At 67.7% G+C, this 53,894-nt stretch carries 57 protein-coding genes (1 of these 57 running past the window's edge); 34 read left to right on the top strand and 23 right to left on the bottom strand.

What is annotated here, in order from left to right:
- Window positions 1-525: the 5' portion of a cytochrome P450 gene (locus tag AC07Q9_RS29670; RefSeq protein ID WP_495312744.1), read on the bottom strand. Its footprint begins 639 nt before the window's first position; 525 of the gene's 1,164 nt are visible here — the first part of the coding sequence; the start codon lies at window positions 523-525; its stop codon lies beyond the left edge, outside the window.
- An 83-nt stretch (window positions 526-608) separates the two neighbouring features.
- On the opposite strand from AC07Q9_RS29670, the gene AC07Q9_RS29665 reads away from it, so the two are divergent.
- Window positions 609-1,304 (top strand): ArsR/SmtB family transcription factor, encoded by a 696-nt coding sequence (locus AC07Q9_RS29665; RefSeq protein ID WP_495312743.1) that lies wholly within the window; start codon window positions 609-611, stop codon window positions 1,302-1,304.
- A gap of 207 nt (window positions 1,305-1,511) precedes the next feature.
- Window positions 1,512-2,447 (top strand): hypothetical protein, encoded by a 936-nt coding sequence (locus AC07Q9_RS29660; RefSeq protein ID WP_495312742.1) that lies wholly within the window; start codon window positions 1,512-1,514, stop codon window positions 2,445-2,447.
- Between the two features lie 48 nt (window positions 2,448-2,495).
- Here the strand turns inward: AC07Q9_RS29660 and AC07Q9_RS29655 are convergent, their stop codons facing one another.
- From AC07Q9_RS29655 to AC07Q9_RS29625, 7 genes are all read right to left on the bottom strand, one after another.
- The gene (locus AC07Q9_RS29655) at window positions 2,496-3,518 is read right to left on the bottom strand and encodes a Bug family tripartite tricarboxylate transporter substrate binding protein (protein WP_492683664.1); all 1,023 of its coding nucleotides are present in this window, start codon (window positions 3,516-3,518) and stop codon (window positions 2,496-2,498) included.
- A 124-nt stretch (window positions 3,519-3,642) separates the two neighbouring features.
- A complete protein-coding gene (locus AC07Q9_RS29650) occupies window positions 3,643-5,160 on the bottom strand; it encodes an AMP nucleosidase (protein ID WP_489061101.1) in 1,518 nt (505 codons plus the stop codon).
- A 45-nt stretch (window positions 5,161-5,205) separates the two neighbouring features.
- Window positions 5,206-5,754 (bottom strand): TIGR00725 family protein, encoded by a 549-nt coding sequence (locus AC07Q9_RS29645; RefSeq protein ID WP_062481403.1) that lies wholly within the window; start codon window positions 5,752-5,754, stop codon window positions 5,206-5,208.
- Window positions 5,705-6,526 (bottom strand): ABC transporter permease, encoded by an 822-nt coding sequence (locus AC07Q9_RS29640; protein WP_095747076.1) that lies wholly within the window; start codon window positions 6,524-6,526, stop codon window positions 5,705-5,707. The genes AC07Q9_RS29645 and AC07Q9_RS29640 overlap by 50 nt, the downstream gene beginning before the upstream one ends.
- A 9-nt stretch (window positions 6,527-6,535) precedes the next feature.
- On the bottom strand, window positions 6,536-7,612 hold the full coding sequence (locus AC07Q9_RS29635; protein WP_062481407.1) for an extracellular solute-binding protein: 1,077 nt from the start codon (window positions 7,610-7,612) through the stop codon (window positions 6,536-6,538).
- A 24-nt stretch (window positions 7,613-7,636) separates the two neighbouring features.
- On the bottom strand, window positions 7,637-8,665 hold the full coding sequence (locus AC07Q9_RS29630) for an ABC transporter ATP-binding protein (protein WP_495312741.1): 1,029 nt from the start codon (window positions 8,663-8,665) through the stop codon (window positions 7,637-7,639).
- A gap of 5 nt (window positions 8,666-8,670) precedes the next feature.
- The gene (locus AC07Q9_RS29625) at window positions 8,671-9,438 is read right to left on the bottom strand and encodes an ABC transporter permease (protein WP_070061918.1); all 768 of its coding nucleotides are present in this window, start codon (window positions 9,436-9,438) and stop codon (window positions 8,671-8,673) included.
- Between the two features lie 187 nt (window positions 9,439-9,625).
- Here AC07Q9_RS29625 and AC07Q9_RS29620 point away from each other — a divergent pair, with 187 nt between their 5' ends.
- Both AC07Q9_RS29620 and AC07Q9_RS29615 read left to right on the top strand, forming a co-directional pair.
- Window positions 9,626-10,540 carry a LysR substrate-binding domain-containing protein gene (locus AC07Q9_RS29620; protein ID WP_070061858.1) on the top strand — a complete coding sequence of 305 codons (915 nt, stop codon included), beginning with the start codon at window positions 9,626-9,628 and terminating at the stop codon, window positions 10,538-10,540.
- A 52-nt stretch (window positions 10,541-10,592) separates the two neighbouring features.
- Complete coding sequence (locus AC07Q9_RS29615; RefSeq protein ID WP_495312740.1) at window positions 10,593-11,495, top strand: ketopantoate reductase family protein; 903 nt, start codon at window positions 10,593-10,595, stop codon at window positions 11,493-11,495.
- Between the two features lie 111 nt (window positions 11,496-11,606).
- Here AC07Q9_RS29615 and gorA read toward each other — a convergent pair whose 3' ends face one another.
- Window positions 11,607-12,965 carry a glutathione-disulfide reductase gene (gene gorA / locus AC07Q9_RS29610; RefSeq protein ID WP_495312739.1) on the bottom strand — a complete coding sequence of 453 codons (1,359 nt, stop codon included), beginning with the start codon at window positions 12,963-12,965 and terminating at the stop codon, window positions 11,607-11,609.
- Between the two features lie 223 nt (window positions 12,966-13,188).
- Between gorA and AC07Q9_RS29605 the strand changes: the two genes are divergently transcribed.
- Complete coding sequence (locus tag AC07Q9_RS29605) at window positions 13,189-13,470, top strand: double zinc ribbon domain-containing protein (RefSeq protein ID WP_495312738.1); 282 nt, start codon at window positions 13,189-13,191, stop codon at window positions 13,468-13,470.
- A 150-nt stretch (window positions 13,471-13,620) separates the two neighbouring features.
- Complete coding sequence (locus tag AC07Q9_RS29600) at window positions 13,621-15,573, top strand: PEP/pyruvate-binding domain-containing protein (RefSeq protein ID WP_495312792.1); 1,953 nt, start codon at window positions 13,621-13,623, stop codon at window positions 15,571-15,573.
- Between the two features lie 12 nt (window positions 15,574-15,585).
- Here AC07Q9_RS29600 and AC07Q9_RS29595 read toward each other — a convergent pair whose 3' ends face one another.
- Window positions 15,586-16,497, bottom strand: coding sequence for an MBL fold metallo-hydrolase (locus AC07Q9_RS29595; protein ID WP_495312737.1), 912 nt, complete (start codon window positions 16,495-16,497; stop codon window positions 15,586-15,588).
- Between the two features lie 106 nt (window positions 16,498-16,603).
- On the opposite strand from AC07Q9_RS29595, the gene AC07Q9_RS29590 reads away from it, so the two are divergent.
- Genes AC07Q9_RS29590 through AC07Q9_RS29580 form a run of 3 tightly spaced genes read left to right on the top strand, consistent with a single transcriptional unit; the run spans window position 16,604 to window position 17,823 of the window.
- Window positions 16,604-16,927 (top strand): ArsR/SmtB family transcription factor, encoded by a 324-nt coding sequence (locus AC07Q9_RS29590; RefSeq protein WP_492683655.1) that lies wholly within the window; start codon window positions 16,604-16,606, stop codon window positions 16,925-16,927.
- A gap of 2 nt (window positions 16,928-16,929) precedes the next feature.
- Window positions 16,930-17,367, top strand: a complete 438-nt coding sequence (locus AC07Q9_RS29585; protein WP_495312736.1) for a YeeE/YedE family protein — start codon at window positions 16,930-16,932, stop codon at window positions 17,365-17,367.
- Between the two features lie 15 nt (window positions 17,368-17,382).
- The gene (locus AC07Q9_RS29580; RefSeq protein WP_495312735.1) at window positions 17,383-17,823 is read left to right on the top strand and encodes a DUF6691 family protein; all 441 of its coding nucleotides are present in this window, start codon (window positions 17,383-17,385) and stop codon (window positions 17,821-17,823) included.
- 2 nt (window positions 17,824-17,825) lie between these two features.
- Here the strand turns inward: AC07Q9_RS29580 and AC07Q9_RS29575 are convergent, their stop codons facing one another.
- From AC07Q9_RS29575 to AC07Q9_RS29565, 3 genes are all read right to left on the bottom strand, one after another.
- A complete protein-coding gene (locus AC07Q9_RS29575; protein ID WP_495312734.1) occupies window positions 17,826-19,763 on the bottom strand; it encodes a TRAP transporter large permease in 1,938 nt (645 codons plus the stop codon).
- Window positions 19,760-20,431: a TRAP transporter small permease subunit gene (locus AC07Q9_RS29570; RefSeq protein ID WP_495303217.1), complete on the bottom strand. Its 672-nt coding sequence runs from the start codon at window positions 20,429-20,431 to the stop codon at window positions 19,760-19,762. Before AC07Q9_RS29570 ends, AC07Q9_RS29575 begins: the two co-directional genes overlap by 4 nt.
- 117 nt (window positions 20,432-20,548) lie before the next feature.
- Window positions 20,549-21,658, bottom strand: a complete 1,110-nt coding sequence (locus tag AC07Q9_RS29565; RefSeq protein WP_495312733.1) for a TRAP transporter substrate-binding protein — start codon at window positions 21,656-21,658, stop codon at window positions 20,549-20,551.
- Window positions 21,659-21,878: 220 nt separating this feature from the next.
- Between AC07Q9_RS29565 and AC07Q9_RS29560 the strand changes: the two genes are divergently transcribed.
- Window positions 21,879-22,289, top strand: coding sequence for a rhodanese-like domain-containing protein (locus tag AC07Q9_RS29560; RefSeq protein ID WP_495312732.1), 411 nt, complete (start codon window positions 21,879-21,881; stop codon window positions 22,287-22,289).
- 15 nt (window positions 22,290-22,304) lie between these two features.
- Here AC07Q9_RS29560 and AC07Q9_RS29555 read toward each other — a convergent pair whose 3' ends face one another.
- Window positions 22,305-22,577, bottom strand: a complete 273-nt coding sequence (locus AC07Q9_RS29555) for a DUF4242 domain-containing protein (RefSeq protein WP_489061074.1) — start codon at window positions 22,575-22,577, stop codon at window positions 22,305-22,307.
- A 129-nt stretch (window positions 22,578-22,706) separates the two neighbouring features.
- On the opposite strand from AC07Q9_RS29555, the gene AC07Q9_RS29550 reads away from it, so the two are divergent.
- Window positions 22,707-23,660 (top strand): AraC family transcriptional regulator, encoded by a 954-nt coding sequence (locus AC07Q9_RS29550; RefSeq protein ID WP_495312731.1) that lies wholly within the window; start codon window positions 22,707-22,709, stop codon window positions 23,658-23,660.
- A gap of 19 nt (window positions 23,661-23,679) precedes the next feature.
- Here the strand turns inward: AC07Q9_RS29550 and lysM are convergent, their stop codons facing one another.
- Window positions 23,680-24,141, bottom strand: coding sequence for a peptidoglycan-binding protein LysM (gene lysM / locus AC07Q9_RS29545; RefSeq protein WP_139700443.1), 462 nt, complete (start codon window positions 24,139-24,141; stop codon window positions 23,680-23,682).
- Window positions 24,142-24,275: 134 nt separating this feature from the next.
- Here lysM and AC07Q9_RS29540 point away from each other — a divergent pair, with 134 nt between their 5' ends.
- Entirely contained in the window at window positions 24,276-25,049 is a 774-nt protein-coding gene (locus AC07Q9_RS29540) for a type III pantothenate kinase (protein WP_489061071.1), read from the top strand.
- Window positions 25,050-25,056: 7 nt separating this feature from the next.
- Here the strand turns inward: AC07Q9_RS29540 and AC07Q9_RS29535 are convergent, their stop codons facing one another.
- The 3 genes from AC07Q9_RS29535 to AC07Q9_RS29525 are packed head-to-tail and all read right to left on the bottom strand — an operon-like array spanning window position 25,057 to window position 28,159.
- Complete coding sequence (locus tag AC07Q9_RS29535; RefSeq protein WP_495312730.1) at window positions 25,057-26,403, bottom strand: serine hydrolase domain-containing protein; 1,347 nt, start codon at window positions 26,401-26,403, stop codon at window positions 25,057-25,059.
- A 50-nt stretch (window positions 26,404-26,453) separates the two neighbouring features.
- Window positions 26,454-27,269: a crotonase/enoyl-CoA hydratase family protein gene (locus AC07Q9_RS29530; protein ID WP_495312729.1), complete on the bottom strand. Its 816-nt coding sequence runs from the start codon at window positions 27,267-27,269 to the stop codon at window positions 26,454-26,456.
- Between the two features lie 41 nt (window positions 27,270-27,310).
- Window positions 27,311-28,159, bottom strand: a complete 849-nt coding sequence (locus tag AC07Q9_RS29525; RefSeq protein ID WP_390348149.1) for a 3-hydroxybutyryl-CoA dehydrogenase — start codon at window positions 28,157-28,159, stop codon at window positions 27,311-27,313.
- A gap of 179 nt (window positions 28,160-28,338) precedes the next feature.
- Between AC07Q9_RS29525 and purT the strand changes: the two genes are divergently transcribed.
- From purT to AC07Q9_RS29475, 10 genes are all read left to right on the top strand, one after another.
- On the top strand, window positions 28,339-29,541 hold the full coding sequence (gene purT / locus AC07Q9_RS29520) for a formate-dependent phosphoribosylglycinamide formyltransferase (RefSeq protein WP_495312728.1): 1,203 nt from the start codon (window positions 28,339-28,341) through the stop codon (window positions 29,539-29,541).
- A gap of 189 nt (window positions 29,542-29,730) precedes the next feature.
- Window positions 29,731-30,672 carry a LipP1 family hormone-sensitive lipase gene (gene lipP1 / locus AC07Q9_RS29515; RefSeq protein WP_369630474.1) on the top strand — a complete coding sequence of 314 codons (942 nt, stop codon included), beginning with the start codon at window positions 29,731-29,733 and terminating at the stop codon, window positions 30,670-30,672.
- A gap of 113 nt (window positions 30,673-30,785) precedes the next feature.
- A complete protein-coding gene (locus tag AC07Q9_RS29510) occupies window positions 30,786-31,616 on the top strand; it encodes a helix-turn-helix domain-containing protein (protein ID WP_492683648.1) in 831 nt (276 codons plus the stop codon).
- A 21-nt stretch (window positions 31,617-31,637) separates the two neighbouring features.
- Window positions 31,638-32,513 carry a branched-chain amino acid ABC transporter permease gene (locus AC07Q9_RS29505; RefSeq protein ID WP_153281760.1) on the top strand — a complete coding sequence of 292 codons (876 nt, stop codon included), beginning with the start codon at window positions 31,638-31,640 and terminating at the stop codon, window positions 32,511-32,513.
- 7 nt (window positions 32,514-32,520) lie between these two features.
- Window positions 32,521-33,597 (top strand): branched-chain amino acid ABC transporter permease, encoded by a 1,077-nt coding sequence (locus AC07Q9_RS29500; protein WP_139700436.1) that lies wholly within the window; start codon window positions 32,521-32,523, stop codon window positions 33,595-33,597.
- A complete protein-coding gene (locus AC07Q9_RS29495) occupies window positions 33,594-34,412 on the top strand; it encodes an ABC transporter ATP-binding protein (protein ID WP_390348154.1) in 819 nt (272 codons plus the stop codon). Before AC07Q9_RS29500 ends, AC07Q9_RS29495 begins: the two co-directional genes overlap by 4 nt.
- Before the next feature lie 268 nt (window positions 34,413-34,680).
- Window positions 34,681-35,454 (top strand): ABC transporter ATP-binding protein, encoded by a 774-nt coding sequence (locus tag AC07Q9_RS29490; RefSeq protein ID WP_056576626.1) that lies wholly within the window; start codon window positions 34,681-34,683, stop codon window positions 35,452-35,454.
- A gap of 8 nt (window positions 35,455-35,462) precedes the next feature.
- Entirely contained in the window at window positions 35,463-37,319 is a 1,857-nt protein-coding gene (locus AC07Q9_RS29485) for an AMP-dependent synthetase/ligase (RefSeq protein WP_095950252.1), read from the top strand.
- A 32-nt stretch (window positions 37,320-37,351) separates the two neighbouring features.
- Window positions 37,352-38,515, top strand: a complete 1,164-nt coding sequence (locus AC07Q9_RS29480) for an ABC transporter substrate-binding protein (protein ID WP_095950251.1) — start codon at window positions 37,352-37,354, stop codon at window positions 38,513-38,515.
- A 67-nt stretch (window positions 38,516-38,582) separates the two neighbouring features.
- Window positions 38,583-39,044: an EVE domain-containing protein gene (locus AC07Q9_RS29475; protein WP_139700433.1), complete on the top strand. Its 462-nt coding sequence runs from the start codon at window positions 38,583-38,585 to the stop codon at window positions 39,042-39,044.
- A 6-nt stretch (window positions 39,045-39,050) separates the two neighbouring features.
- On the opposite strand, the gene AC07Q9_RS29470 is transcribed toward AC07Q9_RS29475, so the two are convergent.
- Window positions 39,051-39,704 carry a MarC family protein gene (locus AC07Q9_RS29470; protein WP_489061063.1) on the bottom strand — a complete coding sequence of 218 codons (654 nt, stop codon included), beginning with the start codon at window positions 39,702-39,704 and terminating at the stop codon, window positions 39,051-39,053.
- Window positions 39,705-39,707: 3 nt separating this feature from the next.
- The gene (locus tag AC07Q9_RS29465; RefSeq protein WP_139700431.1) at window positions 39,708-40,454 is read right to left on the bottom strand and encodes an SDR family oxidoreductase; all 747 of its coding nucleotides are present in this window, start codon (window positions 40,452-40,454) and stop codon (window positions 39,708-39,710) included.
- 139 nt (window positions 40,455-40,593) lie between these two features.
- Between AC07Q9_RS29465 and AC07Q9_RS29460 the strand changes: the two genes are divergently transcribed.
- Together AC07Q9_RS29460 and AC07Q9_RS29455 are read left to right on the top strand one after the other, a co-directional pair.
- Entirely contained in the window at window positions 40,594-41,193 is a 600-nt protein-coding gene (locus tag AC07Q9_RS29460; protein WP_139700430.1) for a 2-hydroxychromene-2-carboxylate isomerase, read from the top strand.
- Between the two features lie 47 nt (window positions 41,194-41,240).
- Entirely contained in the window at window positions 41,241-41,924 is a 684-nt protein-coding gene (locus tag AC07Q9_RS29455) for a dienelactone hydrolase family protein (protein WP_159274734.1), read from the top strand.
- Window positions 41,925-41,972: 48 nt separating this feature from the next.
- On the opposite strand, the gene AC07Q9_RS29450 is transcribed toward AC07Q9_RS29455, so the two are convergent.
- Window positions 41,973-42,863: a LysR family transcriptional regulator gene (locus AC07Q9_RS29450; protein WP_139700428.1), complete on the bottom strand. Its 891-nt coding sequence runs from the start codon at window positions 42,861-42,863 to the stop codon at window positions 41,973-41,975.
- A 287-nt stretch (window positions 42,864-43,150) separates the two neighbouring features.
- Between AC07Q9_RS29450 and AC07Q9_RS29445 the strand changes: the two genes are divergently transcribed.
- Complete coding sequence (locus AC07Q9_RS29445; RefSeq protein WP_062478764.1) at window positions 43,151-43,519, top strand: hypothetical protein; 369 nt, start codon at window positions 43,151-43,153, stop codon at window positions 43,517-43,519.
- Window positions 43,520-43,603: 84 nt separating this feature from the next.
- Here AC07Q9_RS29445 and AC07Q9_RS29440 read toward each other — a convergent pair whose 3' ends face one another.
- A complete protein-coding gene (locus tag AC07Q9_RS29440) occupies window positions 43,604-44,758 on the bottom strand; it encodes a magnesium transporter CorA family protein (RefSeq protein ID WP_495312727.1) in 1,155 nt (384 codons plus the stop codon).
- Window positions 44,759-44,833: 75 nt separating this feature from the next.
- On the bottom strand, window positions 44,834-45,847 hold the full coding sequence (hemB, locus tag AC07Q9_RS29435; protein ID WP_495312726.1) for a porphobilinogen synthase: 1,014 nt from the start codon (window positions 45,845-45,847) through the stop codon (window positions 44,834-44,836).
- Window positions 45,848-46,183: 336 nt separating this feature from the next.
- On the opposite strand from hemB, the gene AC07Q9_RS29430 reads away from it, so the two are divergent.
- The 9 genes from AC07Q9_RS29430 to AC07Q9_RS29390 form a co-directional block, all read left to right on the top strand.
- On the top strand, window positions 46,184-46,612 hold the full coding sequence (locus AC07Q9_RS29430; RefSeq protein ID WP_062478845.1) for a CopD family protein: 429 nt from the start codon (window positions 46,184-46,186) through the stop codon (window positions 46,610-46,612).
- A 19-nt stretch (window positions 46,613-46,631) separates the two neighbouring features.
- Complete coding sequence (locus AC07Q9_RS29425) at window positions 46,632-47,756, top strand: VanZ family protein (protein WP_495312725.1); 1,125 nt, start codon at window positions 46,632-46,634, stop codon at window positions 47,754-47,756.
- A gap of 21 nt (window positions 47,757-47,777) precedes the next feature.
- On the top strand, window positions 47,778-48,131 hold the full coding sequence (locus tag AC07Q9_RS29420) for a (2Fe-2S) ferredoxin domain-containing protein (RefSeq protein WP_495312724.1): 354 nt from the start codon (window positions 47,778-47,780) through the stop codon (window positions 48,129-48,131).
- Between the two features lie 70 nt (window positions 48,132-48,201).
- Complete coding sequence (locus tag AC07Q9_RS29415; protein WP_495312723.1) at window positions 48,202-48,834, top strand: alpha/beta hydrolase; 633 nt, start codon at window positions 48,202-48,204, stop codon at window positions 48,832-48,834.
- Between the two features lie 40 nt (window positions 48,835-48,874).
- The gene (locus AC07Q9_RS29410; protein ID WP_489061051.1) at window positions 48,875-50,044 is read left to right on the top strand and encodes a D-alanyl-D-alanine carboxypeptidase family protein; all 1,170 of its coding nucleotides are present in this window, start codon (window positions 48,875-48,877) and stop codon (window positions 50,042-50,044) included.
- A gap of 204 nt (window positions 50,045-50,248) precedes the next feature.
- Window positions 50,249-50,626 carry a 30S ribosomal protein S12 gene (gene rpsL, locus AC07Q9_RS29405; protein WP_013543948.1) on the top strand — a complete coding sequence of 126 codons (378 nt, stop codon included), beginning with the start codon at window positions 50,249-50,251 and terminating at the stop codon, window positions 50,624-50,626.
- A 151-nt stretch (window positions 50,627-50,777) separates the two neighbouring features.
- A complete protein-coding gene (gene rpsG, locus AC07Q9_RS29400; RefSeq protein WP_007829591.1) occupies window positions 50,778-51,251 on the top strand; it encodes a 30S ribosomal protein S7 in 474 nt (157 codons plus the stop codon).
- A gap of 97 nt (window positions 51,252-51,348) precedes the next feature.
- Window positions 51,349-53,451 carry an elongation factor G gene (gene fusA / locus AC07Q9_RS29395; protein ID WP_489061049.1) on the top strand — a complete coding sequence of 701 codons (2,103 nt, stop codon included), beginning with the start codon at window positions 51,349-51,351 and terminating at the stop codon, window positions 53,449-53,451.
- 141 nt (window positions 53,452-53,592) lie between these two features.
- Window positions 53,593-53,894: GTP-binding protein (locus AC07Q9_RS29390; protein ID WP_495312722.1), on the top strand; the 302-nt coding region annotated here is incomplete at its 3' end.

Genomic DNA, 53,894 nt, shown 5'->3' with positions numbered 1-53,894 from the left:
GTCGGCGTTCGACAGCGGGGAGAGGCAGGCGACGAAGTCGCACATCCAGCGGTCCACCTGCGGCAACGTCGCGTCGTCGAAGCCGAGCAGGTGCGCCATCGCCCGCACGGGCAGCGAGAACAGCGCCTCGGACAGCGGCGCCTGCGCAGGCAGCTGCTGCGCCACGTCGAGCGCGGCGGCATGCGCCGCGTGCAGGTCGAGGCCGGCCAGCGCGCGCTGCAAGGCCGGCCGGTGCGCCTGGTGCGCGGGGCCGTCGTTCATGCGCACGAGGTGGCCGAACACCTCGCCCGCCGGGCTGCCCACGATCGCGCGCGGCACGGGCTCGGCGGCGGGGCGCACACGCAGCGCCCCGTGGGCCTGCAGCACCTGCATGACGACATCGGCGCGGCTTGCGACCCACACGCGCAAGCCGTCGTGCCACGCGAGCGCCGGGCCGTCGCGCAGCGTGGCGTAGTAGGGGTACGGGTCGGCATGCGTGGCGGCGGCGACCGGGTCGGCGGGGTGGGTGAGCGTGGCGGTAGTCATGGCGCGCAGTGTGCGTTCGCCGCCGCCGGCACACTTCGGCCGCGAACGAAGTGTGGGATGCGGCGCCGCCTTAGGATGCCCGCATGGACGACACCACCGCTTCCGACTTCCAGCTCGCCCGCCTCGCCGGCGCCATCGCCGAGCCGGCGCGTGCCCGCATGCTGAACTGCCTGATGGACGGCCACGCCCGCACCGCGACCGAGCTCGCCACCGTGGCCGAGGTGGCCGCCTCGACCGCGAGTGCGCACCTCGCGCGACTGAAAGAAGAGCGGCTGGTCGAGGTGCTCGTGCAAGGCAAGCATCGCTACTTCCGCCTGGCCAGCGACGACGTGGCCGCCGCGCTCGAAAGCCTCATGGTGGTGGCCGGCGCGCCGCGCCCCACGGCCGCCGCCTTCCAGCCCAACACCCCGAGCCGCCTGCGCAGCGCCCGCACCTGCTACGACCACATGGCCGGCACCGCGGGCGTCGCGCTGCACGACCGGCTGCATGCACAGGGCTGGCTCAGCGGCCTTGCGAGCGGCTCGTACGAACTCACGCCCGACGGCGCCATCGCGCTGGAGAGCCTGGGCGTCGAGGTCGACGCCGTGCGCCGTTCGCGCCGCCGCTTCGCCTGCGCCTGCCTCGACTGGAGCGAACGCCGCCCGCACCTGGGCGGCGCGCTCGGCGCCGCGTGGCTGCAGCTGTCGCTGCGGCGCGGTTGGGTGCGGCAAGAGCTCGACGGACGCGCGCTCACGCTGACGCCGAAGGCGCAGCGGGAGATGCCGGAGTTGTTCAACTGACTGCCGGAGACACACGAAGAAGCTCGGTGTCCTGACCGGGAAAACTCCAAACCGGATGGGCCGCAGCCCACTTATGATCCTGCACCAAATCGGGAGGATGGAACTGTGGCAACCAAGTGGTGGGCAGCCGTGTGCTGCGTGGTTCTAGGCGCATGTGGCGGTGGAGGCGGCGGCGGAGGTAGTGGGGGTGGACTCGTCGGACTCGCCATGCCGCCAGGGGCGGCAGTGCCGGCATCCGGTGCGGGCGGCGATCCGGGCGCAAACCCCGGAACGGAAGCGGCGCCTCCCGCCGGGCCTGTCACGCAACCCGGCACGGACCCTGCGCCCATCACCGGTCCTCAGCCCGGCCCGGTCACCACCTACACCTACAAGCTGGGCAAGGTCGAGGACAAGATCAGTCCCTTCGATCCGCGCTTCCGGGGGCTGGTGCTGGACCAGCTGAACAGCCCGGCGTTCGCTGGCTACTACTACACCGGCTCGTTCTATCCCGACACAGGCAATGGCATCTTTGCCAGGGCTTCGTCGACCGATGCCTACCTCTGGTCGATGGACACGGTGGTGGCCCCCAACGGCCACTCCGCGGCCAGCTTCGTCTCGATGGCGTTGTTCATGGTCATCGGTGAGGGCACGCTGCGATCCCTCTACGGAAAGCCCACGGCGGAAACGGCGACCTATGGGTACATGAAGGTCGCCATCGACGCCGACGTCAGCGGCTCGCTGAGCCGCCTGAACGCGGCGGGTGCGCAAGGCTATTGCCGGTTGGCGAGCGGTGTGTTCGAGACGCGCATGATGCGGCAGGAGGGTGCCAGCGATGTCTGCACCTACGAATCGCCGGCCCCCCGTGTGTCTTCGTTGCAGGAGCGGCTGGACCAGCTCAACGCGATGGGGCTCAAGGGCTTCATCCCCTTCTTCCTCAACGGCGGTACCCCTTACTACGTCAAGGTGAACAACGCGTCGACGAGTTACTACTACTACGCGGTCGATGATGCGACGGGCGGCAGCGACGAAACCAAGTTCCTGGCCCTGCTCAATGCGGAAGGTGCCAAGGGTGCGACATCCTATGAGTACATCGCCAATGGCGGCATCTCACCGAAGCGGATATTCCGCATTGCCACGAACTGCAGCCGCTGGTGGCTGTGCTGACCAGGCGAAGGCATCGCGAAGGAAAGGTCCCTCACACGGGCCCGAGGCTCAGGCTTTCAGCTTGAGCAGATAGATCAGCGGGCCAGCCATCGCAATGTCGAGCTCGAGAAAGCTCTCGAAGTCCTTGCCCGCCATCCAGTACGGGTCCCAGTTGTTGCGCTTGATGGTCTTCTGCCAGAGGTCGTGCGTGGTGGCGCGCTGCACGGCGTCGAGCAGCTGGCCGCGGCGGTAGGGCGGGACCTTCTTGCCGGTCATCACGCCGCGCCAGTTGGCCAGGTCGGCGTCCACGCCCTGCTGGCGCACCGACGAAATGCCCTGGAACGGGTGCTTGGACGACACGCCGATGGCGCGCAGCTTGCCGTTGGCGATGTTCTCGGCGAACTCGCTGTAGCCCGAGATGCCGACCGCCGCCTTGCCCGTGTCGAGCGCTTCGACCACCTGCGCGCCGCCCGGGTGCGGCTGGTAGTTCAGCGACGCCGAGGCGCCGGCCACGCGCGCCAGCATGCCGGCGAACATGTGGTCCACGCCGCCGGCCGAGCCGCCCGCGATGACCGTGTTGGCGGCATCGGCGCGCAGCTGGGCAATGAGGTCCTTGGGGGTCTTGATGGGCGAGTCGGCCTTGACGGCGACCACCTCGTAGTCGCTGGTCAGGCGTGCCACGGGCGACACGTGTGCCAGCGTGACGGCGGGCTTCTGCAGCGCCACCGCGCCGACCATCACCATGCCGCTGACCAGCAGCGCCTCGGGGTCGGCGTCGTACTTCTCGACGTACTTGGCCAGCCCGATGGTGCCGCCCTTGCCACCGATGTTCTCGTAGGTGACGTTGCCCACGGCGCCCGAGGCCAGCAGGGCGGCGCCGAGGGCGCGGCCGGTCTGGTCCCAGCCGCCGCCTTCGTTGGCGGGAATGACGATGCGCAGCTTGCTGCTCAGCGGCGCATCGGCCGCGCGGGCGTTGCCGGCCCACAGCGCGGCCTGGCCCGCACCGGCGGCAGCGGCCGAGGCTGCCAGCCAGGTGCCGAAACGGCGGCGGGACAGGGGAAGGGCGGCGGCAGGCAGCGAAGACGGGCGCATCGTGTTTCCAGTTGTGTACGTGACAGCCAATGATGTCCGCGAAACATGGCCATCACACCCTCGCCCTCACAGGGAGAAACCCTGAGGGGAAAGCAAAGGAAAAGCAAACGAAACGCGTCGGAGCCTACTGGAAAGCCACTTCCGCGAAGCTTCGCAGCTTGCGGCTGTGCAGCCGGGTCGTGCCTTCCTCGCGCAGGATCTCGATGGCGCGCATGCCGATGCGCAGGTGCTGTTCCACGCGCTCGCGGTAGAAGTGGTTGGCCATGCCGGGCAGCTTGATCTCGCCGTGCAGCGGCTTGTCGCTCACGCACAGCAGCGTGCCGTAGGGCACCCGGAAGCGGAAGCCGTTGGCCGCGATGGTGGCGCTTTCCATGTCCAGCGCCACGGCGCGGCTCTGGCTGAAGCGGCGCTGCGGCTGGTTGCCGGGCAGCAGTTCCCAGTTGCGGTTGTCGGTGCTGGCCACGGTGCCGGTGCGCATGATCTTCTTCAGGTCGGGGCCTTCGCACTTCGTGACGTCGGCCACCGCCTGTTCGAGCGCCAGCTGGATCTCCGACAGCGCCGGAATCGGCACCCACAGCGGCAGTTCCTCGTCGAGCACGTGGTCCTCGCGCACATAGGCGTGGGCCAGCACGTAGTCGCCCAGCTGCTGCGTGTTGCGCAGGCCGGCGCAGTGGCCCAGCATCATCCAGGCGTGCGGGCGCAGCACGGCGATGTGGTCGGTGATGGTCTTGGCGTTGGCCGGGCCGACGCCGATGTTGGTCATGGTGATGCCGCTGTAGTCCTCGCGCACCAGGTGGTAGGCCGGCATCTGCGGCAGGCGCGGCGGCGCGGTGCCCTGGCTGCCGTCCAGCAGGTGGGCGAAGGTGTCGCTGTGGCCCGCGGCCAGCCCGCGCCGGCGCGTGATCACGTTGCCGGGCTCGATGAAGGCGATGTATTCGCTGTTCTCGTCGGCCATGGCCTCGTGGCCCAGGCGCACGAACTCGTCGATGTAGAACTGGTAGTTGGTGAACAGCACGAAGTTCTGGAACCACTCGGGCGCCGTGCCCGTGTAGTGGCGCAGGCGGTGCAGCGAGTAGTCGACGCGCGCCGCCGTGAACAGCGACAGCGGCTGCGGCTCGCCGGGCAGCGCCTCGAAGGTGCCGTTGGCAATGCCGTCGTCCATGGCGCCCAGGTCGGGCAGGTCGAACACGTCGCGCATGAGGGCGCGGCGCTCGGCGCTCATGGTGCCTTCGATGTGGTCGTTCTCGGCGAACGAGAAGTGGATCGGAATGGGTTGCGTGCTGGTGCCCACCTCGATCTCGACCTGGTGGTTTTCCAGCAGCAGGCGGAACTGGTCGAGGTAGTAGCGCGAGAACAGGTCGGGCCGCGTCAGCGTGGTCTCGTAGCGGCCGGGGCCGGCCACGAAGCCGTAGCTCAGGCCGGCGTTGGCCGGCGGCGTGTGGCGCGAGACGGTGTGCGTGTGCACCCGCACGAACGGGTAGCAGGCCCGCACCCGGCCCGGCAGCGCTTCGCCGGCGACAAAGCGCAGCATCGATTCGCGCAGGTGGGCCAGGCCGCCCTGGTAGATGGCTTTGACCTGGTCGAGCGCCTCGGCGGCGTCGGTGAAGCGGGCGGGAGCGACGAAGGTGGGCATGTAGGGCATGCCGTCATTGTGCAATGCGCCCGTGTCGATGGGGAGGCCAGACGATCAGTCCAAAAGGCAGGCCAGCACCTTGGCCAGCATGTCGTCCACGTCCGTGGCCTGCACCGCGCCGGGCAGGGCGACGTCGCCGTGCATCACGAACACCGGCTTGCCCCATTTCAGGCCCATCGCCATCTCCGACAGCGTGCCCATGTTGCCGCCGATGGCGACCAGGCACACGCCGCTGCGCGCGATGATGCCATTGCGCATCTCGCCCATGCCGGTGGGAATGGCCACGCTGAGCCATTCGTTGGCGTGGCGGTCGTCGTCCTCGGGCAGGATGCCCACGGCGATGCCGCCGGCTTCCACCGCGCCGCGCGAGGCCGCGGCCATCACGCCGCCGCGCCCGCCGCAGACCACCGCCATGCCCGCGCCGGCCAGCGCATGCGCCACCGCGTAGGCGGCCTCGCATTCGGCCGGGCCGCCGTCGCCCGGGCCGAGCATCGCCACCGGCTGGCGGTGGCGCTGCGGCCCCCACTGCCGTTGCGCCAGGCGCGTCAGCGCCTCAGTGACCGGCGCCGACAGCACCGCGCTCGCGCCTTCGTGTAAAGACATCGCCCACTCCCATCACGACCACACACACCACCATCAGCACCAGCGACAGGGCCGCCGCCACCGCGAAATCGGACCCGCCGTCGCCCACCTGCGCGAGCAGCATCAGCGGCAGGATGTTCAGCTGCGTGCCCACCAGCGCCAGCGCCGTGCCGTAGGTGCCCATGGCAATCGCGGCCACCATGCAGGCGTTCGACAGCACCGAGGGCAGCACCTCGGGCAGCACCGTGTCCCGGAAGGCGCGCGCCTTCGAGGCGCCCAGCGTGCGCGCCGCCTGCGCCGGGCGCAGGTCGAGGTTGGCGAACACGGGGTACAGCGACAGCGCCACGCGCGGGATCAGGTAGTAGGCATAGGCCAGCCCCAGGCCCGACACGCTGTAGATCCAGCTGCCGATCACGGCCGGGTCGGCGCCCAGCCCCGCGAGCAGCTGCGTCACGAAGCCCGCGCGGCCGAAGGCCAGGATGAAGCCGTAGGCGATCACCAGCCCCGAGAACGCGAGCGGCAGGCCCAGCAGCGTCATCATCCATTGGCGCCGGCCTTCGGGCTGGCGCGCCAGTTCGATGGCGATGCAGGTGCCCACCAGCGCCGAGATCGCGCCCGCCGCCAGACCCAGGCCCAGCGTGTTGCGCAGCGCGCCGAAGAACAGCGGGTTGCCGAACAGCCGCCCGAAGGCACTGCCGCCCTCGCCGAAGGCCTCGGGCAGCAGCGCCGCCAGCGGCACCGCGAAGAACAGCGCCATGAAGGCCCAGGCGGGCCAGGCGCCAAAGCGTCGCATCACGGCCTCTTACTTGCCCAGCGCGGCCTGCGCCCAGAGCTTGTCGACCTCGGCCTTGCGCTCTGAGGCCTTCACCACGTCGAGGGGCTTGATCTGCGGCGCGGCCGGCATCTTGGCCGCGACATCGGCCGAGAGCGGCGTGCCCGGCACGGCAGGGCGCACGAAGCCCTGCGCGAACAGCGACTGGCCCGCCTCGCTCATGATGAAGTTGAGCCACAGCTTGCCGGCGTTGGGGTTCGGGCCGTTCTTCACCAGGCTGATGGCGTAGGGCGCGGCCACGCTGGCTTCCTTCGGAATCACGACCTCGACCGCATCGCCCATGCCATCGACATGCTTGGCCTTGAGGCCGTCGTTCTCGTAGCTGATCCACACCGGGATCTCGCCCTTCAAAAACTTGGCATACGGCGTGGTGCCTTCCACGCGCAGCACGTTGCCGGCCGCATGCAGCTTGCCCAGGTAGTCGGTGCCGGGCTGCACGTTGTCGACGCTGCCGCCGTTGGCGTAGGCCGCGGCAAAGGTCAGCACCTGGCCGATGCCGGTGGAGCGCGGGTCGAGGTAGACCACCGTGCTCTTGAACTCGGGCTTGAGCAGGTCGGCCCAGCCGGTGGGCACGTTCTTCACCAGCTTCTTGTTCACGAGGAAGGCGATGTTGAGCGTGTGGATGGTGAACCAGCGGCCCTCGGCCTCGCGGAACACGGCGGGCAGCTTGTCGAAGTTGACGGGCTTGAAGGGCGCGACCACATCCTTCTTCGCGGCGTCGACGGCCGAGGCGGCGAAGTAGTAGGCGGTGTCGGCTTGCGGGCGGCGCTTGGTCTTCTCGAGCGCGACGACGGTCGCGGCCGAGCCGATGTCGTTGTAGGTCAGCTCGATCTCGGGGTAGCGCTTCTTGAAGTCGCGGAACAGCGACTTCCAGTTGGCCCATTCGGGGCCGGTGTCGAAGGAGACGCACAGGCCTTCCTTCTGCGCTTCGGCGTACAGCGCCTTCTCGCCCGCGTAGAGCTCGGGGCCGTCGAAGGCAAAAGCGGTGCGGGCCAATGACAGCACGGGCAGTGCGCCGGCGGCCTGGATCAGATGTCTGCGTTGCATGGAGGGCTCCTTGGAAGGAAAAGGTCAGTGGTCGAGCAGGCGAAGGTGTTCGGGGGCGATGGCGATCGCTTCGGCCGCCGGTGCGGCCGACTCGGCGAGGAAGGGCTTTCCGGCACCCGCCACGTCGAAGTCGTAGCGCGTGAGCGCGCCCAGGTAGCGCTGCGCGCCGGTGCGGCCGGCCAGGCGGTTCACGCTGTCGGGCGTCGGGTCGGGCTGGATGTGTTCGGGCCGCACCAGCACATGCACCGGCGTGCCGAAGGGCCGGTTGCCGGTCTCGGCGAAGAGTTCGGCAAAGCCCATGTCGAGCCGGCCCGGCGAGGCCACCTTGGCGGGCAGGATGGTCGAGAGCCCGACGAACTCCGCCACCGCGCGGCTCGCGGGGTGCTCGTAGATCTCGCGCGGCGTGGCGATCTGCAGCAGGCGGCCGTCCTTGAGCATGGCCACGCGGTCGGCCATCACCAGCGCTTCTTCCTGGTCGTGCGTGACCAGCAGCGTGGTCGCGTTGAAGCGCTGCTGGATCGCGCGGATCTGGTCGCGCAGATGGCCGCGCACGCTGGCGTCGAGTGCCGACAGCGGTTCGTCGAGCAGCAACGCGCGCGGATCGATGGCGAGCGCACGGGCCAGCGCCACGCGCTGCTGCTGGCCGCCCGAGAGCTGCGCCACGGCGCGCTGCGCGTAGTCGCCCAGCCCGACGATCTCGAGCAGCTCCTGCGCGCGCTGGCGGCGCGGGGCCGTGTCCACCTTGCGCAGCTTGAGCCCGTAGGCCACGTTGTCGAGCACGCTCAGGTGCGGAAACAGCGCATAGCTCTGGAACACCATGCCGATGTGCCGCTGGTGCACCGGCGTGCGCGACATGTCGTCGCCGCCGAGCACGATCCGGCCCGTGTGGCCGGTCTCCAGCCCCGCCACCAGCTTGAGCAGCGTCGACTTGCCCGAGCCGCTGGGCCCGATCACCGCCACGAGCTCGCCCGTGCGCACGTCGAGCGACACGTCGTGCAGGCCGTGCGTGCTGCCGGGGTAGTTGTAGCTGACGGAATCGAGGAGGAGGCTCATGGGAATTACGCGCGCTGCTTCACGAGGGAGGAAGAAAGAAGGGCCGACGCGCTCGCCAGCACGAGAAGGATGACGGTCGCCGCGCAGGCAAAGCCCGTCGCGCCGTAGAAGGCCTGCAGCAGCACCACCGGGTAGGTGCGGTTCTGGAAGCTCGTGAGCAGGTTCGACAACCCGAACTCGCCCACCGAAATGGCCGCCACCATCACCAGCCCGCTGATCAGGCTCTGGCGCAGGCTGGGCAGCACGATGCCGGTGAACTGCTGCCAGCCCGAGGCGCCGAGCGTCGCGGCCGCCTGCTCGAGCCGCCCGAGGTCCAGGTGGCGCAGGTCGGTGAGCAGCGTGTTCGTGAGGTAGGGCAGCGTGAGGATCGCGTGCGCCGCGATCAGCAGCGGCATCGAGCCCAGCCACGGCGCGAGGTCGGTGTTGAACACGATCATGTAGCCGAAGGCCAGCGTGATGGTCGGCACCGCGACCGGCGTGGCGCTCACGATGCGCGCCGCGATGCTGCTGCCGCGCCGCGCGCCGTGGTACAGCGCATAGGCCAGCGGCAGCGCCAGCACCGTGTTGATCGCGCAGGCCGCCATCGCCACCACGAGGCTGCTCACGAAGGCCTTGCGGAACGAGGTGTCCAGCCACAGGTCGACATACCACTGCCCGGTGACGCCCGTGGGCAGCAGCGTGTTGGTCCAGTTGCCGCCGAAGCTGCCGATCGCCAGCAGGGCGATGGGCAGCAGCAGGTACAGGCCGTAGACGAGCGAGATGCCGCGAATCAAGGGGGTGTCTCCGAAGGTCTTGCGCACCCGGCATACTTTCCGGATGCTCTACTTTTTGCCCACGGCGGATTGCCGCGTTCCAGCGAATTCTAGGAAGCAGATGCACACTTATGGGTGAAAGTTGGATGACGACACTTGAGCAATCGGCAAGTGTTTTTCACACGACTTTCATCAACCGGAGCCAGGCATGAAACGCGACTGCCCCACCATCCAGGAACTGCTGGCCTTCGACGCCGTGGCGCGCCAGCAGAGCATCACGCTCGCGGCCGGTGCGCTGTGCATCACCGTGAGCGCCGTCAGCAAGCAGATCGCGGGGCTCGAGGCTTTCCTCGGCCGCGAGCTGCTGCAGAAGAACGGCCGCGGCGTGCAGCTCACGCCGCAGGGGCGCGTGTACTGGCAGAAGATCTCGGGCGGCCTGCGCGCCATCGAGACCGCGACCTTCGAGGCGCGTTCGGGCGATGCCGGTGCCGGCCTGCTCACGCTGGCCAGCGTGCCCACCTTTCTCACCAAATGGCTCATTCCGCGCCTGCCGGCCTTCAGCCAGAAGAGCCGCCACGTGATGCTGAGCTTCAGCCGCCACCTGGAGCCCAGCGACGGCATCCCGGCCGGCGTCGATGCCGCCATCCGCTACGGCCCCGACGGCTGGCCCGGCGTGGTGTCCGAATACATCGCGGGGCGCGAGTTCGTGCTGATCGTCGCGCGCGCGCTGGTCGAGGGGCGCCACCGCATCGTGCAGCCCATCGACATCGTCGGCCACACCTTGCTGCACCACGAGGGCGCACCCACCGCCTGGCGCCAGTGGGCCGCGCAGCACGGCGTGCCCGAGGTGCAGACCGTGGCCGGCCCGCGCTTCGCGCAGTACTCGGCGCTGATCCAGGCGGCGCTCAACGGGCTGGGCATCGGCCTCGTGCCGAAACTGCTGGTGCAGGAAGAGCTGGCCGAAGGCGCGCTGCTGAGCCCCTGCGGCACGCCGGTGCGCGTGGACCAGGGCCACTACCTGTGCTATCGGCCCGACCGCCTCGACCTGCCGGCCTTCGCGGCGTTTCGCGAATGGATCATGGACGAAGGGCAGAAGTCGCGCGGCGTGGAGACCGAGGCATGAAGCGGCCGTCTTCGCTACGCTCTGCCACCGGAACAACCAAGGAATCGAATCGATGAAAGTCGCAGTCATGGGTGCCGGCGCGGTCGGCTGTTACTACGGCGCCATGCTGGCGCGCGCGGGCCACGAAGTCGTGCTGATCGGCCGGCCTTCGCATGTGGAGGCGGTGCGCGCGAACGGTCTGCGGCTTGAGACGAAGGCCTTTGATGAACAGGTGCGCCTCGAGGCCAGCACCGAGGCCGGCGCTGTGCAGGGCGCCGACCTGGTGCTGTTCTGCGTGAAGTCCACCGACACCGAATCGGCCGCCGCGCAGATCGGGCCGCACCTCGCGCCCGGCGCGCTGGTGCTCACGCTGCAGAACGGCGTCGACAACGACGCGCGCGTGCGCGCGGCACTGCCGTCGCACGACGTGGCCGCCGCCGTGGTCTACGTGGCGACCGAGATGGCGGGGCCGGGCCATGTGAAGCACCACGGCCGCGGCGAGCTGGTGATCGCACCCTCGCGCCGCAGCGACGAGGTCGCGCAGGCACTGATCGCCGCCGGCGTGCCCACGCAGATTTCCGACAACGTGCGCGGCGCGCTGTGGGCCAAGCTGGTGCTCAACTGCGCCTACAACGCGCTGTCGGCCGTGTCGCAGCTGCCGTATGGCGAGCTCGTGCAGGGCACCGGCGTGACGGACGTGATCCGCGACGTGGTCGCCGAATGCCTCGCGGTGGCGAAGGCCGAGGGCGTGGTGATTCCGGGCGACGTCGACGCGGCGGTGCGCGGCATCGCGCAGTCGATGCCCTCGCAGTATTCGTCGACCGCGCAGGACCTCGCACGCGGCAAGCGCAGCGAGATCGACCACCTCAACGGGCTGGTCGTGCGGCGCGGCGAGGCGCTGGGCGTGCCGACGCCGGCGAACCGGGTGTTGTTCGTGATGGTGAAGCTGCTGGAAGGAAAACAACAGCCTCGTTGATGACGTCTTCGCGCGGAACACCGCGGAACCGGCTTTGCCGGGCCGCTGGTGTTGCCCCCGGTAGGGGGTTGGCGAAGCGACACGAAGTGCGCGAAGACTGGGGGTGAGCCTTTATCCCGGCATCGGCTCGCGCATCGTCACGAACTCTTCGGCGGCGGTGGGATGGATGCCGATGGTGCTGTCGAACAGCGCCTTCGTCGCGCCCGCGCGCATCGCCACCGCAAAGCCCTGCACCACCTCGCCCGCGTCCGCGCCCACCATGTGCAGGCCCACGACGCGGTCGCTCTTCTTGTCGACCACGAGCTTCATGAAGGTGCGCTCGCTGCGGCCCGAGAGGGTGTGGCGCAGCGACTTGAACTCGCTGGAGAACACGGTCACTTCGCCGAACTTCGCGCGCGCGTCGATCTCGCTGTAGCCGCAGGTGCCGATGTTGGGGTGGGTGAAGACGGCGGTGGGAATGAACTCGTAGTCCATGCCGCGCTTGCCTTTGCCGAACAGCGCATCGACCACCACCATCGCCTCGGCCAGCGCCACGGGCGTGAGCTGCACGCGGGTCGAAACGTCGCCCACCGCATAGATCGACGGCACCGAGGTGCGGTAGTGCGCATCGACCGCGATGGCGCCCTTGGCGTCGAGCTTCACGCCCGCGGCCTCGAGGCCGAGGCCCTGCGTGTTGGGCACGCGGCCGGTGGCGAAGAGCACGGTGTCGGCCTCGATCTGCTGGCCGCGCGCGAGCGTGACCACGAGGCCGTCGGGGCCGCGCGCGATGGACGAGGCCTCGCAGTTCAGCCGCACGTCGACGCCGGCCTTGCCCATCTCGTTGGCCAGAAACTGGCGCACGTCGTCGTCGAAGCCGGTGAGCAGGTGGGCGCGGCGGTGCAGCTGCGTCACCTTGGAGCCCAGGCCGTTGAAAATCGAGGCGAACTCGCAGGCGATGTAGCCGCCGCCCACCACCAGCAGGCGCTTGGGGAACGGGTCGAGGTCGAACATCGCGTCGGAGGTCACGATGTGCTCGCGGCCTGGAATGTCGGGCACGAAGGGCGTGCCGCCGGTGGCCACCAGCAGGTGGCGCGCGGTGTGGCGCCTGCCTTCGATTTCCACGGTGTGCGCATCGACCAGTTGCGCCCAGCCGGTGACGAGCGTGACGCCCGAGTTCTTCAGCAGCGAGCCGTAGATGCCGTTGAGGCGGCCGATCTCCTTCGCGCGCTGGGCCTTGAGATGCGCCCAGTCGAACTGCGGCGCCGCGGGCAGCTTCCAGCCGTAGCCTTCGGCTTCCTCGAACGACTCGGCATAGCCGGCCGCATAGCTGTAGAGCTTCTTCGGGATGCAGCCCACGTTGACGCAGGTGCCGCCGAGCTCGGCGGCCTCGGCCAGCGCGACGCGCGCGCCGGTCTGCGCCGCCATGCGCGCGGCGCGCACGCCGCCGCTGCCGCCGCCAATGACGAAGAGGTCGAAATCGAATGGTTGCATGTGAAAGACGCTCCTTGCGGCCGACTGTAGCGGCGGGGCGATGGCGGCGCTTCGCGCGCGGGCATGGCCGTGAAGCACCGCGGCCCGCGAGGGTCTTTGTCGGGGGGCGCTTGACCCTGAAGCTGCTTCAGGGAATCCACTGTCTGCAGGCCCGCGGGAATTCATCGCCACCGGCGACGTTGCCACCGGCCTGTTGCACGACGCAAGGGAGAAACACATGGGCATGCTGGAACGACTCTTCGGTGGACATGGCGGCGCGCGCCACGGCGGCGGGGGCGGGCACCATAGTTCGCAAGGCGGCCATGGGTACGGCCGCGACGCACCGCCGCCGCCGCCCGGCGGCAGTGCCTGCCCGGCCTGCCGCGCGATGAACGCCGCGGGTGCGCGCTTCTGCCAGCAATGCGGTACGCCGATGCTGCCCGCGGCCTGCCGGCAGTGCGGCACGGCGATGGCGCCCGGCGCGAAGTTCTGCGCGCAATGCGGGCAGTCGACGCAGGCGACGTAGCGCGGCTGACGCGCGAAAAAAGGGGGCGAGCCGCCAGCGAGAATCCGCGCTTGTCGGCAATGAAGGAGGAGCCCCATGAAGAACGATTCCAACAGGCAGAAGAAAGACGGCACGACACTGGCCTGGCTGCCGGTCCTGGCGCTGTGCGCGATGGCCGTCGCGCCGGCCGGCGCGCAGCTCGCGCGCAAGCCGTCGTACTACCAGCAGCAGAACCAGCCACAGCCCGAAGGGCCCGCCGCGCAGCTCGTGCCGCGCCCCGCGGTGCCCGCCTCGTTGCCGGCGCTGCGCAGCCAGGGCGATTTCGACACGCTGGCGCGCGTCTACGACGCCGGCACGCCGATGCAACTGGCCCATGTGCTGTTCGCGATCGACCGGCAGGCGAAGCCGGCGCGCATGCACTACATCGACACGCCGCGCTTCCAGCTGCATGTGCGCTTTTTGCGTGACACGCGGCTCACGCCGAACACGATCAAGCGCGAGATCGACCGCAACTACCTCGTGCCCGACCGCCGCTTTTTGTTCGGCACGCTGAGCTGGCAGCAGAACATCGGCACCTTCACCTACGAGTTCTGGGAAGGCGACCGGCTCACGGTGCCGCTGCTGCGCGAGGCCGAGGCGCAGGTGAAGGCCAGCTTCTTTGCGCCGGTGAAGTTCAAGACCAACTCCACGCTGCACGAGCGCATCGCGAAGGAGGCCGGCATCGACTTCGTGAGCCAGGAGGCGCTGATCCGCGAGCAGCCCTTCCTGCCGATGAACCTGGGCACCGCCACGGGCCGCGTGCGCATCGTGAACGACGCCTCGGGCCTGAACGCGCTGCTGCCCGACGACATCGCCGTGCTGCGCGAGGTGCCGATCAACCTGCCGCCGGTGGCCGGCGTGCTCACAGAGCGGCCGTCCACGGCGCTGTCGCACGTCAACCTGCTGGCCAAGGGCTGGGGCATTCCGAACGCCTACGTGCGCGATGCCGCCACGGTGCTGAAGGCGCACGCGGGCCAGTGGGTGGCGCTGAAGGTGGCGGCCTCGGGCTACCAGCTGCGCCGCCTCACGCCGGAAGAGATCGCCGCCTTGCCGCCGCGCGCGGTGCGTGCGGCTGCCACTGGCGCGCTGCCCGGCAGCCAGGCCGCGAAGCCGGACCTGCGCGAAACGCGCCTGCTGCCGCTGGCCTCGCTGCGTGCGCGCCACAGCGTGCAATGCGGCTCGAAGGCGGCCAACCTCGGCGCCGTGCTGGCCGCGCGCATTCCCTCGACCACCGTGCCCGACGGCTTCTGCATTCCGTTCGCGCACTATGACCGCTTCATGCGATCGAACGGGCTGGCCGAGCGCATCGCGCGCATGCAGCAGCAGCCCGGCTTCGCGGGTGACCCGCAGGTGCGGCTGAAGGCGCTGGCGCAGCTGCGCGACGAGATCGTGCAATGGCCCGTCGAGCCCGCCACCGCGGCGGCCTGGCGCGCGGCGTGGCAGGCGCAGCTGGGCGGGGGTGGCGTGTTCGTGCGCAGCTCGTCCAACTCGGAAGACCTGCCGGGCTTCAGCGGCGCGGGGCTCTACACGACGGTGCCCAACGTGAAGACCGGCGACGCGCTCGAGCTTGCGGTGAAGAAAGTGTGGGCTTCGGTGTTCAACCCCGAGGCCTGGGAGGCGCGCAGCGCCGCGGGCTTCGGTGCCGAGTCGGTGCTGATGGGCGTGTTCGTGCAGACCGCCATCGACTCGACCAACGCCGGCGTGATGATCACGCGCGACCCCTTCGACGCGGGGCATCCGCACGTCACCTACATCTCGGCCAAGCGCGGCATCGGCATCCGCGTGGTCGAGGGCAAGCGCGTGGCGGAGCAGGTGATGTACTCGAGCTGGTCGAAAGCCATCCAGGTGCTCAGCCGCTCGGCCGAGGAGACGGCGCTGCAGCTGGACAAGGACGGCGGCGTGAAGGAAGTGCCAGTGGAAGTGGGCCGCCACGTGCTGACCGACGAGCTGGTGGTGCGGCTCGCCAACGTGGGCGCGGCGGTGAAGCGCACCTTCAACGCGGTCGACCAGGACATCGAATGGGCGACGGTGGGCGACAAGATCGTGCTGCTGCAGGCGCGGCCGTATGTGGAGCGGCGGCGCTAGTTCACTGCGCGCTCAGCCCGGCGTGGCAAGCGGGCGGTGGCCCGGCAGCGTGTTCAGTGGAATGCGCAGGTAGGCCACGCCGTTGTCGTCGGGCGGCGGCAGGCGGCCGCCGCGCACGTTGACCTGCATCGACGGCAGGATCAGCGTCGGCACTTCGAGCGTGGCGTCGCGCGCGGTGCGCATGCGCACGAACTCGTCTTCGCCGATGCCGTCGCGCACGTGGATGTTGTGGGCGCGCTGCTGCGCCACCGTGCTCTGCCAGCGCGGCTCGCGCGTGGCGGGCGGGTAGTCGTGGCAGACGTACAGCGTGGTCTCGGGCGGCAGCGCGAGCAGCCGGCGCATCGAGCGGTAGAGTTCGCGCGCATCGCCGCCCGGAAAGTCGGCGCGCGCGCTGCCCAGGTCGGGCATGAAGAGCGTGTCGCCCACGAAGACCGCGTCGTCCACGAGGTAGGCCATGTCGGCCGGCGTGTGGCCGGGCACGCGCAGGGCCTGCGCCTCGATCTCGCCGATGTGAAAGCGCTCGCCGTCCTTGAACAGGTGGTCGAACTGGCTGCCGTCGGGCAGGAAGTCGCGTTCCAGGTTGTAGAGGCTGCGGAAGGTGGCCTGCACGGTGCGGATGTGCTCGCCGATGGCGATGCGCCCGCCGGCCTGCGACTGCACATGGCGCGCGCCCGAGAGGTGGTCGGCGTGCGCGTGGGTCTCCAGGACCCAGTCGACCTGCAGCGCCTGCGCGCGCACGTACGCCAGCAGGCGGTCGGCCGACGCGGTGTCGGTGTGGCCGGAGCGGAAGTCGTAGTCGAGCACCGGGTCGATGACGGCGGCGCGCTTCGTCGCATGGTCCCAGACCACGTAGGACACCGTGCCCGTCGCGGGATCGAAGAAGGCCTGGGTGGTGGCGCGTGGGGGCATGGGGGTCGGGGTCATCGGCGCTCCTTCTGCGGTGCCTGGAAGCCAGGCCGTCGTTCATTCAATCAAGCGACAAATATTATATGAATTCATATAATGTTATTTCGCGAACTGTCATTTCCCCATGAAGACCTCGACCCCCGCCATCGACCCCGAACGGCTGCGCAGCGCTGCCGGCCAGGCCGTCGCCGTGCTCAAGCTGCTGGCCCACGAGGCCCGGCTGCTGCTGCTGTGCCAGCTCTCGCAGGGCGAGATGTGCGTGAGCGACCTCGAAAGCACGCTGGGCATCCGCCAGCCCACGCTGTCGCAGCAGCTGTCGGTGCTGCGCACCGAAGGCGTGGTGGACACCCGCCGCGAGGGCAAGAACATCTACTACCGCGTGGCCGACCCGGCCCTGCTCGAGATCCTGGCGGTGCTGTACCGCCTCTACTGCCCGAAGGAGAACTGAAGATGCCCACCATCGACTGGCCCCACTTCACGCCATGGGCCGCGCTGGCCGGCGGCGTGCTCATCGGCCTGGCCGCCGCGATGTTCGTGCTGCTCAACGGGCGCATCGCCGGCATCAGTGGCGTGCTGGGCGGCCTGCTGCGCCCCGCGAAAGGCGACGTGGCCTGGCGCGCGGCCTTCGTGCTCGGGCTGGTCGGCGCGCCGCTCGTGTATGGGCTGTTCGCCGTGCTGCCTGCGGCGCAGATCGACGCGGGCTACGGCACGCTCGCAATCGCCGGTCTGCTGGTGGGCGTGGGCACGCGCTACGGCGCGGGCTGCACCAGCGGCCACGGCGTGTGCGGGCTGGCGCGGCGCTCGCCGCGTTCGCTGGTCGCCACGCTGGCGTTCATGGTCGCGGGGTTCGCCACGGTGTTCGCGGTGCGCCACTTGTTGAACTTCTGAACCGGGAGACCTGCCATGTGGACCGCCATTGCTTCCTTGCTCGCCGGCCTTGTCTTCGGGCTCGGCCTCATCGTCTCCGGCATGGCCAATCCGGCCAAGGTGCTGGGCTTTCTTGACGTGGGCGGGGCCTGGGACCCGTCGCTCGCCTTCGTGATGGCTGGCGCAGTGGCGGTGAGCACCGTCGGCTTCCTGCTCGCGGGCCGTCGCAAGGCTTCGCTGCTCGGCGGGCCGCTCGCGCTGCCCAGCCTGCGCCACATCGACCGCCGCCTGGTCGGCGGCAGCCTGCTGTTCGGCGTCGGCTGGGGCATCGCGGGCTTCTGCCCCGGGCCCGCGCTGGTCTCGCTGGGCACGGGCGAGGTGAAGGCGTTGGTCTTTGTGGGCGCCATGCTGCTGGGCATGGGCCTGTTCGAGCTGCTCGAGCGCCGCCGCTTCGCGCGGCGCCCGGCCTCAGCCTGAACTCAGCCGTACAGGTACTGCGGCAGCCACAGCGTCAGCCCCGGCCAGATGTACATGAACACCATGCACAGGATGACGATCAGCATGTACGGCATCATCCCCGCGAAGATCTGGTTGATCGTCACGTGCGGCGGTGACACCCCCTTCAGATAGAAGGCCGACATCGCCACAGGCGGCGACAGGAACGCCGCCTGCAGGTTCACGAACACCAGCACGCCGAACAGCAGCGGATCGATCTGGAAGTGCGCCAGCAGCGGCAGGAAGATGGGCACGAAGATCACGATGATCTCGGTCCACTCCAGCGGCCAGCCCAGCACGAAGATGATCGCTTGCGACAGCAGCAGGAACTGCAGCGGCGACAGGTTCATGCTCAGCACCCACTCCTCGACGATGCGCTGGCCGCCCAGCAGCGCGAACACCGCCGAGAACAGCGCCGAGCCCACGAAGAGCCAGCAGACCATCGAGGTGGTCTTGAGCGTGAGGAACACCGCCTCCTTGATCTTCTTGAAGTTCAGCGTACCGGCCTGCCACGCCATCAGGAAGGCGCCGGCCGCGCCGACCGCCGCCGACTCGGTGGCGGTGGTGATGCCGAACAGGATCACGCCCAGCACCACCAGCGTGAGCGTGGCCAGCGGCATCACCGATGACACCAGCATGCGCAGGATTTCGAACTGCTCGGCGTCCATGCGCCAGTAGTACCAGCCCAGCAGCGCGAGCGTGAAGAGGCAGGCCACCCAGAAGCCGGTGTAGAAGGCCTCGGGCACCGCGGCGGTCTTGGGTGCCTCGACCGCGTCGCCCAGCTGCTGCAGGCCACCTTCACTGGCAGGGGCTGCGGCCGGCTCGCTGCCCGGAGGTTCCTCGACGCCGCCGGGCGGCTCCTGCAGGCCGCTGCTTTCGGTGGTGTTCGCGGGTTCGTCGGTGCTCGGCGGCTCGGCCAGGCCGGTGCCGGAAGGCTCGGACACGGCCGGCGCGGCGGCGGCGGGTTCGCCGGTCTTCTGCGTCGCCTGCTGCGTGGCCACCGGGGCCGTGGCGTTGTTGTCCTTCTGCGAGTAGATGGTCACGTACCACCACACCGAGCCCAGCGTGACGGCCGCCAGTGCCAGCGGCACCAGCGCGCTCAGCAGGCCGCGCAGCAGCATCCACCAGGTGAGGCGCACGCCCTCGATCGCGCCGCGCAAGGCACGCCCCGGCGACACCACGGCCGCGGCGAGCGCGGGCAGCATGCGTGGCGAGTAGCTGGCCGCGATGTGGGCGACCCACGACGAGATCGGCGCGCGCTGCTGGTCGATCGGCAGCTTGGGCGCCACCTTCGGTTGCAGCATGGCCCAGCCGATCACGTAGATCAGATAGAGGAACGCCAGGAAGAAGCCCGGGAACATCGCCGCCGCATAGAGCTTGACCACCGACTGCCCGGCCACGGCCGCGTACACGATGATCATCACCGAGGGCGGAATGAGAATGCCCAGCGTGCCGCCGGCCGTGATCACGCCGGCTGCCAGGCGCGTGTCGTAGCCTGCGTTGAGCATGGGGCGCATCGCGATCACGCCCATCAGCACCACCACCGCGCCGACCAGGCCGCTCGCGATGCCCCAGAAGGTGCACACGATGAGCGTGGTCACCGCCAACGAGCCCGGCACGCGTCGGAATGCGAGCTGCACGCTGTGGAACATCTTGTCGACCAGCGCGCCGCGTTCCATCACGTAGCCCATGAGCACGAAGAGCGGGATGGACAGCAGCGTCTCGTTGGTCATGGCGCCGAAGGCGCGCTGCACCATCAGGTCGAAGACCTTGTTGTCGAGCCAGGGCGAGGCGGGGTCGTAGAAGGCGATGAAGCCGAAGAACATGCCCAGCCCCATCAGCGTGAACGCCGTGGGAAAGCCGAGCATGATCACGAAGACGATCAGGCCCAGCATCAGCAGGCCGAGTGCGGGTTCGCTCATGCCGCACCCCCGTTGCCCGTGTCGCTCTTGCGCTGCTGCGCGGCCTGTTCGATGGCGTGGGCCTTCTCGATCACCTCGCGCTTGTCGGCCTCGTTCACGTAGCTGCTGCCGGCGAGCTGTTCGCCGACCACGTCCATTTCTTCGGCATCTTTCAGGCGCGGCGTCCACACGCCGGTCTTCAGGCACAGCGCGCAGCGCACCATCTCGGCGATGCCCTGCAGCAGCAGCACCGCGCCGGCCACGGGGATCACGAACTTGAAGGGATACACCGGAATGGGATCGGCGTTGAAGGTCTGTTCGTGCATCGCGAGCGATTCACCGAAGTAGGTCCAGCCCGACCAGGTGAGCGCCACCACGCCGGGCAGGAAGAAGAGGGCGAACAGCACGAGGTCGAGCGCCGCCTGCGTGCGCGGCTTCATGCTGCCGTAGAAGAAATCGCCGCGCACATGGCCGGCCTGCGAGAGCGTGTAGGCCCCGCCCATCATGAACAGCGTGCCGTACAGCATGTTGTTGGCATCGAAGATCCAGGCCGTGGGCGCGTTCAGCGCATAGCGCTTGAACACCTCGCCGCACACCAGCAGCATCAGCGCGACGATGAGCCACGAGAAGGTCTTGCCCACGACCATGCTGAACCGGTCGACGGCGTGGAGGAAGCGTTGGATGGTCATGTTGTGATGGGCAGGGCCCATTCCAGAAACACCGTGGAACCGGCTTTGCCGGGCCACAGGTGTTGCCCCCTGAAAGGGGGTTGGCGCGCGCGACACGAAGTGCGCGAAGACTGGGGGTTAGCTTTTCTTCTTGCCGAAGTAGTGGTTGTAGGCCATCTTGAAGTCGACGCCATAGTCGTTCTGCCACTGCAGCGCGCGCTCGGCGAACAGGCGCTGCGAGTCGAGCACCTTCTTGAAGAGCGGGTTCTCGCCGGACTTCTTTTCCACCGTCTTGTCCCAGGCCGCGAGCTGCGCGCGCAGCACGGCGTCGGGCGTCTTGTAGAACTTGATGCCGGCCTTCTTCATGTCGGCGTAGTCCTGCGAGTTGCGCTGCACCGCCTTCCAGCTCATATCGGCACTGGCGGCCTGCACGGCGTAGTCGATGATGGAACGCAGCTCCTGCGGCATGGCGCTGTACTTGCCCTTGTTGAACAGCACCTCGAACTGCTCGCCCGACTGGTGAAAGCTCTGCAGCATGCAGTTCTTCACCACGTCGGGAAAGCCGAGCACGCGGTCGCTCGAGGCGTTGTTGAACTCGGCCGCGTCGATCAGGCCGCGGTCCAGCGCGGGCACGATCTCGCCGCCGGGCAGCGGGTTCACCGCGGTACCCATCTCGGTGAACATGTCCACGGCCAGGCCCACGGTGCGGAACTTCAGGCCCTTCATGTCCTCGACCTTGGCCACCGGCTTCTTGAACCAGCCCAGCGGCTGCGTGGGCATGGGGCCGTACAGGTACGACACCACTTCCATGTTCAGGCTCTTGTAGATCTCGTCGAGCAGCGCCTTGCCGCCGCCGTAGTTGTGCCAGGCCAGCACGGTGTTGGCGTCCATGCCGAAGCCGGGGCCCGACCCCCACAGCGCCAGCGCCGAATTCTTGCCGTAGTGGTAGGCCACCACGCCGTGGCCGCCGTCGAGCGTGCCCTTGTTCACCGCTTCGAGCAGCTGGAAGGCGGGCACGACGGCGCCCGAGGGCAGCACCTCGATCTTCAGGCGCCCGCCGGCCATGTCGTTCACCTTCTTGGCGAAGTCGTTGGCGTACTCGTGGAAGATGTCCTTGGCCGGCCAGGTGCTCTGGAAACGCAGCGACGTGGTTTGGGCCATGCTGACCATCGGCGCGGACATGGCGCCTGCGGCCACTGCCGCGCCTTTGAGAAGGCTGCGACGGCGGGGCGATTTGCTGTCTGTCATGTGTCTCTCTCCATCCAGTTCTCTGATCGGAACACCCAGGCCGTCGTCTTGGCGTTATGGTTTCGACTGGCCGCGACCGCCATCTTTGGCGCGCCACACCTTGTGACAAACAGGGTTTTCACGAACCGGTGAAAAATTCCATCATCCGGCGTGCAGATCGACGGCCCCCGGCCCTCCAAGGCTCCGGGCTTACCCTAGAAATTCGAGAGAGAAAGCAACCATGAGTGAACCCGTTGGAGAAAAAGGTTACGCCGGCGACGTGACGCCCGAGCAGGCGGCGCAGTGGATGGCCAGCGGCGAGGCCGTGCTGGTCGACGTGCGCACCGACGCCGAGCGCGAGTGGGTCGGCTACGTGCCCGGCGCCGTGCCGCTGGCCTGGAAGCAGTGGCCGGGCATGGCGCTGAACCCGGCCTTCGACGACGGCGTGCGCGCCGCCGCAGAAGGCGGCAAGAAGCTGGTGCTGCTGTGCCGCAGCGGCGTGCGCTCGATTGCCGCGGCCAAGCGCGCGACCGAACTGGGCGTGCAGGCCTACAACATCCTCGAAGGCTTCGAGGGCAACCCGGACGAGCACGGGCACCGCGGCCTGACCGGCGGCTGGCGCCGGCGCGGGCTGCCCTGGCGCCAGAACTAGACCGCGCTGCGCGCCTCACTCGGCCGTGGCCGGGTCGATCACGCTGTACACCCGGTCCACGCGGTTGGCCGGGAAGCCGCCGAGCTCCGCGTGCCGGCGCACGAGGGCCTCGTCGGTGGCCTGGTAGACGCAGTAGACCCGGTCGCCGGTCACGTAGCTGTGGATCCACTGGATGTCGGTGCCCATGCTGCTGAGCACGCCGCAGGATTTTTGCGAGATGGCTTTCAGGTCCGCCGCGGTGAACTGGCCGGCGCCGGGGATGTCTCGCTCGATGACGAACTTGGGCATGGCGGTACTCCTGTCTAGAATCGGTCGAAGGTGACCAGGTCCTATGGTGCCGACGCGAAGCCGCCCCGTATTGCCCGCCTCGCCGGACTTGTTGACCGAAACCCCGCCCTCGCTTGCCGGGAGGTGACCATGGATGTCTTGTCGGACGTGCTGCGGACCATCCGCCTGGAGGGCGCGCTGTTCCTGAACGGGGACATGCATGCACCCTGGTGTTTCAAGGTACCCAGGGGCGCGGACATCGCGCAACTGCTCAGGCCCGGCGCACAGCGCCTGGCCATCTGCCACCTCGTGCTGCAAGGCGAATGCTGGGCCCAGGTCGAGGGCGAGCCACCGGTGCGCGCCGGCGCCGGCGACGTGATCGCCGTGCCGCATGGCGACTCGCATGTGCTGGGCAGCGGCCTGCAGCATGCGGCGGTGGACATGTCGCATGTGGTGAGCCCGCGAGCGCCCGAACTGGCGCGCGTGCGCTACGGCGGCCAGGGCGATCGCACCTTGCTGGTGTGCAGCTGGTTCGCGTACGAAGGCGACGCGCCCAACCCCGTCATGGCGAACATCCCGCGCCTGTTCGCCACGCCCTTGCGCAGCAGGCCGGCGGGCCCGTGGATCGAGCAGTCGGTCCACTTCGTGTTGGGGGACGCGGTCTCGCACACACCGGGCTCGGAGATGGTGGCCGCGAAGGTGGCGGAAGTGCTGTTCACCCAAGTGCTGCGCGGCTACATCGAATCCATGCCCGCCAACAACCCGGGCTGGCTGGCGGGCCTGCGCGACCCCCACGTGAGCCGCTGCCTGGCGCTGATGCACGCCGAGCCCGCGCGCAACTGGACGGTCGACGCACTGGCACACGAAACCCACATCTCGCGCAGCGTGCTGGCGGACCGCTTCACCGAACTGGTGGGCGCGCCGCCCATGCACTACCTGGCGCGCTGGCGCATGATCCTGGCCGCCGGCATGCTGCGCAAGGACCAGGGCAACCTGGCGCGCATCGCCGAAGGTGTGGGCTACGAATCGGAAGCCGCTTTCAATCGCGCGTTCAAGCGCGAGTACGGCGTGTCGCCAGGGGCCTGGCGGCACAACGGCGCCTAGCGAGGCGCCGTTGCGGGGGTCAGAGTGCCGGGATGCGCAGCTTCTGTCCCGGATAGATCTTGTCGGGGTGCGACAGCATCGGCTTGTTCGCCTCGAAGATCACGTTGTACTTGTTGGCGTCGCCGTAGTACTTCTTCGAGATGGCCGAGAGCGTGTCGCCGCGCACCACGTCGTGGTACTGCGCGGGCGGTGCGGCCGGGGCGACGAGGTTGTTGTCCACGCTCGTCACGTTGGCCACGTTGCCCGCGGCGAGCGCGGCTTTCTCGCTGGCTTCCTGCGAGGGCGCCTGGCCCGCGAGGGTGACGACGCCGCTGCTGGCGGTGTAGGTCACTTCCAGTCCGGTGAGGCCGAGGTTCTGGGTCTCGATGTAGGTCTTGATGGCCGCGGCGGCTGCCGTGTTCGCATCGGGCGTGGCCGCCTGGGCCGACGAACCGCCGAACAGTTTTTCACCGGCTTCCTTGATGAAGCTGAGCAATCCCATGGTGTTCTCCTTGTGCCGTGGTGGATGGAAAAGGCGAATGTAGCGGCCGAACCGGGACGCTCCGCGTAGGCCCATGCCGCGACTGTCAAAGAGGCGCCAGCAGGAATAACAACAAAGTCGCAATAATCGCGCGCATGTCTTCCCCCTTCCTCGCCATCGACATCGGCAACACCCGGCTCAAGTGGGCGCTTTACGAGGGGGCCTTCCCCGGTGCGGCACTGCAGGCCCATGGTGCCGAATTTCTCGACCACATCGAACGCCTGGCCGATGGCCCCTGGGCCGAGCTGCCCGCGCCCGGTTCCATGCTGGGTTGCGTCGTGGCCGGCGACACCTTGCGGCGGCGCGCCGAAGAGCAGATCACCGAACGCTTCGACTGCGCCCCGCGCTGGGTGGTGTCGAGCGCGGGCGAGGCCGGCATCGTCAACGGCTACGACCATCCGACACGGCTGGGCGCCGACCGCTTCGTGGCGATGATCGGCGCGCGCCACCGCATGCTGTCGCAGGGGCCCGAGCGGCCGATGGTGGTGGTGCTGATCGGCACGGCCGTCACCGTGGAGGCGATCGATGCCAGCGGCAAGTTCCTGGGCGGCCTGATCCTGCCGGGCCACGGCATCATGCTGCGCGCGCTCGAATCGGGCACGGCGGGCCTGCACGTGCCCACCGGCGAGGTGCGCGAATTTCCCACCAACACCAGCGACGCGCTGACCAGCGGCGGCACCTACGCAATCGCCGGTGCGGTCGAGCGCATGGTGCAGCACGTGCGCTCGCACTGCGGCGCCGAGCCGGCCTGCTTCATGACCGGCGGCGCGGGCTGGAAGATGGCGCCCGCCATGAACGGCCACTTCGAGCTGGTCGAGAGCCTGATCATGGACGGCCTGCTCGTCATCGCGAAGCAGCGCGCCGGCTGAGTGAGCCTCAGGGCTTCATCAGCGCCTCGCCCATGGCCTGGAAGGCGGGCAGGGTGAGCGGGTCGTTGCCCGCGTTGGCGGCGATCGGGTGCGCGGCGTAGCGCACGATCACCATCTCGGCCTTCGGGTCGACGTAGATGCTCTGGCCGTGGATGCCGCGCGCCATGTATGCGCCGTGCGGGTTGTGCGAGACCCACCACATGTTCCGGTAGCTCCAGCCCGGCAGCAGCGCGTAGCCCGCCTTCGCGAACTTCGCCGGATCGGCGCCGCGCTGGATGTCGTCGACCACCGCCTTGGCGATCGCCTGCTGCCCGTTGGGCGCGCGACCGCCGTTGCGCAGCGTCTCGCCGAAGCGCGCGATGTCGCGCAGCACGGTGTTCAGGCCGCCGCCGCCCGACTCGGTGCCGATGCGGTCGACCATGAAGTACGCGTCCTGCTCGGCGCCGATGCGGCGCCAGATCTTCTCGCTCAGCAGGTCGGCCAGCGAGCGGTTGGACGCGCGGCGCACGATCCAGGCCAGCACCTCGGCGTTGACCGTCTTGTAGGCAAAGGCGTCGCCGTGCGTGCCTTCCTTCTTGAGCGTGACCAGGAACTCGTAGAACGACTTCGGGCCCGCGTAGTTGGCGCCCTGCGTGAGCATGCCGCCGGCGCGCGCGTAATCCCAGACCTCGGCCTTCGGGTCGGCGTAGTTCTCGGAGTAGCGCACGCCGATGGTCATGTCCATCACCTGGCGCACGGTGGCGTCGCCGTAGGCCGTGTCCTTGAGCTCGGGCAGGTACTTGGTGACCGGCGCCGACGGGTCGAGCGTGCCTTCCTGCGCGAGGATGGCCGCCAGCGTGCCCACGAAGGACTTGGTGACCGACATCGCCAGGTGCGGCCGCTCGGGCGTGAGCGCGCCGAAGTACTTCTCGTAGACCACCTGGCCGCGGTGCAGCACCAGGATGCCGTCGGTGTAGGTGCGCGCGATCATCTGGCCGAAGGTCTGCGCCTCGCCGCCGCCCAGGGGCTGGAAGCGCACGGCCTCGATGTCGATGCGCGGCGTGGCCGCCGGCAGCGGGCTGGCGGCGCCGGGGCCGCGCCACACGTTGGCCGTGGGCACCGTCTCGCGCACGTGCGAGAAGCTCCAGCGGATGCGCGGGTACACGCCGCCCACCGGGTTGTCGAAGGTGATCTGCTTGTCGGGCGGCGGCGGAAAGCCCTGCATCCAGCCCAGCGCCTCGACCGAGGTGGCGGCGGGATCGGGCAGCGCGGGCGCCGGCGGGGTCTGGGCGAGGCTGGTGTTCACGGCAAGAAGGGTGAAGGCGGCGGCCAGCGCCGTGCGTTGAAAGAAGAAAAACGACGAAGAAGAGGGCATGCAACGGGCTCCAGTGGACGACGGAAAGGGAACGGGCACCGACAGCGGCCTCAGCGGCCGCTGAAACGCGCAGGCCGGCGCTCGATGAAGGAGCGCACGCCCTCGGCCGCGTCCTCGCTGTTCGACAGGCGTTTCTGCGTCTCGATGAATTCCGCCACGGCCGCCAGCGGCCCGTGTTCGATCGCCTTGAGCACGTTGAGCCGCGTGGCCTGCACGGCCAGCGGCGCCTGGGCCGCGATGCGCTGCGCGATCTGCAGCGCCTCGTCCAGCTCCTGGCCGGCCGGCACCACCTTCTGCACGAAGTTCAGGCGATAGGCCTCGGCGCTGTTGAACTCGTCGGCCGTGAGCAGGTGCAGCATCGCGTTGCCCAGCCCCGCGCGCTCGGCCATGCGCAGCGTGGCGCCGCCCGTGGCCATGATGCCGCGCTGCACTTCCATCTGCGAGAAGCGACAGTTGTCGGCCGCCACCACGATGTCGGCGCCCAGCATCAGCTCGATGCCCACCGTGAAGCAGATGCCCTTCACGGCCGCCACCATCGGCTTGGTGCGGCGGCGGTAGCCCTCCAGACCGAAGTCGTGCGGCTCCACCAGCCCGGCCGGAATCGCCTTCTCGCCGCGCTTCATGTACTCGGTGACCGCCGGCAGGTCCAGGCCCGCCGTGAAGTGGTCGCCGAACGCATGCAGCACGCCCACGCGCAGGCTGGGGTCGTCGTCCAGCCGCGTGTAGGCCTCGGCCAGCTGCCTGAACATCGGCGGCGTCCAGCCGTTGCGCTTGGCGGGGCGGTTGATGCCGATCAGCAGCACGTGGTCGAGCACCTGCGTGTCGATGCAGCCTTCGGCGGGCGGGGTGGTGGGGGTCGCAGTCATCGGTCTTTGTCTCCTTGTTGTTGTCGTCGTGGTGCTGCGGATCAGTAGGTGTAGACGCCGCGGCCGGTCTTGCGACCCAGCTGGCCGGCGGCGACCATTTCCTTGAGCAGCGGGCAGGGGCGGTACTTGGAATCGCCGAACTGCTCCAGGTACACCTCCATCACGGCCAGGCACACGTCCAGGCCGATCATGTCGGCCAGCGCCAGCGGGCCGATGGGCTGGTTGCAGCCCAGCTTCATGCCGGCGTCGATGTCCTCGGCCGTGGCCAGGCCCTCGGCCAGCACGAAGAAGGCCTCGTTGATCATCGGCACCAGGATGCGGTTGACCACGAAGCCCGGCGCGTTCTTCACCGTGATGGGCGACTTGCCCAGCTTCTCGGCCAGCGCCTTCACGGCGTCGTGCGTGGCGTCGCTCGTGAGGTAGCCGCGGATCAGCTCCACCAGCGCCATCATCGGCACCGGGTTGAAGAAGTGCATGCCGATGAAGCGGTCGGCGCGCGAGGTGGCGGCGGCCAGCTGCGTGATCGAGATCGACGAGGTGTTCGACGCGATGATCACCTCGGGGCCCACCAGCTCGTCCACCTGCTTGAGGATCTTGAGCTTGAGCGCGTGGTTCTCGGTGGCGGCCTCGATGACCAGCTGCGCGCCCTTCAGGTCGTTGTAGTCGGTCGAGCCCTTGACCAGCGCCAGCGCGGCGGCCTTCTGCTCGGCCGTGAGCTTTTCCTTCTTGATGAGGCGGTCGAGGCTGCCCGAGATGGTGGCGATGCCCTTGTCGACGGCGGCCTGGGCCACGTCGATCATCACCACGTTGACGCCCGACACCGCGCAGGCCTGGGCAATGCCGTTGCCCATGGTGCCGGCGCCGATGATGCCCACAGTCTGAATCGTCATGAAAAATGCTCCTTGAAACAAAAAAGAAAACGCAGGCGAGGGCGGGCGCGGGGCCGCCGTCGCGCAATGTCGGCAATTGTGAATCAGCCCGGAGGGGCCGCCGTTCCCGTGGGCGACACCGGCCCGGGGTGGCTTACAGTGCTGCGATTGTTTTCAACCCCATTTTTTCGAGCCCTCGCATGACCACCCTCGGCACCCCCCTGTCCCCTTCCGCCACCCGCGTGATGCTGCTCGGCTCCGGCGAGCTCGGCAAGGAGGTGCTGATCGCCCTGCAGCGCCTGGGCGTCGAGACCATCGCCGTCGACCGCTACGAGAACGCCCCCGGCCAGCAGGTGGCCCACCATGCGCGCACCATCACCATGAGCGACCCCGAGCAGCTCAAGGCGCTCATCGAGGCCGAGAAGCCCACGCTGGTGGTGCCCGAGATCGAGGCCATCGCCACGCCCATGCTGCAGCAGCTGGAAGACGCGGGCGTGGTGCGCGTCATTCCCACGGCCCGCGCCGCCCGCCTCACGATGGACCGCGAAGGCATCCGCCGCCTGGCCGCCGAGACGCTGGGCGTGCCGACCAGCCCCTACAAGTTCTGCGACTCGCTGGCCGAGCTGCAGGCCGCCATCGACGGCGGCATTGGGTACCCCTGCATCGTCAAGCCCGTGATGAGCAGCTCCGGCAAGGGCCAGAGCAAGATCGACGGCCCCGCCGACGTGCAGAAGGCCTGGGACTACGCCATGGCCGGCGGCCGCGTGAGCCATGGCCGCGTGATCGTCGAGGGCTTCATCGACTTCGACTACGAGATCACGCTGCTGACCGTGCGCGCGAAAGACGCGGCGGGCGCTGTCGAAACCAAGTTCTGCGACCCCATCGGCCACGTGCAGGTCAGCGGCGACTACGTGGAAAGCTGGCAGCCGCACCCCATGGCGCCGGCCGCATTGCAGAAGGCCCAGCAGATCGCGCAGGCCGTCACGGCCGACCTGGGCGGCCAGGGCCTGTTCGGCGTGGAGCTGTTCGTGAAGGGCGACGAGGTCTGGTTCAGCGAGGTCAGCCCGCGTCCGCACGACACCGGCATGGTCACCATGGCCACGCAGTGGCAGAACGAGTTCGAGCTGCACGCGCGCGCCATCCTCGGCCTGCCGGTCGACACCTCGCTCAAGAGCCCGGGCGCCAGCGCCGTGATCTACGGCGGCGTGGACGCCACCGGCATCGCCTTCGACGGGGTGGCCGAGGCGCTGCAGGTGCCCGGCAGCGACATCCGCCTGTTCGGCAAGCCCGAGAGCTTCGTCAAGCGCCGCATGGGCGTGGCGCTGGTGCATGCGGCCGACACCGACACGGCCCGCAAGCTCGCCAAGGAAGCCGCCTCGCGCGTGAAGCCGCGCACGCTCTGAGCGGTGGGGTTCTCCGGGTGAACCCGCGAGCCGGGCCCCGGTAGCCAGTTTTCGCAAGCGACCCCGCAGCGGTGCGGGCATGGTGCGGGTCTTGTCGCCAGGACGCCGGTCGGGTGCGGGTGCATGCGGATAGCCCGCAGGCGCCCCGCCCTCCACACTGAGCGCTCCGTTCGATTCACCGGAGACACCATGCTGCATCCCCAGGCGCGCGCCTTGCTGGATTTCATCGAAGCGCGCGGCATTCCGCCGACCCACACCCTGTCGCCCGCCGACGCGCGGGCCTACTACCGCGAGCGCCGCACCGCCACGCAGCCGCTGCCGGCCGAGGTCGCCGAGGTGCGCGACCTCGCCGCCGACGGACCGCACGGCACCATTGCGGTGCGGCTGTACAAGCCGCTCGGCGCAGGCCCGGGCCCGCTGCCGGTGCTCGTGTACTACCACGGCGGCGGCTGGGTCATCGGCGACCTCGACACGCACGACGTGCTGTGCCGCGAGCTGGCCAACGGCGCGGGCTGCGCGGTGGTCGCGGTCGACTACCGCATGGGCCCCGAGCACCGCTTTCCCACCGCCGTGGACGACGTGCTCGCCGCCACCCGCTGGGTGCGCCGCGAAGCCGCCGCGCTGGGGCTCGATGCGAGCCGCCTCGCGGTGGGCGGCGACAGCGCGGGCGGCAACCTCGCGGCCGTGGCGTCGATCGCCGCGCGCGATGCGGGCGACCTGCCGATCGTGTTCCAGCTCCTGATCTACCCGGCCACCGACATGCGCCGCGGCCATCCGTCGCACCAGGCGAACGGGCAGGGCTACCTGCTCACGCGCGACACGATGACCTACTTCCACGACCACTACATCACCGACGCGAAGCACGACCTCGACTGGCGCGCCTCGCCGCTGCTGCACACCGACCTGGCGGGCCTGCCGCCGGCGCTCGTGCTCACGGCCGGCTACGACCCGCTGCGCGACGAAGGCGCGGCGTATGCCGAGGCGCTCACGGCCGCCGGCAACCGCGCGAACTACGTGTGCTTCGAGCGCCAGATCCATGGCTTCATCACCATGGGCAAGGTGCTCGACGAGGCCCACACCGCCGTGGCGCTGTGCGCGGCGGAACTGCGCCGCGCGTTCGCGCCGGCCTAGGGAAAGTCCCCGCGCAAATGGATGCCGCGCGCAAGGCCCCCGCCGCTACGATCCAGCGAACGCGGCGCCACCCCCCGGTCGGACGTCGTCGACCGATGCAGGAGACAGACACCATGCAGCGAACCAGGACGTCGACGCCTTCGGGCGGCGATGCACGGCAGGGCGAACGCCTCATGTGGCTCACGCCGCAGCGCGTCTTCTACGCCGGGCTGCTCGGCGCCGCCGCCGAGCGCGCCATGGGCGGGCACGGCGTGTACGTGTCGCCCGCCGGTGCGCCGCCCAACCGCATCCGCATCGGCGGCGGGGCCTGGCAGAGCGGCGAGTTCATCGTGGTGCCGCCGCACGTGCCGCACCAGGTCGAGAGCGCCTGCCCGCTGATCTTCAACCTGCTGATCGAATCGGAGTCGGTCGATCCCGCGCGCATGCCGGCCTTCCTGCAGCACTGCGGCCCGGTCGATGCGCCGGCCTTCGTGCAGCGCATGCGCGAGGTCCATGCCCACCTGCTGGCGTCCTCGGCGCGCGGCATCGACTTCGACGGTTTCGATTTCGACGCGCTGTTCTTCGACGGCCCGCTCGTGCCGCGCCCGCTCGACGCGCGCATCCGCAAGGTGGTCGACATGCTCGTGGCCGACCCGGCCGCGCCCGCCTCGGCGGAAGACTGCGCGGCCTCGGTGCACCTCTCGTTCTCGCGCTTCCTGCACCTGTTCAAGCAGGAGACGGGCATGGCCTTTCGCGGCTTCCGGGCCTGGAAGCGCGCGCGCAGCCTGCTGCGCTACGTGCACCAGAGCGGCACGCTGACCGACATCGCGCTGGACACCGGCTACCCCGACTCCACGCACTTCAGCCATTCGATCCGCCAGGTCTACGGGCTCAAGCCCAGCGACATCGTGGCGGGCTCGCGCCGCCTCGCGCTGCACGATGCGGCCGGCGGGTTCCGGCAGTAGGCGCAGGCGGGACGGCATCGCATGCAGATCCTCCAACTCCTGCTGTCGGGCATTGCACAAGGTTGCATCTACGGCCTCATCGCGCTGGGCTTCGTGCTGATCTACAAGGCCACCGAAACGGTGAGCTTCGCGCAGGGCGACCTGATGATGCTGGGCGCGTTCGGTGCCTTCGCGGGCATGTCGCTGTTCGGCATGCCGTTCTGGCTTGCGGCGCTGCTGGCCGTGGTGGCCATGGCGGCCTTCGGCGTGCTGCTCGAGCTGGTGGTGATCCGCCCGATCCTCGGGCAGCCGCAGTTCTCGATCGTGATGCTGACCATCGGCATCGCGTATGTGGCGCGCGGCCTGATCACCATGGTGCCGGGCATCGGCACCGACACCCACACGCTGGCCGTGCCCTACAAGGACCAGATCTGGAAGCTCGGCGAGCTGGTGGTGAACCTCGAGCAGCTCGTGATCATCATTGCGACCGCCATCCTGTGCGGCCTGCTGTTCGCGATGTTCCGTTACAGCAAACTGGGCATCGCGATGCAGGCCTCGTCGCAGAACCAGCTCGCGGCCTACTACATGGGCATTCCGGTGAAGCGGCTCAACGGGCTGGTGTGGGGGCTCGCCGCCGCCGTGGCGGCCATCGCCGGCATGTTGCTGGCGCCGATCACCTTCGTGCACGCCAACATGGGCTTCATCGGCCTGAAGGCTTTTCCGGCGGCGGTGGTGGGGGGCTTCGGCAGCCTGCCGGGCGCGATCGTCGGCGGGCTGGTGATCGGCATCGTCGAGTCGTTCGCGGGCTTTTACCTGCCCGACGGTTTCAAGGACACGGCGCCGTACATCGTGGTGCTGCTGATGCTCATGATCAAGCCGAACGGATTGTTCGGCGAGAAGCTGCGCAAGAAGGTCTGAACATCCCATGCGCTTCATCTTCAAGACCAGCTACGACCAGGACATCCGCCTCGCGCGGCACGGCGGCCACGTGCTCTGGTACAGCCTGCTCGTGGCCTTCCTGCTTGTCGCGCCGTGGGTCATCGACGAGTACTGGCTCGCGCAGCTGACCTTCGTGCTGATCTACGGCATCGTCGGCCTGGGGCTGATGCTGCTGGCGGGCTTCACGGGACAGTTCTCCATCGGGCACGCGGCGTTTCTCGGAACGGGCGCGTACACGCAGGGCGTGCTGACGAACATGGGCGTGCCGTTCCCGCTCGCGCTGCTCGCGTCGGCGGCGCTGTCGGCGGTGGTGGGCGTGGTGGTGGCGATGCCGGCGCTGCGCGTGAAGGGCATCTACCTGGGCATCGCGACGCTGTCGTTCGGCTTCATCGTCGAGGAGGTGTTCGCGCGCTGGGAAAGCGTGACGGGCGGCAACGCGGGCCTGCATGTGAAGTCGCCGCAGCTGTTCGGCTGGTCGCTGGGCTCGGGCGAAGGCTTCTACTTTCTGTGCCTGGTGGTCGCGGTGGTGTCCACGCTGGGCATCCTGAACCTGCTGCGCTCGCCGACGGGGCGCGCCTTCGTGGCCATCCGCGATTCGGAGATTTCGGCGCAGAGCATGGGCATCCACCTGGCGCGCTACAAGACGATGTCGTTCGCGATCTCGGCCGCGCTCGCGGGCTTGGGCGGTGCGCTGTACGCGCACAAGCTGAGCTTCATCTCGCCGGACCAGTTCAACATCCTGCAGTCGATCGACCTGCTGCTGATGGTGGTGATCGGCGGGCTGGGCTCGGTGCACGGCGCGTTCCTCGGCGCGATCTTTCTCATCGCGATGCCGCAGCTGATCTCGATGGGCAAGGACTGGCTGCCGGCCGTCGTCGGCCAGGCGCCTGGCCTGCAGGGGCTGGTGTACGGCCTGGTGCTGATCGCTTTCGTGCTGTTCGAACCGCTGGGGCTGTACGGGCGCTGGCTCAAGATCCGCACCTGGCTGCAGCTCTTCCCGTTCTACCGCAAGGGGCTGTTCAAGCGGCAGAAGTCGTTCACCAAATCGGATCGGCTGAGATGAGCAACGACATTCTTTTGTCGGCCAAGGACCTGAGCGTGCGCTTCGGCGGCGTGCTGGCGGTCAACAAGGTGAGCTTCGACGTGCGGCGCGGCGAGGTGTTCACGCTGATCGGGCCGAACGGCGCGGGCAAGACGACGGTGTTCAACCTGATCAGCCGCATCTACACGCCGACCACGGGCGAGATCACCTGGCACGGCGAGGCGGGTGGGGCGATCGCGCTCACGCAGCAGGCGCCGCACGCCATTGCCGCGCTGGGCATTGCGCGCACCTTCCAGAACATCGAGCTGTTCGAGCATGCGACGGTGCTGCACAACCTGCTGATCGGGCGTCACACGCACCGGCAGACGGGGTTCTGGAGCGAGGTGTTCTTCACGCCGGCCACGCGCCGCGCCGAGATCGCGGCGCGCGAGAAGGCGGAGCAGGTGATCGACCTGCTCGACCTGCAGCACTACCGGGACTCGATGGTGGCGGGGCTGCCCTACGGCGTGCGCAAGGTGGTGGAGCTGGCGCGCGCGCTGTGCACCGAGCCCAAGCTGCTGCTTCTCGACGAGCCTTCTTCGGGGCTCAATGTCGAGGAGACGGCGGACATGGCGTTCTGGATTCAGGACATTCAGCATGAGCTGGGGGTGTCGGTGTTGATGGTCGAGCATGACATGTCGCTGGTTTCCAAGGTGTCGGATCGGGTGCTGGCGATGAACCAAGGGGAGGTGCTGGCTACGGGGTCGCCTCGCGAGGTGCAAGCCGATCCGCGGGTGATCGAGGCTTACCTTGGGACTGTGGATGACGTGAGCAGCCTTCGGAGGGTTGTGGCATGAGCACTGTGTTCGCTACCCCTTTGGAGACGCCCGGTGCGCGGCACGGCGCGGTCGCCCCCACTGCGCCGGCCGCTGCGCGGCTGCCCTGCGGTGCTCGCGTTTCGCGGGGTCTCGCAGAACTCGCTTCGCTCAAACAGCTGCGAGCCCTGATCCGCGAAACGCTGCGCTCCTCGGCGGCACAGAGGGGGCGCCCACGCCGCACCGCACACCGGGCTTGGTGGTGGCGTGATGGCTCTGCATGTTTCGCCTTGAATCAGGGAGCAGCGGCATGAGCGACGTCGTGCTTCAACTGCTCAACGTCGAAAGCGCCTATGGCCCCATCAAGGCCATCCGCGGCGTGAGCCTGAAGGTGCGCAAGGGCGAGATCGCGACAGTGCTCGGCTCCAACGGGGCAGGCAAGACGACGATCCTCAAGACCATCTCGGGGATCATCGATCCGCGCAAGGGCAGCATCGAGTTCCAGGGGCAGGACATCACGGCGAAAGACCCGGCCTTCATCGTGCAGCAGGGGTTGAGCCACGTGCCCGAAGGGCGCGAGGTGTTCCCGCTGCTGTCGGTGAAGGACAACCTGCTGATGGGCGCCTACACGCGCAAGGACCGCGACGGCGTGGCGCGGGACATCGAGACCGTCTTCACCTATTTCCCGATCCTGCGCGAACGCGCCACGCAGGACGCCGGCCTGCTCTCGGGTGGGCAGCAGCAGATGCTGGCCATCTCGCGCGCCATCATGGCGGCGCCGCACCTCATTCTTCTGGACGAACCGAGCTTGGGCCTGAGCCCCAAGCTCACCAAGGAGATCTTCGAGATCGTGGTGCGCATCAACCGCGAGCGCGGCACCACCATCCTGCTGGTGGAGCAGAACGCGAACATGGCGCTCAACGCCGCCGACCACGGCTACGTGCTGGAGAACGGGCGCATCGTGATGGAAGACTCGTGCGAACGCCTGCGCGAGAAGGACGACATCAAGGAGTTCTACCTCGGTGTCAAGGACGACGGCGTGCGCGGCGAGCGGCGCTGGAAAAAGAAGAAGACCTGGAGGTAGCCGTCGCCATGCAAGGACTCTGGGATCTGCGAACCATCGAACCCGGCCACGACATCCTCGTGCCCGGCGAGACGCTGTCGGCCATGTTCTGGAACGCCGTGCGCCAGCGCGGCGACAACATCTGGATGCGGCAAAAAGAGCTGGGCATCTGGCGCAGCTGGAGCTGGCGCCAGACGGCCGAGGCCGTGCGCGAGATCGCGGCCGGCCTGCAGGCCATCGGCTTCACGCGCGGCGAGTGCGCGTCCATTCTTTCGAACACCGTCATCGAATGGGTGTTGGCCGACCTGGCCGTGCTCAGCTGCGGCGGTGTGTCCAACGGCATCTACCCGACCGACGCCGCCTCGCAGGTGCAGTACCTGTGCGAAGACTCGCGCACCACGGTGCTCTTCGTGGAAGACGACGAGCAGCTCGACAAGGCGCTCGAGGTGCGCGCCCGCCTGCCCGGCCTGCGCCGCGTGGTCGTGTTCGACATGGAAGGCCTGCGCGAGCTCGACGACCCGGGCGTGATGAGCCTCGATGCGCTGCGCGCCCTCGGCCGCACGCACCTGGCGGGCGACCCGCAGGCGGTGGAGCGCAGCGTGGCGGCCTGCCGGCCCGAAGACCTGGCGATTCTGGTCTACACCTCGGGCACCACCGGCAAGCCCAAGGGCGCGATGCACAGCCACGCGGGGCTGGTGTACACCGCGCGCGGCTACAACACGCTCATCGCGCAGGACGAGAAGGACGAGCGCATGTGCTTCCTGCCGCTGTGCCACATCGCCGAGCGCATGGGCGGCGAGTACTTCGCGATGTACACGGGCTCGATCCTCAACTTCGTCGAGAACCCCGAGACGGTGCCCGAGAACGTGCGCGAGATCGCGCCCACGGTGTTCACGGGCGTGCCTCGCGTGTGGGAGAAGTTCTACTCGGGCGTGATGATCGCGCTGAAGGAGGCCAGCCCGCTGCAGCAGGCCGCCTACCACTGGAGCATCGGCGTGGGCGAGACCATCGCCAACAAGGTGCTCGCGGGCCAGGAGATCGGCACGGGGCTGCGCCTGAAGTTCCGGCTCGCGCGGCTGCTGGCGCTGGACAACGCGCGCAAGCTCATCGGCATCCACCGCGCGCGCTTTCTCGTGACCGGCGCGGCGCCCATTTCGCCCGAGCTGGTCAAGTGGTACCTCGCGCTGGGCGTGCCCATGCTCGAGGTGTGGGGCATGACGGAGTCGTGCGGCGCCTCCACGGCCGTGCCCGTCACGCGCATCAAGCCCGGCTCCATCGGGCCGGCCACCGGCTACAACGAGGTGCGCATCGATCCGGCCACCAGCGAGATCCTGGTGCGCGGCCCCAATGTCTTCATGGGCTATTTGAATCTGCCGGAGAAGACGGCAGAGACCATCGACGCCGACGGCTGGCTGCACACGGGCGACGTGGGCGTGATGGACGAGGACGGGTATTTCCGCATCACCGACCGGATGAAAGACATCATCATCACGGCAGGCGGCAAGAACGTGACCCCGAGCGAGCTGGAGAACGAGCTCAAGTTCAGCCTCTACATCACCGATGCCGTGGTGATCGGCGACAAGAGGCCCTACCTCACGGTGATCGTCATGATCGACCAGGAGAACGTCGAGAAATTCGCGCAGGACCACGACGTGCCGTTCAGCAACTACGAGAGCCTGACACGCACGCAGGAAGTGCAGGACCTGATCCAGGGCGAGATCGATCGCGTCAACGCCAAGTTCGCGCGCGTCGAGCAGATCAAGAAGTTCTTCCTGCTCGAGACGCAGCTCAGCGCCGAGGACGAGGAGCTCACGCCCACGATGAAGCTCAAGCGCAAGCTGGTGCAGACCAAGTACGCGCAGCGCATCGACGCCATGTACCGCTGACCTCTTTTTTGCCAACCCGAGGAGACAACGCTATGACGAAGCTCAAGACATTGACGACGCTGGCTGTGCTGGGCCTGATCGCGACGCTCGCGTCGGCGCAGCAGGGCGTGACCAAGGACGAGATCCGCATCGGCACCATCCAGGACCTGTCGGGTCCGCTGGCGGGCTTCGGCAAGCAGGCGCGCAACGGCATGCAGCTGCGCGTGGACGAACTCAACGAGCAGGGCACGCTCAACGGCCGCAAGCTCAAGCTCTTCGTCGAAGACTCGGGCTACGACCCGAAGAAGGCGGTGCTGGCGGCGCAGAAGCTGGTCAACCAGGAAAAGATCTTCATCATGGCCGGCCACATCGGCACGGCGCAGAACATGGCGGCGATGCCGGTGCAGTTCGACAAGAACGTCATCAACTACATGCCGATCACGGCGGCGCGCGAAATGTACGAGCCGCTGAATCGGCTGAAGTATTCGTTCGCGGCCACCTACTACGACCAGATCCGCCTGGCGCTGCCCAAGATGATCAAGGACAAGGGCGCCAAGAAGGTCTGCACGATCTACCAGGACGACGAGTTCGGCCTCGAGGTGCAGCGCGGCGCCGAGGCCGGCCTGAAGGCCGCGGGCATGGAGCTGGCCGAGAAGACCTCGTTCAAGCGCGGCGCCACCGACTTCAGCTCGCAGGTCGCGAAGATGAAGGCCGCCAACTGCGACCTCGTGGTGCTCGGCACCATCATCCGCGAGACCATCGGCACGGTGGGCGAGTCGCGCAAGACCGGCTTCAACCCGACCTTCCTGGGTTCGAGCGCGGCCTACACCGACCTGATCCACAAGCTGGGCGGCAAGGCCATGGACGGCGTGTACGCCACCATGACGGTGCAGAACCCCTACACCGACGAGCAGTCGCAGCCGCTGCGCTTCTGGGCCAACAAGTACAAGACCAAGTTCAACGAAGACCCGACCGTGTTCTCGGTGTACGGCTACGTGATCATCGACTCGTTCATCAAGGCCGCCACCAAGGCCGGCCCGAACCTGACGACCGACAGCTTCATCAAGGCGATGGACAGCATCACCTTCGAGCCCGACATGTTCGGCAGTCCGAAGAGCACCTACACCGCCACCAAGCGCCTGGGCAACGACCAGTCGCGGCTGTCGCAGATCAAGGACGGCAAGTGGGTCGTCGTCTCCGATTACGTGACGCCGTAAACGAAGGCCGCCCCGGACTGGGGCGAGCGGCTATATTCCGCGAAATCCCCTTCGCGAGACCGCCGCCATGCCCCAGTACTGGTTGATGAAATCCGAGCCCGACGAGGTCTCGATCGACGATGCCCTCGCCGCGCCCGATGCCACCGTGGCGTGGACCGGCGTGCGCAACTACCAGGCACGCAACTTCATGCGCGATGGCATGAAGGTCGGCGACGGCGTGCTGTTCTATCACTCGAGCTGCCCCGAGCCCGGTATTGCCGGCATCGCGCGCGTGGCCTCGGGCATCCAGCCCGATCCGACGCAGTTCGATCCGAAGTCGCCGTACTACGACGCCGGCGCGAAGAAGGAAGACCCGCGCTGGTTGCTGGTCGATGTGCAGGCGGTGCGCAAGACCCGGCTGCTGGCGTTGCCCGAGCTGCGCGCCAAGCCCGAGCTGGCCGATCTGGTCATCCTGCGCAAAGGCAACCGGCTGTCCATCACGCCGGTGGAGCCGGCGCACTGGAAGGTCATCGAGAAGATGCTGGCCTGAACCGGTTCAGGCGACTTTCGACAGGATCGGGAACAGCTTGCCGAGCCCGTCGGCCATCACCTCGACGGCGAGCGCCGCGAGGATCAGGCCCATCAGCCGCGTCATGATGTTGATGCCGGTCTTGCCGAGCACCCGCGCGATCGGCTGCGCGAGCGAAAAGGCCAGCGCGGTCGCCAGCGCCACCACCACGCCATAGCCGACCAGCACGGCCAGCTCCCACAGGTGGCGCGCCTTGTCGGCGTAGATCACCACGGTGGAGATCGCGGCCGGGCCGGTGAGCAGCGGGATGGTGAGCGGCACCACCGCGATGGAGGCGCCCATCGACGCCTTCACTTCCACCGCGCGCAGCTCGTCGACGTTGGTCTTGCTCTCGGCCGGTTGCGCGTTGAGCATCGAGATCGAGCTCATGAGCAGCAGCAGGCCGCCGCCGACCTGGAAGCTTGCGATCGAGATGCCGAAGAAGGACAGCAGCTGCAGCCCGATGAGCGCGCTCACGGCAATGACCACGAACGCGCTGAAGGCCGACATGCGCACCGTGCGCTTGCGCTGGGCGTCGGAGTAGTCCTGCGTGTAGTGGATGAAGAAGGGCACGATGGCCAGCGGGTTGACGATGGCCACCAGCGTGACCAGCGGCTTGATGAGATCCATGGAGGTGCTCATGGCTCAGCGTCCTCCGGTTACGTCGAGCAGGGCCATGGTGGTGTAGCTGGCCTCGGGCGAGAGCAGCCACAAGATGGCGCCCGCGATTTCCTCGGGGCTGCCGGTGCGTTGCATCGGCACGGTGGGCGCGAGTTCGGCGGCGCGGTCGGGCATGCCGCCCGAGGCGTGGATCTCGGTGTCGATCAGGCCGGGGCGCACGGCGTTCACGCGGATGCCTTCGGTGGCCACTTCCTTGGCCAGGCCGATGGTCAGGGTGTCGATGGCGGCCTTGCTGGCCGCGTAGTCGACGTACTGGCCCGGCGAGCCCAGGCGCGCGGCGCCGCTGGAGATGTTGACGATGGCGCCGCCCGCACCGCCGTACTTCGTGCTCATGCGCTTCACGGCCTCGCGCGCGCAGACGAAGCTGCCGATCACGTTGATGCGGAACATGCGCTCCAGGCGCGCCACGCTCATGGCGTCGACGCGCGCCTGCACGTCGACCACGCCGGCGTTGTTCACGAGCGCGGTGAGGCGCCCCAGCTTGGCGTCGACCTTCGCGAACATCGCGAGCACCTGGGCCTCGTCGCCCACGTCGGCCTGCACCGCCATGGCGGTGCCGCCGCCCGCGCGGATGGTGCGCACCACCTCGTCGGCGGCCAGCGAGTTGCTGGCGTAGTTCACGGCCACGGCATAGCCGCGCTTCGCGGCGAGCAAGGCCGTGGCGGCACCAATGCCGCGTCCACCGCCGGTGATCAAGAGCACCTGGTCCAAATCCCACCTCCTGCAGAGAAACTGTGTGTCAGTTAAAACCGTTCGCTTGGATTACATCATCGAGGGCCCGCGCATCAGCGTGAGCGCCGCGCCGCCCCAAGCCAGCTCGCACCGCAGTGCGAAGCACGGAGGTTATTGAATGCACAAGACGATCGACTATTACTTTGCGCCACAGAGTCCGTGGACCTATCTGGGGCATACCCGCTTTGCCGCCATCGCCGCGGCGGCCGGCGCCACCGTGCGCGTGCGGCCCATCGACATGGGCAGCGTGTTCCCCGTGTCGGGCGGGCTGCCGCTGGGCAAGCGCGCGCCGCAGCGCCAGGCCTACCGGCTGCTCGAGCTGGCGCGCTTCTCGAAGCACCTGGGCCTGCCGCTGAACCCGAAGCCGAAGTTCTTTCCGGTGGCCGGCGACGATGCGGCGCGGCTGATCATCGCGGTCGACCTGCACGACGGCACCGAGGCCGCGATGCGCATCAGCGCGGCGGTGTTCGCGGCCGTGTGGGTGCAGGAGCGGAACATCGGCGACCCGAACCTGCTCGAAGCCCTGGTCGCGGAGTGCGGCCTGCCGGCCAAGCGCGCCGAGCAATCGCAGAGCCAGGCGGTGCAGGAGCGTTACGAGGCTTACACGCAGGAAGCGATCGACATCCAGGTGTTCGGTGCGCCGAGCTACGTGATCGACGGCGAGATCTTCTGGGGCCAGGACCGGCTCGATTTCGTCGAGCGGGCGTTGCGCGCGTAAGGCGCAAGCCCACCCGTTTTTTATTCCATCGTTTTCAGGAGGACCCCATGGGCCAATTCATCGATCTCACCGCCAAAGACGGCTTCACCTTTCCCGCCTACGTGGCCGAGCCCGCGGGCACGCCGCGCGGCGCCGTGGTGGTGGTGCCGGAAATCTTCGGCGTGAACTCGCACATCCGCTCGGTGGCCGACGGCTATGCGGCCGACGGCTACCTGGCCGTGGCGCCGTCGACCTTCCACCGCGTCAAGCCCGGCGTCGAGCTGGGTTACAGCGACGACGACATGAAGACCGGCTTCGGCTACAAGACCGCGGTCGAGGCGCTGCCCGCGCCCGGCGTGCTGCAGGACCTCGAAGCCGCGATCGCCTACGCCTCGAAGGCGGGCAAGGTCGGTATCGTCGGCTACTGCTGGGGCGGCCTGCTGGTCTGGCGCGCCGCGGCCCTGCTGCCGGGCCTGGCCGCTGCCGCGCCGTACTACGGCGGCGGCATGACGACGCCGGAAGAAAGCGCGCGCCAGCCGAAGGTGCCGGTGCTCGCGCAGTTCGGCAACCGCGACCACTGGATTCCGCTGGACACCATCGAGGCCTTCAAGAAGGCGCACCCCGAAGTGGACGTGCATGTCTACGAGGCCGACCACGGCTTCAACTGCGACCAGCGCGGCTCGTACAACGCCGAGGCGGCGAAGCCGGCGCGTGAACGCGTGCTGGCCTTCTTTGCCAAGCACGTCGGCTGATCCGGCACGCTCCAAGCAAAAGCCCGGCGGCGCCGGGCTTTTTCATTTCTATTTCTTGGCGCCGACCCGCGTCTGCAGGAAGTCGAGCAGCGCGCGCAGCGCCGCGCTGTTGTGGCGTCGCTGCAGGTAGGCGGCCGACAGCCACATGTCCTTGCGCGCATAGCCTTCGAGCACCGGCACCAGCTCGCCGCTGTCGATGTGCGACTGCACGAGCAGCGAGGGCAGGTAGATCACGCCGAAGCCGCGCATCGCGACGCGGATCAACGGTGCGCCTTCGGTGCAGTCCATGCGGCTCTTGACCTGCACGTCCAGCGGCTGGCCGTTGTCATCGAAGCGCCACACGGGCTGCGTGCCCAGCAGCGAATGGGTCAGCGCCTCGTGGTGGGCGAGCTCCTGCGGGTGCGCGGGCTTGCCGTGCTTCTTCCAGTAGACCGGCGAGGCGCAGACCACCATGTGGATGAGCCGCAGCTTGCGCACGATGAGGTTGGCGTCTTCGACCGGGCCGCTGCGGATGTCGACGTCGATGCCTTCCTCGGCGAGGTCGACGGTGCGGTTGGTCAGCTGCAGGCTGATGCTCACGTCGGGGTAGTGGCGCATGAAGTCGGCCAGCAGGTCGGGGAACTCGCCGTTGCCCATGCCGTGCGGCGCCGAAATGCGCAGCCGGCCGCCGGGCTGGCTGGCGCGCTCCTGCAGCTCGGCCTGGGTGAGCTCGACCATCTCGAGCATCGGCGTGCTGCGCTCCAGCAGCAGCTGGCCGGCGTCGGTGAGGCTGACGGAACGCGTGGAGCGGTTGAGCAGGCGCACGCCGAAGCGGGTTTCGAGTTCGGCGACGTACTTGCTGACCGTGGCCTTCGACATGTCGAGCCGCTTGGCGGCCTGGGAGAAGCTGCCGTGCGAGGCGACTTCCCGGAAGGTTTTGATCAGATCGAGACTGTCCATGTCAGTGAAACCCGTTGTTTTTCGCGAGGGAGCGCGGTGTGCCGATTCTCGGGGGTTTTGCCGGATAGGACCGGCGCGGGGTTCTGGTGTAAGCCGGAAGCAGTCAGGCGGCGAACACCCCGGTTTTTTGCGTGCACGACTTTGTTGACTGATTGTTTCGCTACAGGAAACACCGTGTCTCTGAACCGAGTGTTTTCCCGGAGGAATTCCGGCTGACACTCGCCGCACAGGCGAGCCAACGTGCAAGCCTGGTGGACATCCCATCTAGCCGAACACAAGGAACAGACATGAAGACCTCGCACATTTTCGCAGCCGCCGCCCTGACCCTCCTGGCCGCCACCGGCGCCCAAGCCGAGACGTACCAAGGCGTGACCCAAGTGATCTCGTCCAAGAGCCGCGACGAAGTCAACGCCGAAGCCCAGCGCACCGCCGCAGCCCCGAACCAGAACGTCGTGCGTGGTTCGCGCGGCGCGGAAACCGTGGCCGTGTCGAAGGACCGTTCGATCGTCGAAGCCGAAGCCATCCGCACCGCCTACGCTCCCGACCAGAACGTGACCTCGGGTTCGCGCGTCAACAGCAAGGTCATCTCGACCATGGTGAACCCGATGGACGCACGCGTTCAAGCCCAGCAAGGTTCGGGCGCCGTCGCCAAGTAATTGGCCGCGAAGCCAGCCGCCTTCCGGGGCGGCCCGAGCTGATAGAAAAAAGCCACGCATCCGCGTGGCTTTTTTCATGGGCGCTCAGCGCGTGCGGGCCAGGTAGCGCTTGCGCCAGAAGACCAGGACCAGCAGCACCGCGATGACCAGCATGGCCGTCATCGCGATCCAGAAGCCGTCCGCCTTGTGCACCAGCGGGATGAACTCGAAGTTCATGCCGAAGATGCCCGCGATGAGGTTCAGCGGCAGGAAGATGGCGGTGAGCACGGTCAGCACCCGCATGATGTCGTTGGCCCGGTGGCCCTGGACGCTGAAGTGCATCTGCACGGCGGTCTCGGCGTTCTGCTCGAGCCGGTGCACGTGGTGCACCACGCGCTGGATGTGCTCCAGCACGTCGCGGCTGCGCACCATGATCAGGTCGCGCTCGCGCTGCGCGGTCTCGCCCTGCGGCACGGGCAGGGTTTCGAGCGAATCGATCCAGTCCTGCATGGCGGCGCGCTGGTCTTCGCAGATTTCGTCCAGGCGGTGCAGCGACTGGCGCGCCTCCATCAGCGCGCTCCAGTTGGTGAAGCGGCTGCGCGGGTCGATGAGCTCGGTCTGCCAGTGGTCGAGCTGCTTGGTGAGCTCGCGCCGCAGGTCGAGGTAGCCGTCGACGATCAGGTTGACGATGCGCAGCATCAGGTCGGCGGGGCTGGCCGGCAGGCGGGCCGAGGTGGCGCGCACGTCGAGCGCGGGCGTGCCGCGCTCGTCGGACGAGGCCGCCGCGAGCAGCCGGGCGGCGAAGGCGTCGCGCACCGTGCCGTCCTCGGGGTGCACGGACAGCAGCACGCGGTCGAACACCGCGAAGCCGACCGGGCGGGTGTCGATGCGGCGCAGCACCGGCGGGCCGCCGCGCGACGGGCGTTGCGGCAGTGAGGGTGAGGGTGAGGGTGAGGGTTCGGCGCTGTCCTGGCCGTTGCCCGTGGCCAGGCGGCGGAACACCAGCACGTCGTACAGCGAGGTGTAGTCGTAGTGCGAGGGCAACTGGTCGTTGAGCAGGTCGGCCACGTGCAGGTCGACCAGCTGGGTCTGGCACAGCGTCTGCAGGATCTGCTGCACCTCGGACTGGGCCGCGCGGAATTCGTCGCGCGTCAGCGAAATCCAGAGGTAGCTGGCGGCGGCGCAGGCGCCCGGCACGGCCAGCGGCGCCAGCGAGGCGTGCTCGCTGACCTGCGAGCGGCTGATTTCGAAGATGCGCATGGACACTCGCCCCCGGTGGTTCTTCTTCCACGCCAGAAGTGCCGTGGAGGTGCGGCAGGCATGCCGCAGTAGCTATTATTTTTGTAGCAACCGGGCGGCGTCAAGCGCGAAGTAGGTCAGCACGCCGTCGGCACCGGCGCGCTTGAAGGCCAGCAGGCTTTCGAGCACCACGGCGTCGTGGTCGAGCCAGCCGTTCTGGGCGGCGGCCTTGAGCATGGCGTACTCGCCGCTCACCTGGTAGGCGAAGGTCGGCACGCGGAACTCGTCCTTCACGCGGCGTACGATGTCCAGGTAGGGCATGCCGGGCTTCACCATGACCATGTCGGCGCCTTCGGCGATGTCGATGGCGACCTCGCGCAGGGCTTCGTCGCTGTTGCCGGGGTCCATCTGGTAGACCTTCTTGTTGCTCTTGCCGAGCGTGGCGGACGAGCCGACGGCGTCGCGGAAGGGGCCATAGAAGGCGCTGGCGTACTTGGCGCTGTAGGCCATGATGCGCGTGTGAATGTCGCCGCGGGCTTCCAGCGCGGTGCGGATCGCGCCGATGCGGCCGTCCATCATGTCGCTCGGCGCCACAATGTCCACGCCAGCTTGCGATTGTGTGAGTGCCTGCTTCACCAGCACTTCAACGGTGGCATCGTTGAGGATGTAGCCGGTGTCGTCGAGCAGGCCGTCCTGGCCGTGGCTGGTGTAGGGGTCGAGCGCCACGTCGGTCATCACGCCCAGTTCGGGGAAGCGCGCCTTGAGCGCGGCCACCACGCGGGGAATCAGGCCGTCGGGGTTGAAGGCCTCGTCGCCCGCGGGCGTCTTGAGGCTGGCGTCGATCACCGGGAACAGCGCCATCACCGGAATGCCGGCCTGCACGCACTGCTCGGCCACGGGCAGCAGCAAATCGAGGCTCAGGCGGTCCACGCCGGGCATCGAGGCCACGGCGTCGCGGCGCTTCTCGCCTTCCTGCACGAACACCGGGTAGATCAGGTCGCTTGTCGTCAGCGCATGCTCGCGCACCAGGTTGCGGGTGAAGGCATCGCGGCGCAGCCGTCGCGGGCGGCCGGCGGGGAACATGGCGAGCGGGGAAAATGGTGACGTCATATATCTAAAATTGTGCCTGAAGCGGAAAAACGCAGCCCAGGGCTCCGGGAAGCAAGTTGTCTGACAACTACAGGAATTAATAGAACTTAAGTTCTAGATTTTTGTTGTAAAAGTCAAAGAAACTGCCTCAATCGCTTGAAACCTTGTTTCGTCTTTGTTAAATTCTGAAGCGGGCGGCTTGCCGCTCCCCGCTTTTCCTCCCTGAGCGGGTGCCTTGATGTGTGACAGCAAAAGGGCTTCCCAGCCCGACGTGAAGACGTCGGGCTTTTTTTTGCCCGAAACCTTGGCAAAGGGCCCCAAAAGGGCTCAGTGTGCAGCCACCACTAAACTGCCGCCATGCTCTGGGTCAAATCTCTTCACATTGTTTTCATTGCCAGTTGGTTTGCCGGGCTGTTCTATCTGCCGCGCATCTTCGTCAACCTGGCGATGGTGCCGCCCGAGTCGGTCGCGGAGCGCGAGCGCCTGCTGCTGATGGCGCGCAAGCTGCTGCGCTTCACCACCTTCCTGGCGGTGCCGGCGCTGGTGTTCGGCGCCTGGCTCTGGCTGGGCTACGGCATCGGACGCGGCCCGGGCAACGGCTGGATGCATGCCAAGCTGGCGCTGGTGCTGGTGGCCATCGGCTATCACCATGGCTGCGGCGTGCTGTTGCGCCGTTTTGCGGCCGGCGGCAACCGCCGCAGCGACCGCTGGTACCGCTGGTTCAACGAACTGCCCGTGCTGCTGCTGCTGGGCATCGTGATCCTGGTGGTGGTGAAACCTTTCTGATGCCGTGTCGACGGTAGACATGCCGCACAAGTCTGCCGCGCTCCCCCTGGCGCTGGCCTATGCGGCGCTGATCGTCTATGCCAGCCTGTACCCCTTCGCCGACTGGCGCGACCAGGGGATCGCGCCCTGGGCCTACCTGTCGGCGCCCTGGCCCAAGTACTGGACGGGTTTCGACTTCGGGGTGAACGTGGTGGGCTACGTGCCCTTCGGTTTCCTGTGCGCGCTGACCGTGCTGCGCACGGGGCGCAGCCACAGTGTCTGGCGCGCGCTGCTGCGCGCCACGGTGGCGGGCGCGGCGATCGCCTTTGCCATGGAGACGCTGCAGAGCTATTTGCCGGCGCGCATTCCTTCCAATGTCGACCTGGGGCTGAACACCGCCGGCACGGTGCTCGGCGCGGTGCTGGCCGCGGCGCTGGAGCGGATGGGGGCGATCGCGCACTGGAGCCGCGTGCGCTCGCAATGGTTCGTCGAGGACGCGCGCGGCGGGCTTGTGCTGCTCGCGCTCTGGCCTTTTGCGCTGCTGTTCCCCGCCGCCGTCACCTTCGGTCTCGGCCAAGTGTTCGAACGGCTGGAGACGACGATTTCCGAGTGGCTGCTCGACACGCCTTTCATCGATTGGCTGCCCGTGCGCCAGTTCGAGCTCGAGCCGCTGGTGCCGGCCGTGGAGCTGCTGTGCGTGATGCTTGGCGCGCTGGTGCCGTGCCTGCTGGGCTACCTGGTGGCGCGCAACGTGGTGCAGCGCGCGGTGCTGCTGCCGTTGATCCTGCTCGCAGGCGTCGCGGCCTCGGCCTTGTCGGCGGCCATGAGCTACGGCCCCGCGCATGCGTGGGCCTGGCTCGATTTGCCGGTGCAGGTCGGGCTGGCCGCGGCGGTGTTCGCGGGCGTGCTGTTGCTGTTCGCGCCGCGCCGTTTGTGCGGCGCGCTGCTGCTCATGGGGCTCGTGCTCCAGCTGAGCCTGCTGAACCAGGCACCCGAGAGCGCCTACTTTGCGCAGACCCTGGCCACCTGGGAGCAGGGCCGTTTCATCCGCTTCCACGGCCTGGCCCAGTGGCTGGGCTGGGGCTGGCCCTTCGCGGTGCTGGTCTATGTGCTGGCCGCGCTGTCGCGGCGCAGCCGTCCTGTATCGCCCCCGCCCTCGTCCTGAGCGCGCTCATAAAATCGATCGATGCCCAGCACCACTCCCACCGCGCCGTCCGGCTACTACGGCCGCCACATCTTCTTCTGCCTGAACGAACGCAAGAACGGCGAAGATTCCTGCGCCCTGCACAACGCGCAGGAAGGCTTCGACCGCTGCAAGGCCAAGGTGAAGGAGCAGGGGCTCGCCGGGCCCGGCAAGGTGCGCGTCAACAAGGCCGGCTGCCTCGACCGCTGCGCGGGCGGGCCCGTGGCGGTGGTCTACCCGGAGGCCGTCTGGTACACCTTCGTGGACGCCGAGGACATCGACGAGATCGTCGAGTCCCATCTGAAGAATGGCCAGGTCGTCGAGCGGCTGGTGTTGCCGCCCGACGTCGGCCGCTGAACTTTCCTGCGGACCCCGTGCTCGTACCGTGCACGTTGCCGGCATCGCCGGCCCAGCCAACCCCAGCGCCATGAACTCCCAGACCGAAAAAATCAGCCTCCAGGGCGCCGCGGGCGTGATCGAGGTGCAGCGCGACCTGCCGTCCGGCGACGCGCGCGGCATCGCGGTGATCGCGCATCCGCACCCGCTGTTCGGCGGCACGATGGACAACAAGGTCGTGCAGACCCTGGCACGCGCCTTCGTGTCTTGCGGCTGGACGGCCGTGCGCTTCAACTTCCGCGGCGTCGGCGCCAGCGAAGGCGTCCATGATGAAGGGCGCGGCGAACTCGAGGACATGCTGCATGTCGTCGGCCAGCTCGCGCCCGAAGGCCGACTGGCGATTGCCGGCTTTTCCTTCGGTGCCTTCGTGGCCAGCTGCGCGGCCGAGAAGCTCTGGGCCGCACGCGACGTGCGGCAACTGGTGCTGGTGGGTACGGCCGCCTCGCGCTTCTCGGTGGCCACGTTGCCGGCCGACGCGCACGAGCGCGCGCTGGTGGTCCATGGCGAAGCCGACGACACCGTGCCTCTCGCCGCCGTGATGGACTGGGCACGCCCCCAGTCACTCCCTGTCACGGTTATTCCCGGGGGCGGCCATTTCTTTCACGGACAATTGCCGCTGCTCAAAAGCCTGGTCGCCCGCCATCTGCGCGCGGGCACCGAATGAAAGCCTTGCAGGCTTGTCCTCGTCTCTTCTTATCTTCCCCATGAATCGTTTTTTCACTGCGCTTCGCGCACTGGTGCTGACCGCTGCTGCCTCGGTTGGCGTGATCGCCGCCGCCCAGATGCCGGCCCCGCCTGAAATCGCCGCGCGCAGCTACCTGCTGCTCGACGTGACCGCGAACCAGATCCTGGCGCAGAAGGACATCGACAGCCCCATCGAGCCGGCCTCGCTCACCAAGCTGATGACCGCGTACGTCGCGTTCGATGCGCTGCGCGCCAAGAAGATCACGCTGACCCAGACCCTGCCGGTGAGCCCGCGCGCCTGGAAGATGCCCGGTTCGCGCATGTTCATCGACCCCAAGATGCAGGTGCCGGTGGAAGACCTGATCAAGGGCGTGATCGTGCAGTCGGGCAACGACGCCACGGTGGCGCTGGCCGAAGGCGTGGGCGGCACGGTGGAGCACTTCGTCGAGATGATGAACGCCCAGGCCAAGGTGCTGGGCATGAAGAACACCACCTACAAGAACCCCGAAGGCCTCACGGCGCCCGGCCACACGACCACGGCACGCGACCTGAGCATCCTGGCCACCCGCCTGGTGCGCGACTTCCCCGAGGAAGCCAAGTACTACGCCATCAAGAAGTACCGTTACCCGGGCACGCCGTCGACCAACGACACCAACCGCAACCTGCTGCTGTTCCGCGACCCGACCGTCGACGGCCTGAAGACCGGCCACACCGACGCCGCCGGCTACTGCATGATCGCCACCGCCAAGCGCGACTTCCCGAACCTGACCGGCGGCCGTCGCCTGCTGTCGATCGTGCTGGGCGCCACCAGCGAGACCGTGCGCGCCAACGAGTCGCAGAAGCTGCTGAACTGGGGCTACACGGCCTACGACGCCGTGCGCCTGTTCGAAGCCGGCCAGCCCGCCGCCACGCCCGCCGTCTGGAAGGGCAAGGCCAACGTGCTGAAGCTGGGCCGACCCGAAGCCATCGTGGTCGCCGTGCCGACCGGCTCCGCCAGCAAGATCAAGACGCAGGTGTCGCGCCCCGACCCGCTGGTCGCGCCGTTCACCAAGTACCAGGCCGTCGGCTCGCTCAAGGTCACGCTGGACGACCAGCCCCTGGCCGACGTGCCGTTGGTCGCGCTGGAGCCGGTCGAGCAGGCCGGCGTCTTCGGCCGCGCCTGGGACGCTGTGCGTCTCTGGATCAAGTAAGAGGCGGGCAAAAAAGGGCCTTGAAACGGGTGGTGGCGGGCGCCTCAGGCGCCTGACATTGCCATTTCAGACCCGCCTGCTATACTCGTGGGCTTTTCGGAATTTTCCGAAGGGTTTCACGTTTTCGTTATTCCCGGCTTCCTTGAGTCACGACCAAGGGCGGTTTCACTACCAAAGTCGGGTTGTTTTGGGACTAATTCATTCATGCCAACCATCAATCAACTGGTGCGTCAGGGTCGAACGGTCGAAAAGATCAATTCGAAGAGCCCTGCCATGCAGAACTCGCCGCAACGTCGCGGTGTCTGCACCCGCGTCTACACCACGACGCCCAAGAAGCCCAACTCGGCGCTTCGTAAAGTTGCCAAGGTCCGTCTGACCAATGGCTTCGAAGTCATTTCCTACATCGGCGGCGAAGGCCACAACCTGCAAGAACACAGCGTCGTGCTGGTTCGCGGCGGTCGTGTCAAGGACTTGCCCGGTGTGCGTTACCACATCGTGCGCGGTTCGCTCGACCTGCAAGGCGTGAAAGACCGCAAGCAGTCGCGTTCCAAGTACGGCGCGAAGCGTCCCAAGAAGGCTTAAGCCTTCCTGTCGTCAAAAAACAAAGCGGTGTTCGATGGCCTTGGCGGGCTTGTCGAACGAAGTGACCCACTGTCGGGTCGAGTAAGTGAGAGTCCTGACTGACTCTCGCGGTATCGGAAACGATGCCAACTGAAGCAAAGAGGTTAGAAAAATGCCACGTCGTCGCGAAGTCCCCAAACGTGAAATCCTGCCGGATCCCAAGTACGGCAATGTCGAGCTGTCCAAATTCATGAACGTGATCATGGAAGGCGGCAAGAAGGCTGTGGCCGAGCGCATCATTTATGGTGCCCTCGACTTCATCGAGAAGAAGAACCCGGACAAGGACCCCCTCGAAGCGTTCACCGTTGCCATCAACAACGTGAAGCCGATGGTCGAAGTGAAGTCGCGCCGCGTCGGTGGTGCGAACTACCAGGTGCCGGTCGAAGTCCGTCCTGTCCGTCGCCTCGCCCTGTCGATGCGCTGGATCAAGGAAGCTGCCCGCAAGCGCGGTGAGAAGTCGATGGCCCTGCGTCTGGCCAACGAACTGATGGAAGCCACGGAAGGCCGTGGCGGTGCCATGAAGAAGCGCGACGAAGTGCACCGCATGGCAGAAGCCAACCGCGCCTTCAGCCACTTCCGCTTCTAAAAATCACACGTCTCTTGAGCGTTGGGGGTTGAGTACCGGGCGAAATCGCCCGTGCTCGACGCCCAGCGCTCAACGCATTTAAACCCGAAAGTACACCATGTCCCGCAAGACCCCCATCGAGCGCTACCGCAACATCGGTATCTCCGCGCACATCGACGCCGGCAAGACCACCACCACCGAACGTATCCTGTTCTACACGGGCGTGACCCACAAGCTCGGTGAAGTGCACGATGGCGCGGCAACGACCGACTGGATGGAGCAAGAGCAAGAGCGTGGCATCACGATCACCTCGGCTGCCGTGACCTGCTTCTGGAAGGGCATGGACCACTCGCTGCCCGAGCACCGCATCAACATCATCGACACCCCCGGCCACGTGGACTTCACCATTGAAGTCGAGCGCTCGATGCGCGTGCTGGACGGCGCCGTCATGGTGTACGACTCGGTCGGCGGCGTGCAGCCCCAATCGGAAACCGTCTGGCGCCAGGCCAACAAGTACAAGGTGCCGCGTCTGGCGTTCGTCAACAAGATGGACCGCATCGGCGCCAACTTCTTCCGCGTTCGCCAGATGATGGTCGACCGCCTGAAGGCCAACCCCGTGCCGATCGTGATTCCGATCGGTGCCGAAGACAAGTTCCAGGGCGTGGTCGACCTGCGTCTGATGAAGGCGATCTTCTGGGACGAAGCCTCGCAAGGCATGAAGTTCGAAACGCGCGAAATCCCCGCCGAGCTGGTCGAGCTGGCCAAGGAATGGCGCGAGAAGATGGTCGAAAGCGCGGCCGAAGCGTCGGAAGAGCTGATGAACAAGTACCTTGAAGAAGGTGACCTGACGCTCGAGGAAATCACCCACGGTCTGCGCACGCGCACGATCGCCGGCGAAATCCAGCCGATGCTGTGCGGCAGCGCGTTCAAGAACAAGGGCGTGCAGCGCATGCTCGACGCCGTGATCGAACTGATGCCTTCGCCGCTGGACATTCCTCCGGTGCACGGCACGGACGACGACGAACAAGACGTGACCCGCAAGGCCGACGACGGCGAGAAGTTCTCGGCGCTGGCATTCAAGCTCATGACCGACCCGTACGTCGGCCAGCTGACCTTCGTGCGCGTGTACTCGGGCGTTCTGAGCAAGGGCGACACCGTCTACAACCCGGTCAAGGGTAAGAAAGAGCGTATCGGCCGTATCGTGCAGATGCACGCCAACGAACGTCTCGAAATCGAAGAAATCCGTGCCGGCGACATCGCCGCTTGCGTGGGCTTGAAGGACGTCACCACGGGCGAAACCCTGTGCGACCCGAACGCCATGATCACGCTGGAGCGCATGGAATTCCCCGAGCCCGTGATCTCGCAGGCCGTCGAGCCGAAGACCAAGGCCGACCAGGAAAAGATGGGCATCGCCCTGCAGCGCCTGGCTTCGGAAGATCCGTCGTTCCGCGTGCGTACCGACGAAGAATCCGGCCAGACCATCATCTCCGGCATGGGCGAACTGCACCTCGAAATCATCGTGGACCGCATGAAGCGCGAATTCGGCGTGGAAGCCAACGTGGGCAAGCCGCAAGTGGCTTACCGCGAAACGATCCGCAAGACCGTCGAAGAAGCCGAAGGCAAGTTCGTTCGCCAGTCGGGTGGTAAGGGCCAGTACGGTCACGTCGTCCTGAAGATCGAGCCGCAGGAAGCCGGCAAGGGCTTCGAGTTCGTCGACGCCATCAAGGGCGGTGTGGTTCCTCGCGAATACATCCCCGCAGTGGAAAAGGGCGTTGTGGAAGCACTGACCCAAGGCGTGCTGGCGGGCTACCCCGTCGTCGACGTCAAGGTCACGCTGCACTTCGGTTCGTACCACGACGTGGACTCGAACGAAATGGCGTTCAAGATGGCCGCCATCTTCGGCTTCAAGGAAGGCGCTCGCAAGGCCAGCCCGGTCATCCTCGAGCCGATGATGGCCGTGGAAGTCGAAACGCCTGAAGACTACGCCGGCAACGTGATGGGCGACCTGTCCAGCCGTCGCGGCATGGTGCAAGGCATGGACGACATGATCGGTGGCGGCAAGCTCATCAAGGCTGAAGTCCCGCTGTCGGAAATGTTCGGCTACTCGACCACGCTGCGCTCGGCCACGCAAGGCCGCGCCACGTACACGATGGAGTTCAAGCACTACGCTGAAGCTCCGCGTAACGTCGCTGAAGCCATCGTCGCTGCGCGTTCGAAGTAAATTTCAAGAATGTGGGGCCATGCAGTGCATGGCCCTTCTTGTCTGCGATCCGGTGCCGCCCTGTTCCCGTGCGGGGCGAACCAGCAATCGGATGCAGACATAAAACCAACACACGGGACATGCTCTTTCAAGGATTGAAAAATGGCAAAAGGTAAATTCACCCGCACCAAGCCGCACGTGAACGTGGGCACGATCGGTCACGTTGACCACGGCAAGACCACGCTGACGGCTGCGATCGCAACTGTTCTGTCGTCCAAGTTCGGCGGCGAAGCCAAGGCTTACGACCAGATCGACGCAGCGCCCGAAGAAAAGGCCCGCGGCATCACGATCAACACCGCGCACGTCGAGTACGAAACGGCCAACCGCCACTACGCACACGTCGACTGCCCCGGTCACGCCGACTATGTGAAGAACATGATCACGGGCGCCGCTCAGATGGACGG

It is taken from the genome of Variovorax sp. GW821-FHT09A10 (assembly GCF_059418385.1).
The sequence above is the reverse complement of the archived record's forward strand: the minus strand, read 5'-3'. Positions and strand labels throughout refer to the sequence as shown.

Excerpts from the sequence above, each read along its gene's own strand:
- AC07Q9_RS29555 (WP_489061074.1), bottom strand. The coding sequence starts at position 22,577 with ATGCCCAAGTTCGTCATCGAGCGAGACATCCCCGGCGCCGGCCAGTTC.
- gorA (WP_495312739.1), bottom strand. The coding sequence starts at position 12,965 with ATGCAACCATTCGATTTCGACCTCTTCGTCATTGGCGGCGGCAGCGGC.
- AC07Q9_RS29460 (WP_139700430.1), top strand. The coding sequence starts at position 40,594 with ATGCACAAGACGATCGACTATTACTTTGCGCCACAGAGTCCGTGGACC.
- AC07Q9_RS29620 (WP_070061858.1), top strand. The coding sequence starts at position 9,626 with ATGAAACGCGACTGCCCCACCATCCAGGAACTGCTGGCCTTCGACGCC.
- AC07Q9_RS29470 (WP_489061063.1), bottom strand. The coding sequence starts at position 39,704 with ATGAGCACCTCCATGGATCTCATCAAGCCGCTGGTCACGCTGGTGGCC.
- AC07Q9_RS29665 (WP_495312743.1), top strand. The coding sequence starts at position 609 with ATGGACGACACCACCGCTTCCGACTTCCAGCTCGCCCGCCTCGCCGGC.
- AC07Q9_RS29445 (WP_062478764.1), top strand. The coding sequence starts at position 43,151 with ATGAAGACCTCGCACATTTTCGCAGCCGCCGCCCTGACCCTCCTGGCC.
- hemB (WP_495312726.1), bottom strand. The coding sequence starts at position 45,847 with ATGACGTCACCATTTTCCCCGCTCGCCATGTTCCCCGCCGGCCGCCCG.
- AC07Q9_RS29540 (WP_489061071.1), top strand. The coding sequence starts at position 24,276 with ATGTCTTCCCCCTTCCTCGCCATCGACATCGGCAACACCCGGCTCAAG.
- AC07Q9_RS29495 (WP_390348154.1), top strand. The coding sequence starts at position 33,594 with ATGAGCAACGACATTCTTTTGTCGGCCAAGGACCTGAGCGTGCGCTTC.
- AC07Q9_RS29530 (WP_495312729.1), bottom strand. The coding sequence starts at position 27,269 with ATGACTGCGACCCCCACCACCCCGCCCGCCGAAGGCTGCATCGACACG.
- AC07Q9_RS29525 (WP_390348149.1), bottom strand. The coding sequence starts at position 28,159 with ATGACGATTCAGACTGTGGGCATCATCGGCGCCGGCACCATGGGCAAC.
- AC07Q9_RS29475 (WP_139700433.1), top strand. The coding sequence starts at position 38,583 with ATGCCCCAGTACTGGTTGATGAAATCCGAGCCCGACGAGGTCTCGATC.
- AC07Q9_RS29440 (WP_495312727.1), bottom strand. The coding sequence starts at position 44,758 with ATGCGCATCTTCGAAATCAGCCGCTCGCAGGTCAGCGAGCACGCCTCG.
- rpsG (WP_007829591.1), top strand. The coding sequence starts at position 50,778 with ATGCCACGTCGTCGCGAAGTCCCCAAACGTGAAATCCTGCCGGATCCC.
- AC07Q9_RS29630 (WP_495312741.1), bottom strand. The coding sequence starts at position 8,665 with ATGAGCCTCCTCCTCGATTCCGTCAGCTACAACTACCCCGGCAGCACG.
- AC07Q9_RS29635 (WP_062481407.1), bottom strand. The coding sequence starts at position 7,612 with ATGCAACGCAGACATCTGATCCAGGCCGCCGGCGCACTGCCCGTGCTG.
- AC07Q9_RS29505 (WP_153281760.1), top strand. The coding sequence starts at position 31,638 with ATGCAGATCCTCCAACTCCTGCTGTCGGGCATTGCACAAGGTTGCATC.
- rpsL (WP_013543948.1), top strand. The coding sequence starts at position 50,249 with ATGCCAACCATCAATCAACTGGTGCGTCAGGGTCGAACGGTCGAAAAG.
- AC07Q9_RS29480 (WP_095950251.1), top strand. The coding sequence starts at position 37,352 with ATGACGAAGCTCAAGACATTGACGACGCTGGCTGTGCTGGGCCTGATC.
- AC07Q9_RS29430 (WP_062478845.1), top strand. The coding sequence starts at position 46,184 with ATGCTCTGGGTCAAATCTCTTCACATTGTTTTCATTGCCAGTTGGTTT.
- AC07Q9_RS29450 (WP_139700428.1), bottom strand. The coding sequence starts at position 42,863 with ATGGACAGTCTCGATCTGATCAAAACCTTCCGGGAAGTCGCCTCGCAC.
- AC07Q9_RS29420 (WP_495312724.1), top strand. The coding sequence starts at position 47,778 with ATGCCCAGCACCACTCCCACCGCGCCGTCCGGCTACTACGGCCGCCAC.
- AC07Q9_RS29560 (WP_495312732.1), top strand. The coding sequence starts at position 21,879 with ATGAGTGAACCCGTTGGAGAAAAAGGTTACGCCGGCGACGTGACGCCC.
- lysM (WP_139700443.1), bottom strand. The coding sequence starts at position 24,141 with ATGGGATTGCTCAGCTTCATCAAGGAAGCCGGTGAAAAACTGTTCGGC.
- AC07Q9_RS29645 (WP_062481403.1), bottom strand. The coding sequence starts at position 5,754 with ATGTCTTTACACGAAGGCGCGAGCGCGGTGCTGTCGGCGCCGGTCACT.
- AC07Q9_RS29410 (WP_489061051.1), top strand. The coding sequence starts at position 48,875 with ATGAATCGTTTTTTCACTGCGCTTCGCGCACTGGTGCTGACCGCTGCT.
- AC07Q9_RS29590 (WP_492683655.1), top strand. The coding sequence starts at position 16,604 with ATGAAGACCTCGACCCCCGCCATCGACCCCGAACGGCTGCGCAGCGCT.
- AC07Q9_RS29655 (WP_492683664.1), bottom strand. The coding sequence starts at position 3,518 with ATGCGCCCGTCTTCGCTGCCTGCCGCCGCCCTTCCCCTGTCCCGCCGC.
- AC07Q9_RS29550 (WP_495312731.1), top strand. The coding sequence starts at position 22,707 with ATGGATGTCTTGTCGGACGTGCTGCGGACCATCCGCCTGGAGGGCGCG.
- fusA (WP_489061049.1), top strand. The coding sequence starts at position 51,349 with ATGTCCCGCAAGACCCCCATCGAGCGCTACCGCAACATCGGTATCTCC.
- purT (WP_495312728.1), top strand. The coding sequence starts at position 28,339 with ATGACCACCCTCGGCACCCCCCTGTCCCCTTCCGCCACCCGCGTGATG.
- AC07Q9_RS29585 (WP_495312736.1), top strand. The coding sequence starts at position 16,930 with ATGCCCACCATCGACTGGCCCCACTTCACGCCATGGGCCGCGCTGGCC.
- AC07Q9_RS29600 (WP_495312792.1), top strand. The coding sequence starts at position 13,621 with ATGGCCGTCGCGCCGGCCGGCGCGCAGCTCGCGCGCAAGCCGTCGTAC.
- AC07Q9_RS29570 (WP_495303217.1), bottom strand. The coding sequence starts at position 20,431 with ATGACCATCCAACGCTTCCTCCACGCCGTCGACCGGTTCAGCATGGTC.
- AC07Q9_RS29575 (WP_495312734.1), bottom strand. The coding sequence starts at position 19,763 with ATGAGCGAACCCGCACTCGGCCTGCTGATGCTGGGCCTGATCGTCTTC.
- AC07Q9_RS29595 (WP_495312737.1), bottom strand. The coding sequence starts at position 16,497 with ATGACCCCGACCCCCATGCCCCCACGCGCCACCACCCAGGCCTTCTTC.
- AC07Q9_RS29510 (WP_492683648.1), top strand. The coding sequence starts at position 30,786 with ATGCAGCGAACCAGGACGTCGACGCCTTCGGGCGGCGATGCACGGCAG.
- AC07Q9_RS29640 (WP_095747076.1), bottom strand. The coding sequence starts at position 6,526 with ATGCGACGCTTTGGCGCCTGGCCCGCCTGGGCCTTCATGGCGCTGTTC.
- AC07Q9_RS29565 (WP_495312733.1), bottom strand. The coding sequence starts at position 21,658 with ATGACAGACAGCAAATCGCCCCGCCGTCGCAGCCTTCTCAAAGGCGCG.
- AC07Q9_RS29660 (WP_495312742.1), top strand. The coding sequence starts at position 1,512 with ATGCCGCCAGGGGCGGCAGTGCCGGCATCCGGTGCGGGCGGCGATCCG.
- AC07Q9_RS29425 (WP_495312725.1), top strand. The coding sequence starts at position 46,632 with ATGCCGCACAAGTCTGCCGCGCTCCCCCTGGCGCTGGCCTATGCGGCG.
- AC07Q9_RS29500 (WP_139700436.1), top strand. The coding sequence starts at position 32,521 with ATGCGCTTCATCTTCAAGACCAGCTACGACCAGGACATCCGCCTCGCG.
- AC07Q9_RS29490 (WP_056576626.1), top strand. The coding sequence starts at position 34,681 with ATGAGCGACGTCGTGCTTCAACTGCTCAACGTCGAAAGCGCCTATGGC.
- AC07Q9_RS29485 (WP_095950252.1), top strand. The coding sequence starts at position 35,463 with ATGCAAGGACTCTGGGATCTGCGAACCATCGAACCCGGCCACGACATC.
- AC07Q9_RS29650 (WP_489061101.1), bottom strand. The coding sequence starts at position 5,160 with ATGCCCTACATGCCCACCTTCGTCGCTCCCGCCCGCTTCACCGACGCC.
- lipP1 (WP_369630474.1), top strand. The coding sequence starts at position 29,731 with ATGCTGCATCCCCAGGCGCGCGCCTTGCTGGATTTCATCGAAGCGCGC.
- AC07Q9_RS29455 (WP_159274734.1), top strand. The coding sequence starts at position 41,241 with ATGGGCCAATTCATCGATCTCACCGCCAAAGACGGCTTCACCTTTCCC.
- AC07Q9_RS29605 (WP_495312738.1), top strand. The coding sequence starts at position 13,189 with ATGCTGGAACGACTCTTCGGTGGACATGGCGGCGCGCGCCACGGCGGC.
- AC07Q9_RS29415 (WP_495312723.1), top strand. The coding sequence starts at position 48,202 with ATGAACTCCCAGACCGAAAAAATCAGCCTCCAGGGCGCCGCGGGCGTG.
- AC07Q9_RS29615 (WP_495312740.1), top strand. The coding sequence starts at position 10,593 with ATGAAAGTCGCAGTCATGGGTGCCGGCGCGGTCGGCTGTTACTACGGC.
- AC07Q9_RS29535 (WP_495312730.1), bottom strand. The coding sequence starts at position 26,403 with ATGCCCTCTTCTTCGTCGTTTTTCTTCTTTCAACGCACGGCGCTGGCC.
- AC07Q9_RS29580 (WP_495312735.1), top strand. The coding sequence starts at position 17,383 with ATGTGGACCGCCATTGCTTCCTTGCTCGCCGGCCTTGTCTTCGGGCTC.